This is a genomic window from Agreia sp. Leaf335, from assembly GCF_001423605.1.
Classification (GTDB): domain Bacteria; phylum Actinomycetota; class Actinomycetes; order Actinomycetales; family Microbacteriaceae; genus Agreia.
Genome location: NZ_LMOQ01000001.1, coordinates 54,924 through 110,097, shown reverse-complemented (window position 1 = coordinate 110,097; position 55,174 = coordinate 54,924). Strand labels below are relative to the sequence as shown.

Annotated in this window: 57 protein-coding genes (2 of these 57 only partly in view); 23 read left to right on the top strand and 34 right to left on the bottom strand. The window is 67.5% G+C overall.

Going from position 1 to position 55,174, the window contains the following annotated elements:
- The 3 genes in view from ASF79_RS00580 to ASF79_RS00570 are tightly spaced (at most 42 nt apart) and all read right to left on the bottom strand, a layout consistent with a single transcriptional unit that may run on beyond the window.
- Positions 1-897 carry the 5' portion of an ABC transporter substrate-binding protein gene (locus ASF79_RS00580; RefSeq protein WP_055850737.1) on the bottom strand. Its footprint begins 453 nt before the window's first position, so 897 of the gene's 1,350 nt are visible here — the first part of the coding sequence; its start codon is at positions 895-897; its stop codon lies beyond the left edge, outside the window.
- Positions 898-939: 42 nt separating this feature from the next.
- On the bottom strand, positions 940-1,785 hold the full coding sequence (locus ASF79_RS00575; RefSeq protein WP_055776832.1) for a carbohydrate ABC transporter permease: 846 nt from the start codon (positions 1,783-1,785) through the stop codon (positions 940-942).
- Complete coding sequence (locus ASF79_RS00570) at positions 1,785-2,729, bottom strand: carbohydrate ABC transporter permease (protein ID WP_055850734.1); 945 nt, start codon at positions 2,727-2,729, stop codon at positions 1,785-1,787. The genes ASF79_RS00575 and ASF79_RS00570 overlap by 1 nt, the downstream gene beginning before the upstream one ends.
- Positions 2,730-2,892: 163 nt before the next feature.
- Between ASF79_RS00570 and ASF79_RS00565 the strand changes: the two genes are divergently transcribed.
- The gene (locus ASF79_RS00565) at positions 2,893-3,726 is read left to right on the top strand and encodes an inositol monophosphatase family protein (RefSeq protein WP_055850731.1); all 834 of its coding nucleotides are present in this window, start codon (positions 2,893-2,895) and stop codon (positions 3,724-3,726) included.
- A 77-nt stretch (positions 3,727-3,803) separates the two neighbouring features.
- Here the strand turns inward: ASF79_RS00565 and ASF79_RS00560 are convergent, their stop codons facing one another.
- The 3 genes from ASF79_RS00560 to ASF79_RS00550 all read right to left on the bottom strand — a co-directional run bounded on the left by ASF79_RS00560 (position 3,804) and on the right by ASF79_RS00550 (position 6,250).
- Positions 3,804-4,460, bottom strand: a complete 657-nt coding sequence (locus ASF79_RS00560) for a hypothetical protein (protein ID WP_055850727.1) — start codon at positions 4,458-4,460, stop codon at positions 3,804-3,806.
- A 118-nt stretch (positions 4,461-4,578) separates the two neighbouring features.
- A complete protein-coding gene (locus tag ASF79_RS00555; RefSeq protein ID WP_156366115.1) occupies positions 4,579-5,649 on the bottom strand; it encodes a LacI family DNA-binding transcriptional regulator in 1,071 nt (356 codons plus the stop codon).
- A 4-nt stretch (positions 5,650-5,653) separates the two neighbouring features.
- Entirely contained in the window at positions 5,654-6,250 is a 597-nt protein-coding gene (locus tag ASF79_RS00550) for a TetR/AcrR family transcriptional regulator (RefSeq protein WP_055776845.1), read from the bottom strand.
- Positions 6,251-6,301: 51 nt separating this feature from the next.
- On the opposite strand from ASF79_RS00550, the gene ASF79_RS00545 reads away from it, so the two are divergent.
- Entirely contained in the window at positions 6,302-6,796 is a 495-nt protein-coding gene (locus tag ASF79_RS00545) for a GNAT family N-acetyltransferase (protein WP_055850724.1), read from the top strand.
- Here the strand turns inward: ASF79_RS00545 and ASF79_RS00540 are convergent.
- Positions 6,777-7,451 carry an HAD family hydrolase gene (locus ASF79_RS00540; protein WP_055850721.1) on the bottom strand — a complete coding sequence of 225 codons (675 nt, stop codon included), beginning with the start codon at positions 7,449-7,451 and terminating at the stop codon, positions 6,777-6,779. The two genes, ASF79_RS00545 and ASF79_RS00540, sit on opposite strands and share 20 nt — an antisense overlap.
- 2 nt (positions 7,452-7,453) lie before the next feature.
- The gene (locus ASF79_RS00535; protein WP_156366114.1) at positions 7,454-7,771 is read right to left on the bottom strand and encodes a hypothetical protein; all 318 of its coding nucleotides are present in this window, start codon (positions 7,769-7,771) and stop codon (positions 7,454-7,456) included.
- Positions 7,772-7,906: 135 nt separating this feature from the next.
- Between ASF79_RS00535 and ASF79_RS00530 the strand changes: the two genes are divergently transcribed.
- Together ASF79_RS00530 and ASF79_RS00525 are read left to right on the top strand one after the other, a co-directional pair.
- Positions 7,907-9,247 carry an alpha/beta hydrolase gene (locus ASF79_RS00530; protein ID WP_055850716.1) on the top strand — a complete coding sequence of 447 codons (1,341 nt, stop codon included), beginning with the start codon at positions 7,907-7,909 and terminating at the stop codon, positions 9,245-9,247.
- A 130-nt stretch (positions 9,248-9,377) separates the two neighbouring features.
- The gene (locus ASF79_RS00525) at positions 9,378-11,303 is read left to right on the top strand and encodes a LamG-like jellyroll fold domain-containing protein (RefSeq protein WP_055850713.1); all 1,926 of its coding nucleotides are present in this window, start codon (positions 9,378-9,380) and stop codon (positions 11,301-11,303) included.
- 94 nt (positions 11,304-11,397) lie between these two features.
- Here ASF79_RS00525 and ASF79_RS00520 read toward each other — a convergent pair whose 3' ends face one another.
- Positions 11,398-12,768 (bottom strand): HNH endonuclease signature motif containing protein, encoded by a 1,371-nt coding sequence (locus ASF79_RS00520; protein WP_055850710.1) that lies wholly within the window; start codon positions 12,766-12,768, stop codon positions 11,398-11,400.
- A 286-nt stretch (positions 12,769-13,054) separates the two neighbouring features.
- Here ASF79_RS00520 and ASF79_RS00515 point away from each other — a divergent pair, with 286 nt between their 5' ends.
- The gene (locus ASF79_RS00515; RefSeq protein ID WP_055850706.1) at positions 13,055-17,971 is read left to right on the top strand and encodes a DUF3320 domain-containing protein; all 4,917 of its coding nucleotides are present in this window, start codon (positions 13,055-13,057) and stop codon (positions 17,969-17,971) included.
- 6 nt (positions 17,972-17,977) lie between these two features.
- Here ASF79_RS00515 and ASF79_RS00510 read toward each other — a convergent pair whose 3' ends face one another.
- The 3 genes from ASF79_RS00510 to ASF79_RS00500 all read right to left on the bottom strand — a co-directional run bounded on the left by ASF79_RS00510 (position 17,978) and on the right by ASF79_RS00500 (position 23,971).
- Positions 17,978-19,294, bottom strand: coding sequence for an APC family permease (locus ASF79_RS00510; protein ID WP_055850702.1), 1,317 nt, complete (start codon positions 19,292-19,294; stop codon positions 17,978-17,980).
- 147 nt (positions 19,295-19,441) lie between these two features.
- On the bottom strand, positions 19,442-22,909 hold the full coding sequence (locus ASF79_RS00505; protein WP_055850699.1) for a proline dehydrogenase family protein: 3,468 nt from the start codon (positions 22,907-22,909) through the stop codon (positions 19,442-19,444).
- A gap of 111 nt (positions 22,910-23,020) precedes the next feature.
- Positions 23,021-23,971: a DNA-3-methyladenine glycosylase family protein gene (locus ASF79_RS00500; protein WP_055850696.1), complete on the bottom strand. Its 951-nt coding sequence runs from the start codon at positions 23,969-23,971 to the stop codon at positions 23,021-23,023.
- Positions 23,972-24,123: 152 nt separating this feature from the next.
- Between ASF79_RS00500 and ASF79_RS00495 the strand changes: the two genes are divergently transcribed.
- Together ASF79_RS00495 and ASF79_RS00490 are read left to right on the top strand one after the other, a co-directional pair.
- The gene (locus ASF79_RS00495) at positions 24,124-24,441 is read left to right on the top strand and encodes a hypothetical protein (protein ID WP_055850691.1); all 318 of its coding nucleotides are present in this window, start codon (positions 24,124-24,126) and stop codon (positions 24,439-24,441) included.
- A gap of 58 nt (positions 24,442-24,499) precedes the next feature.
- On the top strand, positions 24,500-24,823 hold the full coding sequence (locus tag ASF79_RS00490) for a hypothetical protein (protein WP_055776877.1): 324 nt from the start codon (positions 24,500-24,502) through the stop codon (positions 24,821-24,823).
- A 16-nt stretch (positions 24,824-24,839) separates the two neighbouring features.
- Here the strand turns inward: ASF79_RS00490 and ASF79_RS00485 are convergent, their stop codons facing one another.
- A complete protein-coding gene (locus tag ASF79_RS00485) occupies positions 24,840-25,070 on the bottom strand; it encodes a hypothetical protein (protein WP_156366112.1) in 231 nt (76 codons plus the stop codon).
- 159 nt (positions 25,071-25,229) lie between these two features.
- Here ASF79_RS00485 and ASF79_RS00480 point away from each other — a divergent pair, with 159 nt between their 5' ends.
- From ASF79_RS00480 to ASF79_RS00470, 3 genes are read left to right on the top strand one after another with little or no spacing between them, the layout of a single operon-like run.
- Entirely contained in the window at positions 25,230-26,393 is a 1,164-nt protein-coding gene (locus ASF79_RS00480) for an inorganic phosphate transporter (protein ID WP_055850685.1), read from the top strand.
- Between the two features lie 3 nt (positions 26,394-26,396).
- Positions 26,397-26,675, top strand: a complete 279-nt coding sequence (locus ASF79_RS00475; protein WP_055776886.1) for a hypothetical protein — start codon at positions 26,397-26,399, stop codon at positions 26,673-26,675.
- 28 nt (positions 26,676-26,703) lie between these two features.
- Positions 26,704-27,099, top strand: coding sequence for a YchJ family protein (locus ASF79_RS00470; protein ID WP_055776889.1), 396 nt, complete (start codon positions 26,704-26,706; stop codon positions 27,097-27,099).
- 129 nt (positions 27,100-27,228) lie between these two features.
- Here ASF79_RS00470 and ASF79_RS00465 read toward each other — a convergent pair whose 3' ends face one another.
- From ASF79_RS00465 to ASF79_RS16960, 9 genes are all read right to left on the bottom strand, one after another.
- Positions 27,229-27,438: a hypothetical protein gene (locus ASF79_RS00465; RefSeq protein WP_055850682.1), complete on the bottom strand. Its 210-nt coding sequence runs from the start codon at positions 27,436-27,438 to the stop codon at positions 27,229-27,231.
- A gap of 25 nt (positions 27,439-27,463) precedes the next feature.
- Positions 27,464-28,069: a hypothetical protein gene (locus tag ASF79_RS00460; RefSeq protein ID WP_055776895.1), complete on the bottom strand. Its 606-nt coding sequence runs from the start codon at positions 28,067-28,069 to the stop codon at positions 27,464-27,466.
- Positions 28,066-28,650, bottom strand: a complete 585-nt coding sequence (locus ASF79_RS00455; protein ID WP_055850679.1) for a DUF6286 domain-containing protein — start codon at positions 28,648-28,650, stop codon at positions 28,066-28,068. The genes ASF79_RS00460 and ASF79_RS00455 overlap by 4 nt, the downstream gene beginning before the upstream one ends.
- On the bottom strand, positions 28,647-29,027 hold the full coding sequence (locus ASF79_RS00450) for a hypothetical protein (RefSeq protein WP_055776902.1): 381 nt from the start codon (positions 29,025-29,027) through the stop codon (positions 28,647-28,649). The genes ASF79_RS00455 and ASF79_RS00450 overlap by 4 nt, the downstream gene beginning before the upstream one ends.
- Positions 29,024-29,221, bottom strand: a complete 198-nt coding sequence (locus tag ASF79_RS00445; protein WP_055850676.1) for a DUF2273 domain-containing protein — start codon at positions 29,219-29,221, stop codon at positions 29,024-29,026. The genes ASF79_RS00450 and ASF79_RS00445 overlap by 4 nt, the downstream gene beginning before the upstream one ends.
- Positions 29,218-29,661, bottom strand: coding sequence for an Asp23/Gls24 family envelope stress response protein (locus tag ASF79_RS00440; protein WP_055777545.1), 444 nt, complete (start codon positions 29,659-29,661; stop codon positions 29,218-29,220). Before ASF79_RS00440 ends, ASF79_RS00445 begins: the two co-directional genes overlap by 4 nt.
- 123 nt (positions 29,662-29,784) lie before the next feature.
- Positions 29,785-30,168, bottom strand: a complete 384-nt coding sequence (locus ASF79_RS00435; RefSeq protein ID WP_055850672.1) for a hypothetical protein — start codon at positions 30,166-30,168, stop codon at positions 29,785-29,787.
- Entirely contained in the window at positions 30,165-30,464 is a 300-nt protein-coding gene (locus ASF79_RS00430) for a DUF7882 family protein (protein WP_055850669.1), read from the bottom strand. The genes ASF79_RS00435 and ASF79_RS00430 overlap by 4 nt, the downstream gene beginning before the upstream one ends.
- Before the next feature lie 135 nt (positions 30,465-30,599).
- The gene (locus ASF79_RS16960) at positions 30,600-30,773 is read right to left on the bottom strand and encodes a CsbD family protein (protein WP_082465913.1); all 174 of its coding nucleotides are present in this window, start codon (positions 30,771-30,773) and stop codon (positions 30,600-30,602) included.
- 226 nt (positions 30,774-30,999) lie between these two features.
- On the opposite strand from ASF79_RS16960, the gene ASF79_RS00425 reads away from it, so the two are divergent.
- The 3 genes from ASF79_RS00425 to ASF79_RS00415 all read left to right on the top strand — a co-directional run bounded on the left by ASF79_RS00425 (position 31,000) and on the right by ASF79_RS00415 (position 32,711).
- Complete coding sequence (locus tag ASF79_RS00425; protein WP_055850666.1) at positions 31,000-31,329, top strand: hypothetical protein; 330 nt, start codon at positions 31,000-31,002, stop codon at positions 31,327-31,329.
- Between the two features lie 64 nt (positions 31,330-31,393).
- Positions 31,394-32,035: a DedA family protein gene (locus ASF79_RS00420; protein ID WP_055850663.1), complete on the top strand. Its 642-nt coding sequence runs from the start codon at positions 31,394-31,396 to the stop codon at positions 32,033-32,035.
- Positions 32,036-32,060: 25 nt separating this feature from the next.
- Entirely contained in the window at positions 32,061-32,711 is a 651-nt protein-coding gene (locus tag ASF79_RS00415; protein WP_055850659.1) for a GNAT family N-acetyltransferase, read from the top strand.
- 92 nt (positions 32,712-32,803) lie between these two features.
- Here ASF79_RS00415 and ASF79_RS00410 read toward each other — a convergent pair whose 3' ends face one another.
- The 3 genes from ASF79_RS00410 to ASF79_RS00400 all read right to left on the bottom strand — a co-directional run bounded on the left by ASF79_RS00410 (position 32,804) and on the right by ASF79_RS00400 (position 35,477).
- Positions 32,804-34,396, bottom strand: a complete 1,593-nt coding sequence (locus ASF79_RS00410; protein ID WP_055850656.1) for a Na+/H+ antiporter — start codon at positions 34,394-34,396, stop codon at positions 32,804-32,806.
- 63 nt (positions 34,397-34,459) lie between these two features.
- Positions 34,460-34,816 (bottom strand): UBP-type zinc finger domain-containing protein, encoded by a 357-nt coding sequence (locus ASF79_RS00405; protein WP_055850653.1) that lies wholly within the window; start codon positions 34,814-34,816, stop codon positions 34,460-34,462.
- A gap of 115 nt (positions 34,817-34,931) precedes the next feature.
- On the bottom strand, positions 34,932-35,477 hold the full coding sequence (locus ASF79_RS00400) for an acyl-CoA thioesterase (protein WP_055850649.1): 546 nt from the start codon (positions 35,475-35,477) through the stop codon (positions 34,932-34,934).
- 41 nt (positions 35,478-35,518) lie between these two features.
- Between ASF79_RS00400 and ASF79_RS00395 the strand changes: the two genes are divergently transcribed.
- Positions 35,519-36,493 carry an SDR family NAD(P)-dependent oxidoreductase gene (locus ASF79_RS00395; RefSeq protein ID WP_055850644.1) on the top strand — a complete coding sequence of 325 codons (975 nt, stop codon included), beginning with the start codon at positions 35,519-35,521 and terminating at the stop codon, positions 36,491-36,493.
- Positions 36,494-36,529: 36 nt separating this feature from the next.
- Here ASF79_RS00395 and ASF79_RS00390 read toward each other — a convergent pair whose 3' ends face one another.
- Together ASF79_RS00390 and ASF79_RS00385 are read right to left on the bottom strand one after the other, a co-directional pair.
- On the bottom strand, positions 36,530-37,249 hold the full coding sequence (locus ASF79_RS00390; protein ID WP_055776933.1) for an SDR family oxidoreductase: 720 nt from the start codon (positions 37,247-37,249) through the stop codon (positions 36,530-36,532).
- A gap of 31 nt (positions 37,250-37,280) precedes the next feature.
- The gene (locus tag ASF79_RS00385) at positions 37,281-37,748 is read right to left on the bottom strand and encodes a hypothetical protein (RefSeq protein ID WP_055850640.1); all 468 of its coding nucleotides are present in this window, start codon (positions 37,746-37,748) and stop codon (positions 37,281-37,283) included.
- A 146-nt stretch (positions 37,749-37,894) separates the two neighbouring features.
- Between ASF79_RS00385 and ASF79_RS00380 the strand changes: the two genes are divergently transcribed.
- A complete protein-coding gene (locus ASF79_RS00380; RefSeq protein WP_055850637.1) occupies positions 37,895-39,127 on the top strand; it encodes a glycosyltransferase in 1,233 nt (410 codons plus the stop codon).
- On the opposite strand, the gene ASF79_RS00375 is transcribed toward ASF79_RS00380, so the two are convergent.
- Genes ASF79_RS00375 through ASF79_RS00360 form a run of 4 tightly spaced genes read right to left on the bottom strand, consistent with a single transcriptional unit; the run spans position 39,082 to position 43,021 of the window.
- A complete protein-coding gene (locus tag ASF79_RS00375) occupies positions 39,082-39,501 on the bottom strand; it encodes a DUF6578 domain-containing protein (RefSeq protein WP_055850634.1) in 420 nt (139 codons plus the stop codon). The two genes, ASF79_RS00380 and ASF79_RS00375, sit on opposite strands and share 46 nt — an antisense overlap.
- A gap of 37 nt (positions 39,502-39,538) precedes the next feature.
- Positions 39,539-40,120: a hypothetical protein gene (locus ASF79_RS00370; protein WP_055850631.1), complete on the bottom strand. Its 582-nt coding sequence runs from the start codon at positions 40,118-40,120 to the stop codon at positions 39,539-39,541.
- A 55-nt stretch (positions 40,121-40,175) separates the two neighbouring features.
- Entirely contained in the window at positions 40,176-41,252 is a 1,077-nt protein-coding gene (locus tag ASF79_RS00365) for an enoyl-CoA hydratase/isomerase family protein (RefSeq protein ID WP_055850628.1), read from the bottom strand.
- 14 nt (positions 41,253-41,266) lie between these two features.
- On the bottom strand, positions 41,267-43,021 hold the full coding sequence (locus ASF79_RS00360) for an AMP-binding protein (RefSeq protein WP_055850625.1): 1,755 nt from the start codon (positions 43,019-43,021) through the stop codon (positions 41,267-41,269).
- 116 nt (positions 43,022-43,137) lie between these two features.
- Between ASF79_RS00360 and ASF79_RS00355 the strand changes: the two genes are divergently transcribed.
- Positions 43,138-44,436, top strand: coding sequence for a nucleotide disphospho-sugar-binding domain-containing protein (locus tag ASF79_RS00355; RefSeq protein ID WP_055852893.1), 1,299 nt, complete (start codon positions 43,138-43,140; stop codon positions 44,434-44,436).
- 102 nt (positions 44,437-44,538) lie between these two features.
- Here the strand turns inward: ASF79_RS00355 and ASF79_RS00350 are convergent, their stop codons facing one another.
- Positions 44,539-45,615 (bottom strand): LacI family DNA-binding transcriptional regulator, encoded by a 1,077-nt coding sequence (locus tag ASF79_RS00350; protein WP_055850622.1) that lies wholly within the window; start codon positions 45,613-45,615, stop codon positions 44,539-44,541.
- Between the two features lie 147 nt (positions 45,616-45,762).
- On the opposite strand from ASF79_RS00350, the gene ASF79_RS00345 reads away from it, so the two are divergent.
- From ASF79_RS00345 to ASF79_RS00320, 6 genes are read left to right on the top strand one after another with little or no spacing between them, the layout of a single operon-like run.
- Positions 45,763-46,926: an extracellular solute-binding protein gene (locus ASF79_RS00345; RefSeq protein ID WP_235500657.1), complete on the top strand. Its 1,164-nt coding sequence runs from the start codon at positions 45,763-45,765 to the stop codon at positions 46,924-46,926.
- Positions 46,923-47,873 (top strand): ABC transporter permease, encoded by a 951-nt coding sequence (locus tag ASF79_RS00340; protein ID WP_055850616.1) that lies wholly within the window; start codon positions 46,923-46,925, stop codon positions 47,871-47,873. Before ASF79_RS00345 ends, ASF79_RS00340 begins: the two co-directional genes overlap by 4 nt.
- Positions 47,873-48,688 carry an ABC transporter permease gene (locus ASF79_RS00335; protein WP_055850613.1) on the top strand — a complete coding sequence of 272 codons (816 nt, stop codon included), beginning with the start codon at positions 47,873-47,875 and terminating at the stop codon, positions 48,686-48,688. Before ASF79_RS00340 ends, ASF79_RS00335 begins: the two co-directional genes overlap by 1 nt.
- An 8-nt stretch (positions 48,689-48,696) precedes the next feature.
- On the top strand, positions 48,697-49,842 hold the full coding sequence (locus tag ASF79_RS00330) for an ABC transporter ATP-binding protein (protein ID WP_055850610.1): 1,146 nt from the start codon (positions 48,697-48,699) through the stop codon (positions 49,840-49,842).
- Positions 49,839-51,362, top strand: a complete 1,524-nt coding sequence (locus ASF79_RS00325; protein ID WP_055850607.1) for an inositol monophosphatase family protein — start codon at positions 49,839-49,841, stop codon at positions 51,360-51,362. Before ASF79_RS00330 ends, ASF79_RS00325 begins: the two co-directional genes overlap by 4 nt.
- A 36-nt stretch (positions 51,363-51,398) precedes the next feature.
- A complete protein-coding gene (locus ASF79_RS00320) occupies positions 51,399-52,361 on the top strand; it encodes an acetylxylan esterase (protein ID WP_055850604.1) in 963 nt (320 codons plus the stop codon).
- 171 nt (positions 52,362-52,532) lie between these two features.
- Here ASF79_RS00320 and epsC read toward each other — a convergent pair whose 3' ends face one another.
- Positions 52,533-53,123 carry a serine O-acetyltransferase EpsC gene (epsC, locus tag ASF79_RS00315; RefSeq protein ID WP_055776968.1) on the bottom strand — a complete coding sequence of 197 codons (591 nt, stop codon included), beginning with the start codon at positions 53,121-53,123 and terminating at the stop codon, positions 52,533-52,535.
- 45 nt (positions 53,124-53,168) lie between these two features.
- The gene (gene cysK / locus ASF79_RS00310; protein WP_055850601.1) at positions 53,169-54,104 is read right to left on the bottom strand and encodes a cysteine synthase A; all 936 of its coding nucleotides are present in this window, start codon (positions 54,102-54,104) and stop codon (positions 53,169-53,171) included.
- A gap of 246 nt (positions 54,105-54,350) precedes the next feature.
- Between cysK and trhO the strand changes: the two genes are divergently transcribed.
- A protein-coding gene (gene trhO / locus ASF79_RS00305) for an oxygen-dependent tRNA uridine(34) hydroxylase TrhO (protein WP_055850595.1) crosses the window boundary here: on the top strand, positions 54,351-55,174 show its 5' portion. It continues 121 nt past the right edge of the window; only the first 824 of its 945 coding nucleotides appear in the window; the start codon lies at positions 54,351-54,353; its stop codon lies beyond the right edge, outside the window.

The following is a 55,174-nucleotide window of genomic DNA, read 5'->3' as shown; positions in this document are numbered from 1 at the left end:
GGCCGTCTTGCTCGGGTCGGCGGTCGTGTACGCGCCCGAGGAGGTGATCATCATGCCCACCTTGTCGCTGGCGAAGGCCGACGTCATGGCACTGTTATCGGTTCCGGGGTTGAGCGCGGTTCCGTCGACGAACAGCTTCTGCAGCTGCCGCATGAAGGTCACCTGGGTGGGCGAGGTCAGGTCGAGCCCCGTCACCTTGTCGGAGCCTCGGCCGTTCTCGGGGGTGCAGAAGTTCTCACCGCCGGATGCCGACATCTCCTCGATCATCCACGAGTCGCTCATGTTCATGGTCATGCCGTACGCGCCCGTCGACGCGTGGATCTTCTCTGCCCAGTCTGCGACCTCGGCCACGGTCGTCGGCGGAGTGTCGGGATCGAGCCCGGCCTGCGTCACCAGGGATCGGTTCAGGTACAGCACCGGCTGCGATACAGAGAACGGCATGGCCGCCAGGCCGCCGGATGCCGACGCGTAGTACGAGCTGACGATCGGGGGAAAGCTGTCGGCGTCGAACGACGAGTCCTTGTCGGTGAACGTCGACAGGGGCGTGGTCTTCTTCGAGTCGACCATGAATCCCGTTGAGATGTCGTTCATCATGAGCACGTCGGGCGTCGATCCCGACTGCACCGCGGCGGTGTACTTGGTCTGCACGTCGGCGTAGGTGCCCTGGAACGAGGCGTCGACCGTGATCTTGCCGGCCTCCTTCTCGTTGAACTGCGACACGAGAGTGTCGAGCTCCGTGGCAGCGGGGCCCGTCATCGCGTGCCAGAACGTGAGGGTCACGGGGCCGGATGCGGTGGCCGAGTCGGCGTCGGATCCGGCTGCCGCGCATCCGGACAGGGCGAGAAGCAGCGCGCTGCCGGTGACTGCGGCGATGAGCGCGCGTGTACGAAAGGACATAGTCGGGTTCTTTCTGTTCGGGTTCGATTCGGTGATCGGGTTCTATTTGAGGGCGCCGGCGGTGATGCCGCCGGCGAGGAATCGCTGTGCGAGGAGCACGACGATGAGCACGGGGAGGGTCACCATGGCGGCGCCGGCCAGCACGACGCCGACGTCGGTGGCCTCGGCGTTCGACAGCTGAGCGATGCCTACCTGCACGGTTCTGTTATCGGGAGAGTTGGTCACGAGAAGGGGCCAGAAGAAACCGTTCCAGGCGGCCGTCGCGCTGACCAGCGTCACCGAGATGAGGGTCGGCCGGACGACCGGCAACAGCATCGACCGGATGAAGCGGAAATGTCCGGCTCCGTCGAGCAGCGCGGCGTCACGCAGCTCGCCCGGAAAGCTGAGGAACGCCTGGCGGAACAGGAAGATGCTGAGGGCAGAGGCCACGAAGGGAAGGAACACGGCGGGCACGGTGTCGATGAGGTGCCATGACGAGATCGTGAGGTAGTTGGCGATGAGGGTCGTCTCGGCCGGGATCATCATGCTCGACAGCAGCACCAGAAACAGCGCCCGGGTGCCGCGCAGACGACAGAAGACGAGCGCGTACGCGGTGGCGATGCCGATGGCGACCTGCAGCACGGTCTGGCAGATCGTCACCACCAGGCTGTTGCCGAACTGCCTCCCGAGCGGAATGACCTGGGTGGCGCGGATCACGTTGTCGAGGGTGAGGTGGACGGGCAGGAGCCCCTCCAGCCCCTGATCGAGCCAGGCCGTGGGCGTCAGCGCGCCCTCGAAGATGTAGTAGAGCGGGAAGCACACCACGATGACCGCGGCGACCAGCCAGCCGTAGAGCAGGGCGCCGCGTATCCGGGCGCGCGTCGAGGATCGTCTTGTGGGCTGACGCATCAGTAGTTCACTCGCTTCTCGAGAACGCCGAACTGCACGAGCGACAAAGCGAGTACCAGCAGAAAGAGCACGACTCCGAGTGCCGCGGCCAGGCCGAAGTTGGCGCTGCCCGCCCCGAACGCCGACTGATAGATGTTGTAGACGAGCGTCGTGGTGGAATTCGCGGGTCCTCCTCCGGTGAGGATCTGGATCTGACCGAAGGTCGTGAGCGCCTCGACGGCTCCGGTCACCACGATGAAGAACAGCGTGGGGGTCACGAGAGGCAGCGAGATAGACCAGAGGGTTCGAAGAGGCCCTGCCCCGTCGAGGTGCGCCGCCTCGATGACGTCGTGGTCGATGGCACCGAAAGCGCCGAGCAGGAGCAGCACGGTGAATCCGATCGAGCCCCACACCGTGACGACGATCACGCTGGCGAAGGCCCACTGCGTGCTGGTGAGGAAGGGGATGTCGGAGCCGCCGAAGCGCGTGATCACGGAGTTTACGAGGCCGTTGCCCGGCGCGAGCATGGCCGCGAAGGCGACGGATGCCGCCGAGACGCTGACGACCATGGGCGACGTGAGCAGCGCCCGGAACACCGGGATTCCGCGCAGCTTCGTGGTGAGCGGGATGGTGATGAGCAACCCGAGCACGATCCGTCCGGCCACCACGGCCAGGCAGAATGCCCCCGTGCGCAGCATCGTCGCGCCGAACTGCGGGTCGGTGAAGATCGTGACGAAGTTCTTCGCGCCCACGAAGCCCGCCGCCTGACCGAAGATGTCTGTTCCCTGCGTGCTGAGCCAGATGACCTTGCCGAGCGGGTAGAACACGAAGACCGCGAAAACGGCGAAGGCGGGTACGAGGAGCGCGACTCCGACGCGTCGGTCGGAGCGGAGCCAGGACTGCGCCGACGGCACGCGGCGGCTGCCCACGGCGACGCGTCGTTCTGCGGTGATCGAGGCCGACATTCAGCATCCTCTCGGATAATAGGGAACGTTCCCTTTTTGGGACGGGTCAACTCTCCGACACCCCTGGATGCACGGTCAAGCGGCGCGAGCATCCGGTCGCCGAGCGTTCACTCGGCGTTAAGGAAGGCCTGAATCAATCCCTATCAACCCGAGTAGGAGCACTATGACCCCCGACATGATCGACAACCCGAATGCGCTTGCCGCTCTCGCGGAAACCGCTGCCCGCACGGCCGCACCGGCACTCCGCGCGGCCTTCCGCTCCGACATGGACATCTCGTTCAAGCGCGACGCGCACGACGTGGTGACCGAACACGATCGCGAGGCGGAGCGCGTCATCAGCGAGGTGCTGCAGAGCGGCGCCCCCGGGTCGCAGATCCTCGGCGAAGAGACCGGCAGCTCTGGCGAGGCGAGGCTGCGCTGGATCATCGATCCCATCGACGGCACCGCCAACTTCGCCCGCGGCCTGGCGTACTGGTGCATCTCGATCGCCGCAGAAGTCGACGGCGAGGTGGTCGCGGGAGTCGTGCTCGACCCGATGGCCGACCATCTCTTCTCCGCCGGCGCCGACGAGGCCACCCTCGACGGCACCCCCATGCGTTCAGCCTCGGCCCCCGACGACCGCTCGACGCTGCTCACCAGCTTTCCGAACCGGCACGATGTCGATCTGCTCGGCGACGCCGCCTTCGAGCTGCTCGCGCAGATCACCGCCGGCTACCAGCACCACCACAGCACCGGCAGCGGAGCACTGAACCTGGTGCACGTCGCGGCGGGCTGGTCAGACGCGACGATGGGCTTCGACACGAGCCCGTGGGATGTCGCGGCCGGGGCGCATATCCTGCGTCGCGCGGGCGGCAGCTACGCCGGCTTCCGCGAGGGCGTCGCAGTCGACAGACCACAGAACAGCCTGGACTACGTGGCGATGGGAGCCGGTGGAGACCACACCGCCCTCATCACGCGGGTACGCGAGCTGTCGGCTCACTGGTTCCCGGCGGCCTAGCGAGACCGGATGCCGCCGGCCGCCGCGAGGGCGGCCGGGCTCGCGGCATCCGGCCCCTGGGTCAGGCGGTCACACGGTCACGCGCTGGTCAGCTGCCAGCTGTGCACGTGCTCCCACGTCATCGTCTTCCACCAACGGCCCGACCAATCAGGGCTCGCCGTGCGGTACATCACAACCGAGCGCCCCGCGAATCCGCTCGGCACCGGCACCTCGAGCTCTCTAATGAACTCGCCGACCTCGTCGCGCAGGTCGGGCCTCTCGTAGAGGTCGTGCGAGGCCAGCGAGAGGTGCCCACGAAACAGCTCGGGCACGAAGTCATTGGGCAACGGGTTGTTCATGGGGCGCCGGAACGGCTCCACCGCGGCCTCGATGTCACGAGCGAGGCTCACCAGCGCCTCGTTCTCGGTGCCGTCGGCGTTCTGGCTCACGTCGTATACATAACCGATTCCAGGGGCTCGGATGCCCGCATTGTGCACCTCGAACGCCTCGCGATTCGCGAGCAGCGCGGTCACGGCCGCGATCACCTCGTTCTCGCTGAAGCCGAAGGGCTGGCTGCCGACGAGGGTCGCGTGCGGGGGAAACGCGCCCGCCGAGAGAAGACCGTACTGCGCGCGCAATTGATCGGTGATGACGGTCACCGCGCGGCACGTCTTGGGGTCGGGTCGCAGATAGATGCCGTAACGGAACGGGTCGCTGTCGTCACGGGGCAGCTTGTGGGCGATGTGGTCGTTCACACGATCTCGCTTTCTGGTGGGTATCGTCGGGATAGGGAACGTTCCCTATTCTGAGCACAGCCGTCCCGGAAGAGATGAACGCGCAGACGTCCACTGGGTGAACGAACGATGACGAGGGCTAGACGGCCGCCGCAGTCCGGCCTTCGATCAGCTCGCCCGCGATCGAGCGATGACGCGCACCCTCGGCAAGGCCCTCGATCTGATCGACGACATCATCGACGGAGAGTCGTCCTATAAGACTCAGCGGCTGTCGCCACGAGGTGATGCCGAGGAGGCTGGTCGTGAAGGGGCGCACGCCGTCGTACCCCGTCACCGAGATGTCAGCGGGGGCACTGAGGCCCATGCGGCGCAGGGATTCGAGAACCGAGATCGCCCACGAATCGCTCGGAGCCATCACCGCGGTCACGCCGCCGGCAGCCACTATCGCCTGCACGATCGAATCAGCACGCTCGACGTCTCCGCCGAAGTCCTCGCAACGAAAGGCGAGAACCTCGACGTCCGCCTCACGCAGGCGCTCCACCATCGCGATCGTGCGCGCCGACTGAGTGATCGACGATTCGGTTGTGTGCGTCATCACGGCGACGCGGCGGTGACCGAGGATCGCCACTCGCTCCGCCAGCCCTCGACCGCCGCCGACCTCGTCGCAGTAGACGCTGCTCACCGAGGGGTCGGCCTCCGGTCGACCCGCGATCACGGTCGGGATCCGGCGAGCGAAAGGAATGATGTCTTCGACGGGCAGAGCGCCGCTGCAGACAATGAGCCCCTCGACACGCAGCGAGACGAGCGTCTCGAGGGCCCGCCGCTCCTCCTCGATCGGAAAGGTGCCGGAACCGGTCGCGGTGACCGCGCGGTACCCCCTGGCCGACGCCTGTTCCTGGAACGCCGTCAGGAGGTGGCCATAGAACGGCGTCGCGGCATCCCGCACGAAGACGCCCAGCGTATGGGTGCGATGAGCCGACATGCCGCGGGCGTTCGCGTTGGCCACATAGCCGAGCGCGTCGGCCGCCGTCTTCACCTTCGCCACCGTGCGCGCCGCCACCCCCGGGGCGCCGGACAGGGCCCTCGAGACGACAGACTTCGAGACACCCGCGGCCGCCGCCACATCGTGGATGGTGGGTGCGGGGCCGAGCTGGCGCCCGCCGGGCGTGCGACCCACGGGCTCGTCGTCTTCGGGGGTCAGCTCGCGCACGCTCCTACGCTAGCGGGCGTGGGGTCGCGGTGGCGGCCAGCACCAGTTCGAGTGCGCGACGCTGACGACTCGCGGGCCAGCGCTCGGGGTCTCCTGCCGCGAGGGTCGACACGCCTTCGACGGCGGCCGCCAATGTCGACGCCTCCTCACGAGCAGTCGCCTCATCTGCGACGCCTGACGCCTCGAGCAACCGAACCAGACGCGTCGCAAATGCCCGGCTGTGCAGCGCGTGACGCTCGGCCAGAACCGGGTCGCTCAGCGCCGCCGCGAGGAAGCCGATCCACACCCTGGCTTCGGCGAGCTTCTCGGAGTCACTCGGGAGCGCCTGGAAGACAACTTCGCGCAATGCGGTCGCCACATCGGGAGCTTCGCTCTCGAGCGCATCGGAGCGCACCCGTGTGCGCTCGTGCAGAACGTCGCGCGCGTGCAAGAGGAGCTCACGCTTATCGCGGAAGGTGTGCAGAACAAGACCGGTCGAGCATCCCGCTCGCTCTGCCACAGCCCTGAGCGTCAACCCGGTCGGTCCGCGGTCGGCGAGCGTGAGGAAGACAGCTTCAGACAGACGCCGACGGATCGCTTCATCATCTCGAACACGGGGCATCTTTCAAGCGTAACATCTGTTACCGTAACGGTTGTCACCGAAAGGATCTTCGTGAACTGGAATATTTCCCCCGTCGCCTATGACCACCCCGATGCCGATCGGCTGAGGCGCGAACAACGCCGAGAGCTCGACGCGCGATACGGAAGCAGCGACCACGAGCCAGGAACCCCTCCGTCCGCCGACGATGTTCCCGTGTTCCTCCTCGCCACAGATCCCTCCGGCCGCGCCATCGCCTGCGGCGGTTTGCGCCCACTCGACGAGACGATCGTCGGAGCGCACTCCGTTGAGATAAAACGGATGTACGTGGCACCGCATGCGCGAGGCACGGGCGTGGCAACCGTTTTGTTGAGAGCGTTGGAGACCGCGGCCGCCGAATTGGGAGCACGTCGGGTCGTATTGGAGACGGGAACTCAGCAACCCGACGCCATCCGTTTTTACGAGCGCGAGGGGTACGAGACCATTCCCCTTTTCGGCTCGTATATCGGAGGTCCCCAGTCGCGCTGCTTCGGGCGGTCCGTGTCTGCCGTCAGGCCAACCGGGCTATAACGGCTCCGGCAATGCCTTCACTGTGTGCGCCGTAACGGTCGACCAGCAAAGCGGTCATGCCCACGGCGCGCGCGCCGTCGATGTCGTGTAGCGGGTTGTCTCCGACGAATAGGCACTCCCCGGGGTCGACACCCAGCCCTGCCGCCAGCAGACGAAAGGCCTGCGGATCGGGTTTCTGCACGCCGATGCGCTCGGAGATGCAGATGTGGTCGAAGACCTCGAGCAGTCCCGTGACGCGCAGCTTGTCGAGCTGCTGCTCCTCTGCCCCGTTCGTCAACAACCCCACCCGGCGCCCGGTGGTCTTCACGCGCCGCACCAGTTCGACACTGTCTGGAAAGGCGCGCCAGGCGGCCCTGTAGCCCGCCAGGTAGCGCTCGAAGAGCGCGTCGAGTTCCGCCACCTCGGAGGGAGTCGGTACTCCCAGTGCCGGCAGCACCGTCCGCAGTCTCTCGCGACGCTGCTCCTTAAAGTCGATCCGACGCAATCGCCATCGTTCGATCTGTTCGTCTTCGGCGGCGAACCACAGCGTGCGGGCATGCTCCGTCGGCTCGACTCCGAGCGACTCGAGAAAACGATCAACGCCGACGATCGCCGAACCTCGATGGTCGAACAGCGTGCCGTCCAGATCGAATCCAACGGCACGAATCTCGACCACGACTACACCTGTCCGTCGCGCACGCCAGGGTCCGCGCTCTGCCTCATGCCCGCAGCGCTCTTCACCCGCCGACGCTCACGAAACCCGGATACCGCTCGGCCGACGCCGAGTACGATGCCGAAGGCCCACAGGGGCAACCCGATCATGATGATCCAGAGGGGCCCGTGGCGGACGGTGCCGATGTCTTCGAGCGGGTTCCAGCCGTGCTCATTGCAGATCCAGATCGAGGCCACCAGGAACAATGCCGACCAGAACGCCAACAGAAGAGGTCGTCTGCGAAGGGACTGCTGGAATCTTGATCTGAGTCGTGTCGAGACCACAAGACGATTCAAGCGCCGATGGCACGACGCTCGGCTGAGATCAGCCTGCCAACTCGCTTGGTCTTTCGCGAGACTGCCCCGCCCACGCCCCAAACGACATCGGCAGACATGAGATGGTGTCCCAGGAGGCGCACCGTGCTGCATTGGTTCTACGACATCGACATCGTCGATGGCCCGCTTCCCGTCGCGATCTGGACAGTCTCCGCCGTGGGCGCCGTTCTCCTCGTCCTCCGCCGACCCACCCGACGACCCGCCCGTCGATGGCTGGTCGTAGCCTCCGTCAGCATGTTTGTCGGCGCCGCGCTGGGGCTGACCCTCGTCGCCATCGTCGACGCCTCCGGCGTCGTCGGCGTGCCGTTGCCCACCCCGACCGCACCCTGGCTCGCCGCGCTGTTCGCGGCCATCGGGCTCGCCATCGCGAGCATGGTGAGGTCGTCGCGCAAGCGAAAGGTCGCCGCTGTGGCCCTGATCGTTCTCGGACTACTTTCGGCCACCCTCGGCGTGAATGCCGGATTCGGGATCAACCGCACGATCGGATCTGCCCTCGGTGTCTCTACCGGGAACGCGATCGACGGGCTCAGCCGCCCCCAGCCCGCCCCCACGGGCACGGCTCCCGTCGCCTCAACACCGCTGTACGCGAGTTGGGATCCTCCGTCCGACATGCCTGCCACGGGAAAGACCGGCCTGCTGACCGGCGCCGATGCGATCTCGTCGAGTACAGCGTTCGTGCCCCGCGAGGCCTCGATCTACCTCCCACCGGCAGCTCAGGTCGCGAACCCGCCCGCGCTTCCCCTGGTGGTCATGATGATGGGCCAGCCCGGCAACCCTCAGCCGGACTTCATCGCCGCGGCACTCGACGAGGTGGCGGCGAAGAACAAGGGTCTCGCTCCTATCGTGATCATCGCCGATCAACTCGGAAACCCCGACACCGACCCGGTGTGCGCCGACTCGGCCAGATATGGCGGCGTCGACACCTACTTCAACAAAGACATCGTCGCCTACGCGAAGAGCAGGCTGAACATCCTGCAAGACCCTCAGTACTGGACGATCGCGGGGTACTCGAACGGCGGCTCCTGCGCGTTCACCTGGGCGAGCAAGTATCCGGAGATCTGGGGGAACCTCGTGGACATCTCGGGCAACGAGTGGCCCGGAGACGAGAACGAGGCGGCAGCCATCGCCGACGGATACGGCGGAGACGCGGGCGCCTTCGCAGCCGCCAAGCCCGCGGCCTGGCTCCAGAAGAACGCAGGAAAATATACGTCGCACGTGGCGATCTTCACCGCGGGCGAGAACGACCCGGAGTACACGCAGTTCGCTGTCAACAACGCCGCCCTGGCCGAAGCGGCCGGTTTCACGACCAAGAACTACGTAGTGCCGGGCGCCGACCATGTGGTGACAGCCCTGCGAGGCGGGCTCCCCTATGCCTTCACCGAGCTCTACCCCCGACTGGGACTCGCGGCACCCCCTTCGTCGTGACCCACAGGCTGGGAACCAACCCTGGACTTACTCGGCATCTCCTTTCTTTTCGGCCATCGCCATCCGCTGTTCAGCGCCCATTCACCGTGCCGTCGATCGCCGAGGTGAGAAGCAGAGAAAACTCGACGCCGTGCCCGAACACATCGAAGATCACGACCGTCCCGGCCTCTCCCGCCGCGGATTCCTCGCCGCCAGCGGAGCCGTGGGAGCCCTCGCCGCAGCCGGTATGGGGTCTGCGGGGCCCGCCGCGGCATCACCATTGGTAGCCGACTCGCTCCTGGCCGGGGCATCGTCGGCTCCGTCGCTCGCCTCGCCCCCGACCTCTGCGAAGAAGTGGTCGCCCGACCTCCCCTCGCCGCGTTTCACCGTCGCGGTGATGCCCGATACCCAGTACATGTTCGACGGCGCGTCGATCGATCCGAAGCCTCTGCGGGCATCGCTGCACTACGTCCTCTCCGAGCAGAAACGCCAGAACATCGTCTTCCTCGCGCATCTCGGCGACCTCACCCAGAACGGGGCAGCTGCGGAGATGGCCGCCGCCGGCGCTGAATTCGCTCTCTTCGACAACGCGGGTGCGGCCTACAGCGTTCTGGCGGGCAATCACGACATCGACGCGTCGACCGACGATCAGCGAGGACAGACGGCCTACCTCGACGTGTTCGGACCGTCTCGGTTCAGGGGCTCTGACAGCTTCGTCGACGCGTCGCCCGACGGCTACAACACGGCCCATGTCTTTACGGCGGCGGGCCGCGATTGGCTCGTGCTCGCGCTCGACTGGCGAACCAGCGCCGGCGGGCTCGCCTGGGCGCACTCCGTGCTGGCGGCGCACCCCGGATCCCCCGTCATCCTCACCTCGCACACCCTCGTCGACTCGGCCGCCGACGGCTCTGCGACGTTCGACGCGTATGGGCAGGGGCTCTGGGACTCGTTCGTCTCGAGCCACGACCAGATCTTCTTGACCCTCAACGGCCACTACTGGGGACCGGGTCGCACGACGGCGGTCAACTCGGCCGGTCACGCCGTCGACCTGCACCTCACGAACTACCAGAACCGCTACTACGGCGGCGCGGCGATGATCAGGCTCTACCACTTCGACACGGAGCGCAATGTGATCGACGTCGAGACACTCTCGCCCTTCCTGATCGACGGTGGACTGAAGACACCGAACGAGCTCGCCGAGCAGGAGACGCGTCTGAGCGGCGACATCGACCGATTCACCATGCCGATCGATTTCGCCGAACGGTTCTCGGGGTTCGCACCGGTGCCCGTGCGCCCAGCACGCTCCGCGCAGAGCATGCTCGTCTCGGGCACCACCGCCTACTGGCGCTTCGACGGGCAGCCGAATGGTGCGAATGTCAGCGGCTCTACGCGCGTCGCCGATCTGAGCGGAAACGGCAACGATCTCGTCGTCGCCAATCGGCCCGGCGCGGTGGCTGGCGCCCTTCTCTGGTCGGATGCTCATCATCCCGACCAGCCGGGAGCCGGCAGCCTATCGCTCACCGGCGGTCGCCCCGGAGGCGACTATCTGAAGACCGTCGACCAGGCACCGCTGAACAGCAACCAGTTCCTCAGCGGCTATACGGTCGAGGCGTTTCTGTTTCTGCCCACCACATTCGACGGCAGCGCGAACGGATTCTGCGCTCTTCTGTCTCAGTCGTCGTCTGCCGGCGAAGCGGGCAAGGCGCACTCGAGCAGCGGAGATCCACAGGAGCCCTCGGTCACCTTGAGTCTCTCCAGCGATAGAGAACTGCAATGGTGCGTCTACCCCGCCAGCCAGGACGGGTCGCTCACGAACTGGGGTCACGAGCTGCCCCTCGCCTCGTGGTGGCACGTCGCCGTCGTCAACAACGGCAAGCACACGACGATGTTCGTCGACGGATGCCCCGTAGCGCGAAACCCGTCGACGAAGAACAGCGGTCTCGCTGTGGCAGGCCAACCCTGGCTGCTCGGCGGCTACAACTATGGGGGCAAGCTCGATCAGGTCTTCGTCGGCAACATCGGCGATGTCAGGGTGACCGAGCGAGCACTCGACCCGAGCGAGTTCATGATCGCCTGACCAACGCCGGCTCTAGATCGCCTGACCAACGCCGGCTCTAGATCGCCTGACCAAAGCCCGCTCTAGAAGGGGCAGTCATCGAAGGACGCGGTTGCTAGAAGGGGCAGTCCGTTAGGTCCTCCCCCAATACTGTCGTCGGGCTCGCTGCAGCGATCTCGACCGGTGTCGCGATGGGGGTGGCGACTTCGGTATTGGCGGTCGTGGCCGTCGTGGCCGCGGTGCGACCGAGGAGTTCTTGCGGCGCAGGTTGCATCTTGCCTTCGGGACTGACCGTGTATCGGTAGCCGGCTGGTGAGGTGGCGGTGAGGGTGTCGTCTCCGTTCTGCACGATCTGCCATCTCGTGTGGTGCTTCACCTTGTGATGCCCCTGACTTAGTGGCGCAAGGTTCTCTGGGGTCGTGTGCCCACCAAAGGCATGGTCTTCGGTGTGGTCGATATCAGCCCGCTCCGACGGAACCGTGCAACCCGGGAACACACACGTCGGATGCACGAGTCTCGCGTGGTCGATCATCCGTGCCGTCGGCCGGTAGTCCCTCGGGTCGGCCGTGAGGATGCGTCCCGTGATGGGGTCGGTCAGAATGCGCCGCCACGATGTGGCCTCCGCCGTCACCTGCGCCGCCGTCGCAGGATCGATGGGCCCGTAGCCGCGGAGGATCGCGGCCTCCTCGCCCACGCCGAGGAGGGTCATCGCCGGGACCATGACGTGCACCCTGCCCCGGACGCCTCGGGTCGCCCCCGGGATCGAGGTCTCTCCGTTGAGCATCAGATCGCACAGGACATCGAGCTTCAGGTGCCCCATGCTGCGCGGGTCACCCGCTGCCCGCAATCCAGCAGCCAACCGTGCCGTCCGATCGGCGATCGCGTGAATCTCCGGTGCTGGAGCGAATAGGGTCAAATACGCCATGCCATCCGCCCCTGGATCGACGTAGATGCGCCGGGTGGCCGCGGCCTTCTCGGCCCGTTCGACCGCGGTGGACGGTTGGGAGAGCTCGACCTGCGCTCGCGCCTTGCGGTCGAGCTGCTTCGGGTTCACCTCCGCCGCCAGCGCCGCGAGCCGGGCGTCATACGACACCAATGCGTCGCCCTCGAGGCCGTCGGCGTGCTTCGCGATGACCTCGGCGTGCTCCCATGACAACGTGCCCGCAGCGACGCCAGCCAGTGTTGCGGGCAGGAAGTCGACCAGCGCCGTGCTGGTGTCGATCAGGGTCGCGGACCGGTACTCCGTTCGGCGAGTCAGCTGGGCCAGTTCGGTGATGAGTTCGACTCGTTCGACTCGAGCCGTTGACCACACGGGCCCGCCGGTAGATGTGTCGGTGGGTGTCTGTCGGTGCAGGTGGTTTCTCGCGTGGGTGACGCGTTCGGCCCTAGCCGCAGACAGCGCTGCTATCTGTCTGTCGAGGGCGGCGACCTGCTCGAGTGCGACCACATACGGGTCGGGCTCGAGGAGCGGGATCGTTGATGTCATACGAGAAGTCAAACAGCAGCCACCGACACTGGGTCGATTCGCGCATTCAATACCTGATCAGGTGATATGGCTGTGGATAAGTGCAAAACAGGCAACCTGTGGAGGAGCAGTCGACGCGCGTAGGTGAGTCCGGGATCGTTCGATCCGGCCGCCCGATTTCTCCGAGCACGGCTCGGCACATACGCCCCGCGCACACCAGCGGCGACACTGGATGCAAGGGGAGATACGCACCATGGAAAACAACACCGGCGAGCCAGTCAGGCGCGCACCGAGACACGCAGCACCGATGATCGACGGTGACGAACCCACGGGCGACGCTCCCCTCGAAGACGCCCCTCTCGAAGACGCACCAGTCGAAGACGCCCCGGTCGAAGACGCTCCCCTTACCGACGCATCCCCAGGCGCATCCCCCATCGACCCCGAAGACGCCGTCGTGCTCAGCCGCCTCGAGCGCAACGACGACTCCCCCGCGCGGGTACGCAACTGGAAGCGCGACCTGCTCGACCTCACCCTGCGCAATCCGCTGCTCAACATGCCGCGCACCCAGAAGGTGCTCGACCTCGTCGTGCCGCCGGGCCTGCTCCCCTCGATCGACGACGCCGTGCACGCGGGCCGCAAGCTGCGCCTCTCGAGCGGCCTCGACGCATCCGGCCGCAAGCGGGTCGACGGCATCGACTCGCACACGCCGCTCGCGCACGACGAGCTGAGCGCCGTCTTCCGCACCTCGCGCACGCTCTTCTCCCAGCTCGACGATGAGAAGCACCGCAAGCAGCTGCGGGCCATGAAGCGCGAGGCCGAATCCCTCGAGCAGGAGACGGGCAGCAATTACCTGTACCTCACGCTCGGCACGCTGATTCACACACGACCGGATGGGCGCGAGGCCCGTGCTCCCCTGTTCCTCATGCCGGTCCGGCTCACCGGCGGCCTGTCGTTCACCCCCTACTTCCTCGCCGCCGAGGGCGACGATCTGGCCACTCCCAACCTGTGTCTGCTGCAGTGGTTCGAGACCACGCAGGGGCTCGACCTCTCCGAGCTGCGCGAGCCTGCCATCGACGACTCGGGAATCGCGATCGAGGCGGTCTTCGACGGAATCCGCCGCCAGCTCGCCGAAGCCGAGCTGCCCTACCGACTCGAGGAGTCGGTGAGCCTGGCCATCCTGCGGTTCTCGACCTTTCAGATCTGGAAGGATCTCGAGCACAATTGGCGCTCTCTGCTCTCGAACCCCGTGGTCAGGCACCTGGTCGAACGACCCGGCGAGACCTTCGTCGAGCCGGCCGGCAACGCCCGGCCCGAGATCGATGAGGCCGCTCTGAGACTGCCGATCGCGGCCGACGGCTCGCAGATGGCTGCCGTCGTGCGCGCCACGAGCGGCCAGTCGTTCGTTCTCGAAGGCCCTCCGGGCACCGGCAAGTCGCAGACCATCACGAACCTCATCGCGCACGCACTCACCGAGGGCAAGACGGTGCTGTTCGTCGCCGAGAAGCAGGCCGCCCTCGAGGTCGTGAAGAGGCGCCTCGACGCCATCGGCCTCGGCACGTTCAGCCTCGAACTGCACGGTGCGAAGCAGTCGATGAACACGATCCGCGAGCAGCTGCGCGAGTCGCTGCGCCTGCGGGTGCCCACCGACCCGCACGCGTGGGCGCTGGCCGACACACGGTTGCGTTCGGCGATCGCCGAGCTCGACCGGCATCCGGCGCGCGTGCATTCGCCCAACGCCCTCGGCTACACGGTCTGGTCGGCATACGACGCACTCGCGACGCTCGGCGAAGGGCCCACGGCGGCCGTGCCCGCGAACTGGCTCACGACGACCCCCGAGGAGAGCCCCACGATTCTCACCCGCGACTTCCGCGACGCCGCGCAGCGCTTCGGGCTGCGCCCGGGCCACCCATGGCTCATCGCCGGGGCGACCGATCCGGCCCAGCTGCAGGTTGCTCCGGTCACCGACTCGCTGCGCGATCTCGCAGCCGTTCGCCCCCGTCTCGACGAGCTCTCGTCCGAGGCTCGCCTCGCCCTCGGAGACCTTCGCCCGGCGACCGAGCTGCCCGTCGCATCCCGCCTGCTCGAGGCCCGGTCGCGCGGCCTGCTGCCGGCGACCGACGCGCTCGCGACCATCGACCGATCGAGCTGGCGCGAGGCATCCGATGCCCTGCGCGCCGGGCTCGTCGACTACCTCGAGCGTCACGCCACTGTGCTCGCGAATGCGTCTGCCGCGGCGATCGAGGCGCCCAAGCTCGACGAGTGGGCCGAGCGGTCTGGCACTCTCGACGCCGCCTGGTTCGTGCCCGAGCTGCGTCGCCGCTCGATCCGCGCGGGTCTGCGGCCACTGCTGCGCGCCGGGTTCGAGCCGAGCGGCAAGGCGGTCACGCCGCTGCTCGTCGGGCTTCAGGCCGCACGATCGGATGCGCAGGAGCTCCAGCGCCAGGCGGCCGCTCTGGCGGGACTCGTCCTCCCGACCGGCTGGCAGCCCTACGCGCCCGACGCGAAGAACGTGCTCGACACGGCTGTGCGCACCTCACTCGGATCGGTCTGGCTGGCGAAGCGCACTCCGCGCGCCTGGGGCTGGATCTCGAACGCGCGCGACGCCGGCGAGGCCGACGCCGCGGTGCGCGACGGCGCGATCGTGCGCGACATCGACGCCAGCTGGAACCGCTGGCTCGCCGCCGTCGGGGCCACCGGACTGACGGTTCGGCAGTGGGCTCACGGCCGCGACTGGGTCTCTGCCTGGGCCACCGACGAGGTCGCCTGGCTCATCGACGTGCGCGCCACCGGACTGCTGCAGCTTCAGCGCTTCGCTGAGACGCGGCGCCAGCTCGAGCACCTGCGCGAACTGGGTCTCGCAGGCTTCAGCACGCAGTTGGCGACGGGCCAGATCGAGGCGGCCGACGCATCCGAGGCCCTTCTGCGGGGGCTCGCCACGGCGTCGCTCGACGAGCGACTGGCGGCGACCCAGCTCGACAGCTTCGATGGCGACGCCCAGGACCGAAGCGTCTCGGCGTACCGAGACCAGGGCGCCCTCGTGCGAGAGCAGCTGCGCAGCGAGCTCGCCTCCGAGCTGCTCGCCGCCCGGCCCTTCGACGCCGACGAGTTGCGCGGCGAGGTGGCAGAGCTCGCTCGCCAGATCGAGCGCAAGCGCGGGGGGCTCGCCTTCCGCGAGGTGGCTCGCCGCTACCCGCGAGCGCTCACCTCGATCGTGCCCGTGTTCCTCATGAGCCCCGGCTCGGTGGCGCACTTCCTCGATCCCGACAGCATCGAGTTCGACCTGGTGATCTTCGATGAGGCCTCGCAGATCAGGGTTCCGCAGGCCATCGGCGCGATGGGCCGCGGCAAGGCCGTGATCGTGGTCGGCGACTCGAAGCAGATGCCGCCCACGCGCATCATGCAGGTGGATGCGACGGGTCCCGACACCCCGGCACCCGGGCGCGACGAGCCGCTGGTCGTCGAAGACCTGGAGTCGATCCTCACCGAGTCGGTGGAGTCGGGGCTGCCGCAGCTCTGGCTCAACTGGCACTACCGCAGCCAGGACGAGAGCCTCATCGCGTTCTCGAACGCCGCATACTACGGCAACAAGCTGGTGAGCCTGCCGTCGCCCAGCAGTGCCGGAGCGAAGGCGACCCCGGCCGGCTCGACCGCCACCGGCCTCAGCTGGCGCCGCGTCGACGGCGTCTTCGACCGCGGACGCACGCGCACGAACGAGGTCGAGGCGCAGGCCATCGTCGACGAGATCGTCTCGCGCCTGCGCGCCCCCGCCACGATGCGCGAATCGATCGGGGTGGTCTGCTTCAACGTGCAGCAGCGCGACCTGATTCTCGACAAGCTCGAAGACAGCACCGACCCGGTCATCCAGAAGGCGCTGCTCGCGGCCCCGGGATCGGAGCTCTTCGTGAAGAACCTCGAGAATGTGCAGGGCGACGAGCGCGACACGATCCTGTTCTCGTTGGCCTTCTCGAAAGACCCCGACACGGGCACGCTGCCTCTGAACTTCGGGCCGCTCAATCTGCCCGGAGGCGAGCGCCGGCTCAACGTGGCCGTGACGCGCGCCAAGCGGCAGGTCGTGCTGTTCAGCTCGTTCGACGCGGCCGACATCCAACTCACCCGCTCGCGCGCTCAGGGCATCGCCGACCTCAAGGCGTATCTGACCTTCGCCGCGACCCGCAGCGTCGGCGCGCTTCCCGGCGGAGGTCGGGGCGGAGCGCAGGATGCGGTGACCGGCAACCACGGGCGATTCGTCGACGAGATCGCCACCGCCCTCCGCGATCGTGGCCTCGAGGTCGAGACCGGCCTCGGGCTCTCGTCGTTCACCGTAGACCTCGCCGTGCGCCGTCCAGGCAACACGTCGTGGGCCGTCGCCGTGATGGTCGACGGGCCCGGTTGGGCTTCGCGGGCCACGGTCAGCGACCGCGACGGCGCGCCGAACCTGCTCGTCGACGTGATGTCGTGGCCGGCCGTGATCCGGGCCTGGTTGCCCGCGTGGATCCGTGACCGGAGTGCCCTCATCGCTCGCATCGTCGTCGCTGTCGACCACCCGGCCAGTGCGCGACTGCCCGACGCGGATGCGGCCCAGGCCGTGCGCGACGCCGGCAAGGCGGCCGATCGGGCTGCTGCAGACGCTGCGGCCGAGAAGGCGTTCCCGACCGCCGTGTCGACGTCGACGCTCGCGCGCGAGCTGCCCGTGTTCGAGGCCGCGGACGACAGCGCGATCCATCCGCAGTCCGCTCTCGACAACATCGACTCCGAGCCTGTCATCCGGTCGATGGCGGCAGACATCCTCGAGGCCGAGGGGCCGATCCCGCTCGACCGCCTGATCGGCACGATCGCCCACCGCTTCGACTACACCCGGGTCGGCGATGCGAAGCGCGCCCTGTTGCAGCAGATCGTGCGCAAGGAGTTCGCGGTCGCCCCCGATGACTTCGTGTGGCCGGCGAGCCTCGACTCGTCGAGTTGGCGGGGTGCACGTCGCACCTCGTCGAGCGCTGTTCGGCCCGTCACCGACGTGAGCCCGCAGGAGATCGCGAACGCGATCGAACTTCTGCTCGCCGAATCGCTGTCCATCGACTCCGACGAGCTGCTGCGCGAGACCGCCTCGGTGCTGGGCTACTCGAGACTCACAGAGCAGACGCGCACGTGGATCGAACGCGGCCTCGCGCTGGCTCTCTCCGAGAACAGAGTGCGGCGCGAGGGCACGAGGCTCGTTCGGGCGCAGTAGCCGTCGCTAGTTCAGTCGCGGCGTGCGCGTGCGCACTTCGCGCAACACGAAGCCCGCGACGACGACGAGTGCTCCCGTCACGACCGCGGGTAGCGGCAGCGTGATCACGAGCACCGCGCAGCCGAGCGCTCCCAGCACGCTCACCGCACGCGGATACCGTCGAAACGCCCGGGCCTGCCGAAACGCGGCCAGGTTCGCGACGAAGTAGTACAGCAGCACACCGAACGACGAGAACCCGATCACTCCGCGCAGATCGGCCGCGAGCACCAGCACCACGACCACGGCGCCCACCACGAGCTCCGCGCGATAGGGCGTCTTGTAACGCGCATGCACCGCGCTGAACCACCGCGGCAGATCTCCCTCGCGCGCCATCGCGAAGGCGGTGCGGCCGAGCCCGGCGATGAGCGCCAGCAGCGCGCCGAGCGAGGCGAGAGCGGCCCCGATGCGCACCAACGGCGCGGCCCACGCCCATCCATTGGTCGTCACGACGTCGACGAGCGGGTTGTCGGTGGCCGCAAGACCGGATGCGCCGAGCGCCCCGAGCGCGGTCACGCCGACCGCGGCGTAGATCACCACCACGACCGCGAAGGCGATGCCGATAGCCCGAGGAATGTTCTTGGCCGGGTTGCGCACCTCTTCTCCGAGGGTGGCGATGCGCGCGTACCCCGCGAAGGCGAAGAACAGCAGACCAGCCGACTGCAGAACGGCGAGTGGACCGCCGATCGCGCTTTCCGCCTCGGCGTGCGCAGGAACTGTGCCCGAAAGCCTCCATTCCCCGCCCCCGCCGAACCACGATTGGAGGTATTCGGGCACAACTACCCAGCTTCCGCCGATCACTCCGGATGCGATGACCACCGCGAGCAGCGCCAGCACCGGAATCACGATCACCTTCGTGAGCAGTGCGGTGCGGGTGATGCCGAAGAGGTTCACCGTGACGAGCACAACGACCACGGCGACCGCGACCGGTCGAGCCCACTCGGAGGGGACGGCGTAGGCAGCGAACACCATGGCCATGGCGGCCGAGCTGGCGGACTTGCCGATGAGAAAGCTCCAGCCGGCGGCGAAGCCCCACCGCGGTCCGAGCTCCTCGCGGCCGTAGACGTAGCTTCCCCCGGCCGACGGATACTGCGCCGCCAACTGCGCTGACGACGACGCGTTGCAGAACGCGACGATCGCCGCCACGACCAGACCCACGAGCATCCCGGCCCCCGCGATCTGCGCTGCAGGCTGGAATGCGGCGAAGACTCCCGCGCCGATCATCGACCCGAGACCGATGAAGACGGCGTCACCCAGACCGAGGCGCCGTTCGAGGCGGGATGACATCACGCGCGAACGCTAGGGCACCGAGGTGAACACCAGGTGTCGCAGCGGCGAGATGACACTTCGGGCGAGTGCAATCGTCACCTCAGCGGTGCCGGCGCACCCGAATCGTCACCTCAGCCCCGCGCAGCCGCAGCAGGCCGGCGGCAGCTACAGCAGTCCGTCGGTGACCGCGCTCGGGTTGCCGAAGCGGTGGTTCGTGATGCTCACCGCCTGCTCGCGCACGAAGGGAAGCAGCTCGATGCGGCCGGCGCGCGTGACCTCACCGGCGTACACCGCGACATCCGGTTCGTCGCCCAGCGCGTCGGCGAGCTGCGTGGCCGAGCCCCCGATGAGCCGGATGCGCGGGGTCGAGACCCCTTCCGCGGCGACTCGCGCGAGCCACGCCTCGTCGCTCTCGATGGTGACGCGCACGGCCCACTCCTTGAGCAGGGCGCGCATCGGCCGTGGAAGCTTGTGCGCCGACGAGAGGGTGACCTTCGACCGCGCGAGCGTGGCCGCCGAGAGCACGCGGAGCAGCTCGTGCCGCTCGCCGTCTTCCGACAGTCGCACCGTGACCGGAACCGGGCGATAGCGCAGCACATTGCGCTCCACTCCGAGACCCGAGCGGTCGACGGGCGCGAACGAGTCCGACCAGGCGACCGCGTCGCTCTTTGCTCCACGGCGGGCGATGTCGAAGTGGTTCCAGTCGAGGCCCGCCTGTGCGGAGTCGAGCAGCGCGCCGACGCGTCCGTCGAGCCCCGCGTTGCTGAGGCCCTGACTCGGCGTGCCCTCTTCGGTCATCCATGAGCCCAGGTGCACCAGATAGTTCGGCCCCCCGGCCTTGGCGCCAGCACCCACCGCCGAACGCTTCCATCCGCCGAAGGGCTGCCGCTGCACGATCGCGCCGGTGATCCCTCGGTTCACATAGAGGTTGCCGGCCTCGACGGTGGCCAGCCACTGCTCGATCTCGGCCGCGTCGAGGGAGTGCAGCCCCGCTGTCAGCCCGTAGTCCGTGCCGTTCTGGAACTCGACGGCCTGCTCCAGCGTCGACGCATGCATGATCCCGAGAACGGGGCCGAAGTACTCCGTGGTGTGGAACGCGGAACCCGGCAGGACGCCCTCGCGCACGCCCGGGGTCCAGAGTCGTCCATCGGAGCTGCGCCGCACGGGTTCGACCAGCCACTTCTCACCGCCGCCGAGAGTGCTCAAGGCCTCGAGCAGCTTTCCGTCGGCGGGCTCGATCAGCGGACCCATCTCGGTGAGCGGGTCGGATGCGTAGCCGACCCGCAGCGACGACACCGCATCCACGAGCTGTCGGTGAAAGCGTTCGGACCGAGCCACCGAACCGACGAGGATCACGAGCGACGCGGCCGAGCACTTCTGGCCCGCGTGACCGAAGGCGCTCTTCACGATGTCGGCAACCGCGAGGTCGAGGTCGGCGGCCGGAGTGACGACGATGGCGTTCTTGCCGCTCGTCTCCGCGAGGAGGGAGAGATCGCGGCGCCACGAGCGGAAGAGCTTCGCGGTCTCGTAGGCACCGGTGAGGATGACCCGGTCGACGCTCTCGTGGGCGATCAGCTGTCGAGACAGGTCGCCCTCGTCGATGTCGACAAGCGCGAGGAGCTCGCGTGGGATGCCGGACTCCCACAGGGACTCGACGAGCACTGCGGCCGAGCGTCGCGCCTGCGGCGCGGGCTTGATGATCACGCCGCTCCCGGCCGCCAGCGCAGAGAGCACCGAGCCGGCGGGGATCGCGACGGGGAAGTTCCAGGGCGGCGTCACGACCGTGAGCGCCGACGGCACGAACACGGCACCGTCGACGCGGTCGAGCTCCTCGGCGCGGGCCGCGTAGTAGTTGGCGAAGTCGATCGCCTCGCTCACCTCGGGGTCGCCCTCGGCGATGGTCTTGCCGGTCTCCGTGGCCATGACCTCGATGAGTCGGTCGCGGTTGCCCTCCAGCGCCAGCGCTGCACGCCGCAGAACGGCCGCACGCTCGACTCCGGTCTGCATGCCCCAGCGGGCTCCCGCATCGCGAACCGACTGGATGATGCCATCCAGAACGGCGGAGTCGGTGACCCGGGCCGCCTCGATCGTCTCGATACCGATGCGGTTGCTCGGCCCGACGAGGCTCAGGATGCGCCGGCCCCAGCTGCGATTCGCAGCCAGCGACGGGTCGGTGTCTGCTGTGTTCTCGAACTCGGTGGCGCGCACCAGTTCAGAGAGATCACCGCGATCCTGGGTGCGGCGGCGGCTCGGCACGTCATCGCCCAGGGAATCGACCGAGGTCAAGAATCGGTTCTTCTCGTGTTCGAAGGCCGTGTCGCTCGCTGCGATGTCGAAGACGCTCGACATGAAGTTCTCGTCGCTCGCATTCTCTTCGAGGCGACGCACGAGGTAGCTGATCGCGACATCGAACTCTTTGGGATGCACGACGGGCGTGTACAGCAGCAGCTGGCCGACCTCGCGGCGAACCGCATCGGCCTGGGCCGTCGCCATGCCGAGCAGCATCTCGAAGTCGATGCTCTCGGTCACACCACGGTTCTTGGCCAGCAGCCAGGCGAGCGCGATGTCGAACAGGTTGTGACCGGCGACCCCGATGCGCACGGCATCGGTGCGCTCGGGCGTCAACGCCCACTCGAGCAGGCGCTTGTAGTTCGTGTCTGTCTCGCGCTTGGTGTCGTAGGTTGCGAGCGGCCACCCGTGGATGGCCGCATCGACGTGTTCCATGGCGAGATTGGCGCCCTTGACGACGCGCACCTTGATGGGGGCCCCGCCACGCGAACGACGCGCGGCCGCCCAGCTCTGCAGGCGCTGCATCGCGCCCAGCGCATCCGGCAGATAGGCCTGCAGCACGATGCCGCCCGTGTAACCGAGCAGTTCTTCGCGGTCGAGAATCCGCATGAACACCGCGAGGGTCAGGTCGAGGTCGCGGTACTCCTCCATGTCGAGGTTGATGAACTTGTTCTGAGGCAACGCGATCCGGTACAGCGGCAGCAGGGTCTCGGCCACGCGCTCGACAGTCTCGTCGAATGCCCACATAGAGAGGTCGCTCGCGACAGCCGACACCTTGACCGAGACGTAGTCGACGTCGGGTCGGGCCAGCAGCTTCTCGGTTCCCTCGAGGCGGCGCCGTGCCTCGGCCGAGCCGAGGACGGCCTCTCCGAGCAGATTGAGGTTGAGCCGCGATCCGTCGGAGCGCAGTTTCGCGATGGCCAGCCCGAGCTTTGCCGGAGTCGCGTCGACCACGAGGTGTCCGACCATCTGCCGCAGGACCTTGCGAGCGGCCGGCACGACGACGCCGGGAACGACCTCGCCGAAGACTCCGCCGGCGACGACGGCGCTGCGCAGGTACCACGGCAGAAAGGCGGGCACCCGACTCCCCAGAGCCTGCAGGTTCTTGGCGGCGACCGCAGTGTCTTCGGGCCGGGCGACGCCGTCGACGAAGCCCACGGTGAATGCGAGGCCGTCGGGGTCTTCGAGCACCCCGGCGAGACGCTCGGCCGACGGGTCGGGAGCCACGTCTTTCGACTCGTCGAGCCAGCGACGCACGAGCGCCACGGCCTGCGCCGCAAGATCGGCGGGCGTAAGGCTCGGATCGGCCTCGAAGTCGGGCGAGTTCGGGTTCGCAGAGGTCACTCTTCGAGGATATGACGTGCGTGCCCACAACGGTCGGAGGCGGAGCGCAGCCCGCAACTATGCTCGACGCCCGAGCGCCGCGGCTCTGCCCTGCGAAACCGACTCACCGGGTCAGTGCGACCGGTGATCCTGGATCGTCATTCGCGCGCCATGCCGGGGCTTGGCGAAGCCGCTGGCCAGAATGAGGCGCACGATGCGTTGTCGGTGTCCGCGCCACGGTTCGAGCAACTCGAGCATGCCGTCGTCGTCGACGGGCGAGCCGGTCAGCGCATAGCCGACGTGAGCGGCGAGGTGATAGTCGCCCACGCTGACCGCGTCGGCATCACCGTGGGTGCGCTGCGTCGTCTCCGCGGCCGTCCACCGGCCGATACCCGGCAGTGTCTGCAGCCGTTTCGCGGCCGTCTCCGCATCCACCGTCGCCGCCCGCTCGAGGGCGGTGGCGATCTGGCATGCCGACACCACCGTGCGGCTGCGACGCGGGTCGACCCCGGCGCGATGCCACTGCCACGACGGAACCCCGCGCCAGATGTCGGCGTGCGGTGCGACGTGCATGCCAGCGGGGGCCGGACCCGGCGCGACGTCTCCGTGGATTCGGATGAGCTTGTACCAGGCCCGGTGCGCCTCGAGCGTGGTGACCTTCTGCTCGATGATCGCGGGCACGAGCGCCTCCATCATGAGTCCCGATCGGCTGAGCCGCATGCCCGGGTTGCGCCGCCGCACCTCCGCGAGCGCCGGATGGGTGTGCAGTGACAGCTCGGACCAGTCGTCGTCTGCGCCGAGAAGGGCGGGAACCCGTTCGATCACCCAGTGCGCGCCGCCGCCCCAGGCGAATGCCTCGATGCCGTGCCTGCGTTGACGCAGAAGCAGAGTCGCAGCGCCGATGGGCGTTCGCACGGTGCGCCAGAACCCCTCGCCAGTCGCGCGACAGGTCGGGTCACCCGTGCCCCTGCTGTGCACGCCCATGGTGCGCGCCACGTCGACCTCGTGCGTCGGCGCGTAGACCGTCTGCACAGGCGCGGTGGCGACGACATCGGATGCCGTGGGGGCCGCTTCGAGAGTCATGGTGACGGCAGGCTAACCCGAGGCTCAGACAATCGCCGCATCGACGCGTGAAGGCGTCTCGTATGTCACTGCCTCTGACGCGCTAGATTGTGGCATCGGCGTGCTTCGGCTCCTGCGTGTCGCGTTGGCGATCGACCGCGGAGGGAGTTGTCATGAAGCGCCCACCCGACCTGCCTGCTCTGCCCGCGCTCCTGCTGATCTTCATCCGGGGCGTCGCGCTGTGGCTGCTCGTTCCGTTGGCATTTCTGTTCTGGGCGTTGGCGTTCCTCTGGATCTTTCGCTACTCCAGATCGCTCCCCCAGTTCGTTTCCTGGGTCGACTTCAACTTCTGCGTAGCTCTTCTGCGAGGACCCCTTCGTCCCCTTGTTCCTGAACAGCACCTCGATTGGCTGCCGCTGAGTCGAATCAGAGAGCTCACGGCTCGCACCGGCAGAAACGAGTTCTGGGATTTCACGGGCTTCGACGCGTGAAGGCGTCTCGTCACAAGCCGTTCACTGCGGCGTCACCGGCGCCTGTCACTGTGACCCCATGCAGACGTCAACGGCGACCCTCACCGCGCTCGATTCCCCGTACGCCCTGTCGATCTTCACCGACCGATTGGCTCGGTACCGGCGCATGCCCGTGGATGCGCACGGCTTCATCGTGTCGATTCCGGATGCGGGACGCGTGCTGGTTCGGCAGGAGGGCCGGTCGCTCACACTGAACGTCGTCGCGCCCGATGAGGCCGGGCTGGCCGCGTCGATGGCGGCCGTAGTCGCTGAACTCGAGCAAGGGTTCGGCCGCGCCGACTTCAGGCGCAGCATCTCCATCCGCTGGCAGCGTCGCGACCTGGTGCCGGCAGCGCTGCGCTGATCGGCTCTACGCCAAGTCAGTCGTCGAGTTCGTCTTCGAGCTGCTCGACGGTGAGGTGTTCGCCCGGCGTCGGGCGACGGAACGGAATGCTCCCCGTGGACTCGTGCTCCTCGAGCCTGCCTTCGTCGTCGACGGCGCCGTTTCCCGGCAACGTGTCCGGGCCGTCCACCGGACCGTCGTGCAGGTCGAGATCCTCGTCTCGGGCTGCGGGGTGGCGTTCGATCTGCGGTTCCAGTGGCTCTGACATCGACATGCCTGCAAGCGTGCTCCGCAGAGGTTAACGGCGGGGGTCACATCCGCCCTGAGCCGTTCATTCCGATTTAACCGATGCGGCGTACCGTCGCCCGCGATCGCCGATCGAACCGCCTCTCACCACCGCAGTGCCCGATCTGAAGGGACGACACACGTGGATGTGCTCATCACCGTTCTGCTCGTCGTGACCATCGCCCTCGTGTTCGACTTCACGAACGGGTTCCACGACACGGCCAACGCCATGGCGACCTCCGTGGCCACGGGCGCGCTCAAGCCGAAGGTCGCGGTCACCATCTCGGCCGTGCTCAACCTGGTCGGCGCCTTCCTCTCGACCGAGGTCGCGAAGACGATCTCGCAGGGCATCATCAAGGAGGGCGACGGTGGCGTGCAGATCACGCCCACGATGATCTTCGCCGGGCTCGTCGGCGCCGTGCTCTGGAACCTCGGCACCTGGTACCTCGGCCTGCCTTCCAGCTCCACGCACGCGCTCTTCGGAGGTCTCATCGGTGCCGCGATCATCGGTGCCGGCTTCGGCTCCGTCGACTTCGCCGTGGTTCTGTCGAAGGTCGTGCTGCCCGCTCTCTTCTCGCCCCTCGTCGCGGGTCTTGTGGCGCTGGTCGCCACCTACGCCGCCTACATGCTCACGAAGCAGGCCCGATCCCGCGGCGCAGACGCCGGATTCCGCCATGGTCAGACGATCTCCGCCTCCCTCGTCTCGCTCGCCCACGGCACGAACGACGCGCAGAAGACGATGGGGGTCATCACCCTCACGCTCATCGCCGCCGGTTACCAGGGAGCCGGAACGGGCCCGCAATTCTGGGTCGTGGCATCCTGCGGTCTGGCCATCGCATTGGGCACCTACCTCGGTGGATGGCGCATCATGCGCACGGTCGGCAAGCGCATCACCGATGTGCAGCCCGCTCAGGGTTTCGCAGCGGAGACCAGCTCGGCCGCCACCATTCTGATCTCGTCGCACCTCGGCTTCGCCCTCTCGACCACGCAGGTCACGTCGGGCGCCGTCGTCGGTTCCGGGCTCGGAAAGAGGCTCGCGACGGTGCACTGGGGCGTCGTCGGCCGCATTGCCATGGCCTGGCTCTTCACCCTCCCGGCGGCGGCGCTCGTGGGCGGCCTCGCCGCATGGATCGCCAGCACGAGCACGGTCGGACTCATCATCGTCGCTGTCCTCGCACTGGCCGGGGGCCTGGGATTCGTGTTCCTCGCCCGCCGCCACCCCGTCACCCATGACAACGTGAACGACATCGACGAAGACGACTCCGCCTCTCGTGAAGCCACCCCTGCCACCACCGGAAAGGCCTGACCCATGACATCGGACAAGTTCCTCGGAGTCGACTGGGCCGCCTTCGGCATCGTGTTCGCCGTGGCTTTCGCCGCAGCCGTCGTCATTGTCTCGTTCTACGCTCTCGGGCTGCGCCTGCTCGCCGTCGGATCGACAGACGATACCGGAGCCGACGGCTCGATCGTGTCGACGGCCCGAGGCTCCCGCCCCCTCGGCGCGACGGTCGGAGCGTTCGCCTGCCTGGCCGTGTGCGTGGCTGCTGTGCTCTACGGTCTGTACCTGATCATTCCGCAGTTCCACTGACGCGTTCGACCTCACCCATAATGAATGCGTGGATCCCGACGCGCGTTGCCCCTGCGGCTCCGGCCTGAGCTACGGCGAGTGCTGCGGACCGCTGCACAGCGGGGCCGCGAGCGCACCGACGGCCGAGAGACTGATGCGGTCACGCTTCTCGGCCTTCGCGGTGGGCGACCCTGCCTACCTGCTGCGGTCGTGGCATCCGGATACCCGACCCGCGTCGATCGAGATCGACTCCGACACCCGCTGGCTGTGGCTCGAGATCGTGCGCACGGAGCGCGGCTCGGAGCGCGACCGCGACGGAGTCGTGGAATTCCGCGCGAAGTACCGGGTGGATGCGCCGGAGGGCCGGACCTCGGGCGTGCAGCACGAGGTCAGCACGTTCACCCGTGTGGCGGGCGAGTGGGTCTACGTCGACGGCGAGGCTTGACACTCGACTGCTCGCTCGGCGCTGCGCTGCGCTGCGCACACATGACTGTGCCCGAATACCTCCAATTGTTCGCGTACGGGTATCGCGAATGGAGGTATTCGGGCACGAAAGCCCGCTCGGCGCTTTGACCTACTTGGTGATCTTCTTCACGGTCTTCTTGGCCGCCTTCTGCGTCTTCTTCTGCGCGCGTGCGCGGGCCTTCTTCACAGCTGGATCGTTCCAGAAGGCCTTCGCCGTCTCGCTGATCTCGGCGTAGCGGCCGTGTCCGGCCTTGGCTCCGACGACGTAGGCGGTCGTTCCGACGGCGATGACGACGAGCCACACGATGGGTTTCGGCATGTGCTTCTTCTCTCTCTAGAGGTTTCTACTGAAGGCGGGTCGTCTTGCCGACCCGGGCTCGGAATCCGCCGCTGACCTGGATCAGCGCGGGCAGTTCGCGCCCCAGCAGCCCATCGAGTGCGAGCAGTTTCGACTCGACGATGGCTGCGGCGTCTTTCGGCGACACTCCACGGCGGCAGGTGATCGACACCTTGAGCACGGGCGTGCGGCGCACCGCGTAGGTCGAGACGTGCGACGCGACGAACTCGGAGTGGCCGTCGAGCGCATCCTGCAGGGCTTGCTCGGCCACAGAGGACTCGACGATCGTGGTTCCGTGTTCTCCGCTGGAGTCGGTGACGGCCCGCGACGTGTGTCCGTGCCCGTGTCGAGCGATGAACACGATGAGAACGACGATCGCGATGACGAGCAGCGCGACGACGGCGATGAGGATCCAGCTGACCTCGAGGCCAGCGAGTCGCGTCTGCTCCAGCAGCGACCCGGTCTGGTCGGTGACCTGCGCGCCGGTGTCCTTCCAGACATCCCGGATGCCGGGCACGAGTACAGCGGCGGCAGCCGCGCTACCCACGGCGAACAGTACGAGGCCGCAGACGAAGATCAGAAGCCTGTTCGCGAAACGATTGGTGCTGGTCATGCTCCGACCTTGCCTTTCTCAGCGATGCGCACTCGAGCGCGAACCGTGGGTCGCAGCCCGTAGGAGTCGAGCTGCTCGGACACGGCGCGGGTCACGGCGTCGCGATCCGCGGGGATGCCCGATGCCGGCGTGAGATCGACGACGCCATTTCGGTGAGACACCGACACGGTCGCGTTGTCGGGGTCGACGTTGCCGGCGTATGACGCGTGGCGGGCGAGGGCGGATGCGATCACCTCGTTGTCGACGACGGTCACGGCCCGCTCGGTGTCAAGCAGGTGCCGAGCGCGGCGACCCGGAGAGAGCGACATGATGATCAGGACGAGCCCGACCACCGCCGCGACGATTCCGGCGATCGCCACGAGCGCCGCGGGTTGCTCCGCGAGGCCGACGGCCGACGCGAACATGTCGGATGGCGCGACGAGCAGCGCGGGCAGCCCGAGCAACGCGATCACGACCTCGGTTCCCACCCAGGCGAAGACCACGATCAGAATGATCGCGAGGACGATGGCGAGCATCGACCGCGAGGAGTGGGTTTCACGCCGCCCGATGCGGGCGTAGAGAGCCTTCGTGCTGGAGCTCATTTCACTCTCTCTTCTGGCTGGATGGAGACGCCGGAGACCTTCACGATCACCTGCGCGATCTGCGAGCCGGTGAGGGTCGTCACCCGCTCTCGGATGTCGCCCTGGGCGCGCGCGGCGCGGTCGAGAATCGTTCCACCGGAGCGGTTCACGACCGAGCTGTCGGACTGGATCCGGTCGAGCGATACGACTCGGATGGGGGTCGTCACCGTCAGGGCGAGGAGTCCGTCGCGGTCGGCGAGGTCGACCCCCACGTGGTTCGAGTCGACTCCGAGCGCGTCCGCCGTGACGGCCGACACGACGCGGTTCAGAGCTTTCGACGTGATGCGGGTGCGACCGCGCTGTGCCGCGCCGGCCGGAGTCGTCGCGGCGGCACTCATGAGGAGGATCGCTTTCCGCGGAACGCGTCTACGAGGCCCGACACGTCGAGCTTGCCGTCGACGATGCGGCCGATGAGGGCTCCGATGGCCATGGCCACGGCGACGAAGAAGAACGCCCAGAAGCCGAAGGCGACAGCGGTCAGCGCGAGGACCGCGCCGATCAGGATGCCCGTGCGGGTTGCCGAGGCGGTCACTGGACTCGCGCCTCAGCCTCGTCGGAGTTGTCGTCCGAAGGAAGGTGCACGTCGTTGACGGTCACGTTGACCTCGGTGACCTCCATGCCCACGATCGATTCGACCGCCTTGATGACGTTGGCGCGAACGCCGTCCGAGACATCCTGCAGCGGCGCCGGGTACTCGGCGACGATGGTCACGTCGACGGCGACCTGGGTCTCGCCGACCTCGACGCTGATGCCCTGGCTCTGGTCCGCGCCGGCAACGGCCTCGCGGATGGCACCGAAGGCGCGGGCGGCTCCGCCACCGAGGGCGAACACGCCACGCGATTCGCGGGCTGCGATGCCGGCGACCTTCGCGACGACGGAGTCGTTGATGGTGGTCTTGCCGAGGCTGGTCGATGAGGTCGAGACGCCTGCGGGAGCGACAGAGGCGGGGGTGGCGGGAGTGGTGCTGGCCATGATGATCTCCTTCGGGTTGTGATGCCCGGATCTTTCCGGGGCTTCGTTGTGCTTCATGGATAGGTCGTCGGTGGCGACGGATTCGTCACGCGAATCGTGAAAACTTTTTTCGGGCCGCTTTTCTCAGGGCAGCAACTGCTGCAGGCGGCCGACCCATTCGACGACGGTCGGGATCGTCTCGCCCGCCTGGTTCGCCACGGCGATGGCGCTGGCGGCCAAGGGGTAGATGGATACGATGACGGCCGCGATGACAGCGGCGACGGAGCATATCCAGGCAGCCGCACCCCGACGGATCCGCAGAATCAGCGCCAGGAATCCGGCTGCCAGCGCGTAGCCGCCGACGACGGTCGCGATCATGCCGCCGACTGGAAAGTCGACGAGGGGAGCTGCGGCCGCCGCGGAGGTGACGAGCCCGATGACGGGGACGAGCACGACCGCCGCGACGATGACAGTGACGATCACGCCCGTGCCGAGGGCGAACCATACGCTGCGCGGGCGGTGTCTCATCGCTCGGGCTCGGCTGGTTCTGCCACGACCTCGAGCCCGTTGGGCGAGTTCGCCGTGCGCATCAGCGCATCGATCCAGGCCCGGTTGAGCGAAGGATGCCGCTTGCCGGAGAAGCTGAAGAAGAGAGGGATCGCGGGGTGCAGCCACATCATGTGGTGGCCGCGATCGTTCTCCCATGAGAGGGCGAAGCTCTCGCCTCGTCGGAGTTTCGCGAGGATGACCACGCGAATGTGGTTGAGCGGCCGATCGTCGAGAACCATCTCAGCGCCCGAGTTGCCGTAGATGAGCTTGCCCATCAGCGGTGGGCCTGGGAGTGGATGAGTGTATTCACGTTCTGTGTCTGTGGCCTTTCACGTGTGGAATCGAAATGCGAGGGGATGACGCGGGGCGGGCCGACCCCGGCCTCGTGGGCCGGGGTCGGCGGGGAGTGCTTAGTGCTTGAACGCATCTTTCACGTTCTCGCCGGCCTTCTTCGCGTCGGCCTTGGCCTGATCGGCCTTGCCCTCGGCGACCTTGCTGTCGTCGTTGGTGAGGTTTCCGAGCGCCTCTTTGGCCTTGCCCTTGAGGTCTTCGGCGGCGTTCTGGATCTTGTCTGCTGCGCTCATGATTCGTTCCTGTCTTTCTGTGTTCGCTCGAGCATCGTCCGGAGCATCGAAATGATGCTGACGACCGATGTCAAGACTTCGGCGAAGAAATCCGCGTGTGGGACTCTTACCGGTAAGACGCATGCCGACGGCGATTCGTCACGCCAGATCGTGCCGAAATGCTGAGAAAAAGCTGCATGCCGAACTGCCGAGGGCTTCCGCCCCGTGCCTGAAGCAGAGGACCCGCATGACCGATTCCCCCGCGAGTCTTCTCGCAGACGAGATCGAGACGGTTCTCCGGGCCATCGACGGCATCACCGAGATCTATGCGAGCGCGCCCCTCGTCGAGACCGTCGCGAGCGAGGTCGGCGCGGCCGCCCTCTCTGTGGAGAAGGCTCCCCTCGTCACCGTCGAGACGGACGAGGAAGGCATCAGTGTCACGGCCGTGATCGGCGTCAACGAGCGGTGTCCGGCGCACGAGACAGGGCGTGCCGCGCACGACCAGATCGTCGGTCTGCTCGAGGGGGCACCGTCGCCTGCGCGGGTCACGGTGCTCATCGCGATGATCTCGAACTGAGAGCGTCGAGGGTTCCCAGGCCCTTGGGAGGAATGTCTTTGCGAGGCATGCCACCCTTGAAGGGATGATTCGGACAGCAGGCAACCCCACCGAGCTCGGCGGGCTCGCCGGCTTCGCACTCACCCTGATGGAAGGCATCGGCGAGTGGGGCGTGGGACTGTTCACCCTGCTCGAGACGGTCTTCCCTCCCATTCCGAGCGAGGTCATCCTGCCGCTGGCCGGGTTCCTGTCTCAGCGGGGCGAACTCAACCTCGTGCTCGTGGTCATCACCAGCACCCTCGGCGCTTACGCGGGCTCGCTGATCCTCTATTGGCTCGGCGCGAAGCTCGGAATGGATCGTGCGATCGAGTGGCTCTCGAAGCTGCCCCTGGTCGACAAGCAGGACTTCGAGAAGGCCGCGTCGTGGTTCTCCCGGCACGGCAAGTCCGCGGTGTTCTTCGGCCGGTTCATTCCCGGGGTGCGCAGCCTCATCTCGCTGCCGGCGGGAGCCGAGCGCATGCACCTGTTGACGTTCACTCTCTTCACCGTTGCGGGGAGCGCGATCTGGAACGGGCTGCTCATCGGCCTCGGGGCAGCACTCGGAACCCAGTACGAGATCATCGAGAAGTACAGCGACTACCTCAACTACGCGGTGTATGCGGCGATCGTGGGAGTCGTCGTGTGGCTCGTCATCCGGCGCATTCGACGCCGTCGCGCCGCCGCCTGACGGCATCCGGGTACTCTGAGGCACCATGTTGACTCTCGATGACGTGTGGCCCCTCTTCGCTCTTCGCCTGCGCTCTCCACGGCTCGAGCTGCGTCTGATGCGCGACGACGATCTCCCGGCCGTCGTCGAGGCGGTGCTCGCGGGCATTCATCCGCCCGAACGCATGCCGTTCGACGCGCCCTGGACCGATGCAGAGCCCGAGCAGCTCGCCCGTGACTTCGCGAAGTACCACTGGCACCTGCGCACGACGGTGCAGCCCGGCACCTGGACCCTCGACTTCGTCGTTCTGCACGAGGGCCGCGTCATCGGAATGCAGGATCTGCGCGCCGAGAACCTGGCCCGCACGAAGGCCGTCTCGTCTGGGTCGTGGCTCACCCGGTCTGCGCAGGGACAGGGGTTCGGCAAGGAGATGCGGGCCGCCATCCTGCTCTTCGCCTTCGACCATCTCGATGTCGAGCGCGCTGAATCGAGCGCGGCCACCTGGAACGAGGCATCGCTCGGGGTCTCGCGTCGACTGGGCTATGTCGAAGATGGGCAGACCGTCGTCGACCCCCGGCCCGGTGAGCCCAACACGATGCAGAAACTTCGCCTCGACCGCGAGCACTTCCCTCGCCCCGACTGGCAACTCGAGGTGCACGGCGCTGCAGCCGCCCGCTCCGAGCTGTTGCGCCGCTGAGCCAGCGGACATGCGCGCCGGTTCGGCGCATCCGCTGCCGGTCGACCTGGCGCGGATAGACCGAACAGGCGCGGATGCGGCGGCGCGGCCGGCTAGGTGAGGTTCTCGCCCGGCTTCGGCGGCTTGTGCATATCGAGCGCGGACTCTTCTGCGTCGATGAACGCGAGGGTCGTCTTGACCGCGCGCTCCTGGTAGCGACCCTCGGATCGGGCGTCGAGCACCGCCTGCCGTTCGGCCTGCACCATCATGCGACGCAGCCTGTTGTACGACGCGGGGCGGGTCTCGCGATCGGCCTCCGGTGGGTTCTCGAGCGCCTCCGCGAGGAATCGCGCGTTCGTGCGCAGCCGCTCCACGACTCCGGGCTCCACTCCGTCGAGCTCCTGCTGCTCGAGGAGGTCGAGCCCCGCGGTCTGCGCCTCGGCCATGAGCCGCTGCGTCTCACCCCGCTCCTGTTCGACATCGGGCGGGGGCAGCCGGAGTTTGCGGATGATCCATGGCAGCGCCAGTCCCTCGACCAGGGTTCCGGCCACGACGACGAACGCCAAGAACTGCAAAAACTCCCGATTCGGCGTCTCTTCGGGCAGCAGGAAGGCGGCCGCGAGCGTCACCACTCCCCGGATGCCCGCGAACGACACCGCGATACCGGTGCGCCAACTCCAACCGCGGCCGCGCAACCACTGGGGGCCGAACCGGTAGACCGAGGTGGTGATGAGCATCCACACCACGCGAGACACCACGAGCGCGAGCAGAATGATCGCGGAGATGCCGACCGTCGTCCAGAAGCCCGGGCCCGAGTCGACGACGCCGTCGAAGATCTCGGCCAGGGCGAGGCCCATGAGTAGGAAGACGGCGTTCTCGAGCAGGAACTGGATCGTGCGCCAGTTGATCGACTCGGCGATGCGCGCCTCGGCCGTCTGGACGACCGGTGACCGGTATCCGAGGAAGAGGCCGGCGACGACGACGGCCAGAACGCCGGAGCCGTGGAACAGCTGCGCCGGAATGAACGCGAGATAGGGCGTGACCAGCGACAGGCTCGTGTCGAGCACGGGCGCACGCAGCTGCTGCCGGATCTTCGAGAGCACCCACCCGACGCCGAGTCCGACCGCGACCCCCACGACCACGGCGATCACGAAGTCGGCTGCGACCATCCACGGATTGATGATGCTGACCATCGCGAGGATCGCCGCGTTGAGGGCGACCAGGGCGGTGGCGTCGTTCAGCAGGCTCTCGCCCTCGAGCACGGTCACGAGTCGCCGGGGCAGACCCAGGCGACCGGCCACGGCCGTCACGGCCACGGCATCCGTCGGCGCGACGACCGCGCCGAATGCGAACGCGGCGGCCAGCGAGATCGCCGGAATGACGAGCCACGCGGCGAAGCCCACGACCACCACGGTGAAGGCCACGAGGCCCACCGACAGAAGCAGGATGCCGTCGCGCCGGGCACGCACGTCGACGAACGACGTGCGGATGGCCGCCGCGAAGAGCAGCGGTGGCAGCAGTCCGTAGAGGATCAGATCGGGTTCGATCTCGAGATGCGGAACGCCGGGGATGAACGACGCCACAGCCCCGACCAGCACGAGCGACACGGGAGCAGACCAGCCGATGCGCTTCGTCAGCCCGCTGACCGCGACGGTCACGACCACGAAGGACACGATCCAGATGATCGCGACAACCGAGTCCTGCATGTGGCCCTCCCTACGCGTCGATCGAGTAGGCCGCCCGCGGCCGTATCGAGATCTTGAACCGTTCTACTGGTTCAACAATTCCTGCCAGTCGGCGGGCACACGCCCCGCCGGCCCGGGAACGGGCTGATCGAGCGGGTGGCTGTCGGGAGCAGCGAGCTTCGGGGCCCCGTCGTAGTACTCGTTGGTCTCGAAGCTCCACACCCAGTCCTCGCCGGGCTCGAAGCTCTGAATGATCGGGTGGCCCGTCGCGGCTCCGTGCGTCGACGCGTGCTGGTTCGGCGAGCTGTCGCAGCAGCCGACGTGCCCGCATTGCGCGCAGCGGCGCAGGTGGAACCACCACTGATCGTCGGTGTCGAGACACTCCACACAGCCGGTGCCACTCGGCGGCACCGTCGGATCGATTCCTGGAATCGCGCTCATAGTTCTCCCCGTTCTCCCCTGGCGAAGCACATGCAATGTGCCACCCAGGATAGTGGCGCGACGCTTTCCCGTGACTGTCCCCCTTGCGGACAGCCGGCACCTGTTGATCCGAGCGTCACCACTCGCTGGGTGCGGGCGCCTTCGTCGCGGGCAGCGCCGTGGTCTGGCCCCACTCGTGCAGCCATTCCGGAACCGTGACGGTGTCGGGAACCGGGCCCACGGCATCCAGAAGCTCGGGCATCGGAACGATGCCGCCGGCGCGCTTGAGGAAGCGCCCGCGGATGAAAGCGTGCGCGTAGATCTCGCCGTGGACCGTGAAGCGCTGTTCGACATAGACCGCCTTCTCGTCGAACCCGAGTACGCGAGACTCCACGTCGAAACGCTGCCAGAGGGTCAGCGACTTACGAAAGCTGATCGTCTCGGCGACGACGACGGGGTACCAGCCGCGCCGATTGACGATCGACCAGATTCCGCTGCGCACGAGCATGTCGAGCCGCCCCAGATCGAGGATCGAGAGGTAGACCCCGTTGTTCATATGCCTGAAGACGTCGAGGTCGGTGGGCAGCACGCGAAAGGGCGTGGAGGCGACGTCGAACGTTCCCACGCGACGCCTCGACCGGGCGCGCCACTGGTACCAGACCGTGCGGAAGAAGAGGTGCATCCCCCGAATCTAGCCCCCCAGAACAGACGTACGCTTGATCAATGACAACTACACCCCAGCACGCGCTTCCCTCCGGATTCACCGACCGTTCCACGGCGAGCGACGTGCTGGCCGGCATCGATCTCGCGGGCAAGACGGCCATCGTCACGGGCGGGTACTCCGGGCTCGGCATCGAGACGGTCGCCGCGCTGTCGGATGCCGGTGCGCGCGTCGTCGTGCCGGCTCGCCGCCCCGATGTGGCGCGGCAGGCCCTGGATGCGCGAGGCCTCTCCGAGGTCGAGGTCGACACGCTCGATCTCTCGGATCTTGCGAGCGTTCGAGCCTTCGCGGAGGGCTTCGTGGCATCGGGGCGAAGCCTCGACATCCTCATCAACAACGCGGCGATCATGGCGTCGCCCGAGGCGCGCGTCGGCGACGGCTGGGAGTCGCAGTTCGCCACCAACCACCTGGGCCACTATGTGCTCACGAACCTTCTGTGGCCCGCGCTCGTCGCTGACGGAGGTGCCCGCGTGGTTGCCTTGTCGTCGACCGGACACAAGCTCAGCCCGATGCGCTTCGACGACCCGCAGTTCACCTCGGGCTACGACAAGTGGCAGGCCTACGGCCAGGCGAAGACGGCCGACAGCCTGTTCGCCGTGCAGCTGGATGCGCTGGGTCAATCGCAGGGCGTCAGGGCATTCGCGGCGCACCCGGGCGGCATCATGACCGAGCTGCAGCGCCACCTGCCCCGCGAGGAGATGATCGCCTCGGGCTGGATCACCGAAGACGGCACCGTGAACGAGCGCTTCAAGACGCCGGCGCAGGGCGCGGCCACCTCGACATGGGCGGCCACGTCACCGCAGCTCGAGGGAATGGGCGGCGTGTACTGCGAGGACTGCGACATCGCCGAGCCGACCGTCGCCGGCAGCCCGACCGCGCGCTTCGCCGGGGTGGATGCGCACGCGATCGATCGTGACGCGGCCGCCAAGCTGTGGGCGTTGTCGGCCGAGCTCACGGGTGTGAACGCGTTCGCGTAGCGAACTCCTGCCGAGGCTCCTCGCGCCAACGCTCGCTCAAATGACGATTCCGCCCGAGACGGGCACTGTCGCGCCCGTCATGAACGTCGACTGAGAGACCCAGTACACGACGTCGGCGATCTCCTGGGGCTCAGCGACGCGGCGCATCGGGGTGGCCTGCTGCATGGTCTCTTGGGCTTCGGCGCTGGCGTCGGTGAACATGTCCGTGCGGGTGGGCCCCGGGGAGACGATATTGATTCGGAACCGTGACGCGTACTCCTGCGAGACGGTACGCACGAAGCCCTCGAGTCCCGCCTTGGCGGCGGTGTAGTTGGCTTGACCGACGTGTCCGAGTCGTGCGCTGACCGACGAGAGCAGCACGATGGAGCCCCCTCGGGCGATCTTGGATGCTGCCGCCCGGACCACGTGCATCGGGCCGACGAGGTTCGTGGCGAGAACCGCGTCGATGTCGTCGTCTGACATGCGCACGAGGGGGCCGTCGCGGGTGATCCCCGAGGCGACCACGACGACATCCGGCTTGCCGCCCTTGGCGACGAAGGCGAAGAGTTCCGCGATCTGGGCGGGCTCCGTGATGTCGAGCTCGAATCCCTCGACTCCGCTCGGCGTGCCTCCGCCCCGGTGCGTGCCGACGACATGGTGACCATGGGCCGCGAAGATCGACGCGATCGCGGCTCCGATACCTCGGGATGCGCCGATCACCACGACGGTCTTCGGCGCGTCCGCCGCCTGGGATTCCGGGATGCCTCGTTCGTTCACTGAAACCAACTCCTTCCCCGAATCCGTGTCGCTACTGCTCGCCTCGCGTCAGCGACCGGACGCCGTCGATGCGGCCGATCACCGTGAAGCTGCCCGGGTCGACGAGGCGGGCGTGGTAGCGAAGCACATCGGCGTCGCGCGGGAGGTCGGGGAACGTCGCCGTGAACGAGTAACTGCCGCTGGCGCTCACCGTGCCATCGCCATCGGCGATGTGGTAGTTCGAGAGGATTCCACTCGACTTGCCGGGCGCGTCGTAGTACACCAACACGAGCGAGCCCGGGGTTCCGGTTCCGGCGAAGCGGATTCCATCGAAGGACGTCTTGTCACTTCCGCCATAGGTCTTGACGGTGAACGGCGTTGCGGCGGCGGCGCTCGGAGCGTGAACGGCGGCGTGTTCGGGAGCGACCGGAGCAGCCTGCGCCTGCGTCGGAACGACGATGGCCGCAGCTGTGAGGCCGCAGACGATGGCCGCTCGGGTGAGGGTGAGGATGCGGGTCATGGGGCTCCTTGTGGGGTGCGGTCTGTCGAATCGACAGATCCTGCGGGACACGACATGATGATGGTAGACGATTCAACAGACGATCGTCTAGTGAAAAATCGGATGCGCAGGCTTTCGACATCCACGGCCAGATTGGAGCGCAGGCGATGGTGACAACCCCGAGTCGACCCCTGCACATCGTTTTCTCGTTCCCTCGAGGCAGGGGCCACCTCGCTCCTCTGCTACCGATCGCCCGGCAGGCCGAAGCCTCCGGTCATCAGACCGCTCTGATCGGCGCTCGAGAACCCGTGCTCGAGCAGACGGGATTCACTCGACTCTGCCCCCGGGACATCCGGCTGCCATCGAGCACGATCGGCACTGGCTCGATGAGGTCGTTCGACCCGAAGCGGGTGCTGCAGAGGGTGGAAGAGGTCTTTCTCGGCACGGCCGCGTATGGCGCCTTGATCGACGTGCACCAGCTTCTGACCGAGTGGCCCGCCGACATCCTCGTGTGCAGCGAGTTCGACTTCGGTGCGATGACCGCGGCCGAGGAGGCGGGGGTCCCGTGCGTCGTCGTGACCGCGTTCGCCACCGCGAGCAACTCGTGGAAGGACTCCATCCGCGTACCGATCCAGCAGCTTCGCTTCGCGGCGGGGCTTGCGGCGGACCCGCATCTGAACATGTTGGACGGCGCGCTGACGGTGGTGCCCGCCACAGCTTCGATGCGCCCCGACACCGACTTCCATGGCGCCGTCGTGCGACTGCGACCCACGCCCCTCGAGACCACGACACCGCATCCCGCGGCCGAGTGGTTTCGTGACGGTGACGAGGCCATTCGCATCTACGTCACCCTCGGCACCGAGTTCAATACGAGCTCCGGCGACCTGTTCACCCGCCTTCTCGAGGGAGTCGGCGATCTATCCGCTCGAATCCTGGTCACCACCGGCCCGTGGGTCGACCCCGGAACGATCGAACTCGCAGCGAGCACCGGGCCGAGCACCGTGCGCGTAGAGCAGTACGTTCCCCAGGCCGAGATCATCCAGCACGCCGACCTCGTCGTGAATCACGGCGGGTCTGGTTCTGTCGTCGGGGCGCTGCACGCCGGCGTTCCGATGATCGTTCTTCCCCTCGGCGCGGATCAGGTGCCCAACGGCAACTACGTCGAGGCGGTCGGGGCGGGGGCCGTGTTGATCGCGGAATCGGCGACGCCGGCCGAGATCGGAGCCATGGCCTCACACGTCCTGTCGACGCCCGGATACCGCGCGGCCGCTCGAGCTATCGGAGAACAGCTGAGTTCACTGCCGACGGCCGGTGAGGTCGTGAGTGCTATCGAGGGACTCGCGACCTCGCGTGATCATCGTGGCCCTGAGCTCGAGGTGAGAGAGACGACGTACCCGTAGAGGGCTGGGCCGTCGACGACCGGGTAGCCCGCGGCGTGAATCCCCGCAGGTGCGGCTCTTCTCGCCCACGAGATCGAGGTATCGAGCTCTGGCCGAAGAGACGCTTCACCGCTGGCGGGTACCACGCCCTCAGCCGTCTGCTCTTGCCGACACCACACACTCTGCAGCGCGTCGACCACACCGGTCACGTGAAGCGACGGCTGCTCGACTGCCGCGCCGTAGGTATCCAATTGCCACTCGATCTGCAGTCGATCACCGAAGAGCCGGGCAGTCCACTCGGAATCAGCGGGGTAGAGCTGCCACTCGACCGTGTCTCCGGTCGCGACCAAGAGGTGGTCTTCGGCCAGCTGCCAATCGGTGAGCCACACGCGCATGAAGCCATGCTCGCAGACGTGGCGCCGTGGCTCGGAGCTACGGCGCCCAGAACCCCATCGCGCACAGCACCCGCGTTTCGTCCTCGGCCTCTGCCGGCGGTTCGATCGCGGGAGGGAAGACCCCGAAGCTGCGCCACTCGTCGGCGTGGGGAATGACCCACTCGTTCAGCCCCTCGATGAGCTCGGGTGACAAGTGGAAAGGGAGTCCGAGGTGCTTCGCGATCATCCATGCCTGGGTCGCCCGGTACATGGCGAGGTGCGAGAGCCCCTCGTCGGCCGGGTAGTCGCCGTACTGAAAATGGAAGGTCGAGTCGACGTCGACACCCGCCTCTACGGCTGCCGTAGCCGTGTCGTTCAGGGCGTCATACGCAGCGATGGGGTCGTCGCCGAGCAGGTCTTTGTCTCGCAGCTCGTCGCCATCGGCGACGGACCTTCCCGCGAGAACTCCGGGAACCCATGCCTCGTCGTAGGCGTGCGATCTGAGGAGATGGCGCACGGTGGGGTTCTCGAACGACGACCACGACGCGGGAACGGGCTTGTCGAAGTCGCCCGGCTGCACACGATCGATGACGCTGCGAAGAGCGGCATCTGACAGAAGAAAGAAGGTATCGGCTCTCATAGCCGAAGTGTAGGCACGGCCCCCGACGCTGACTAGCCCTCGTAACAAGACTCGATCACCGCGGGGCCGCAGCCTGCGGGAACGGGTCGTGCGCGGCATCCGACGCCTCGAAGAACGAGGCCACGGTCGAGGGCGACACCTCCTCGAGGGTCGCCGGTTCCCACCGGGGAGTGCGGTCTTTGTCGATGACCTGCGCGCGCACTCCCTCGCGGAAGTCGGGGTGCGCCAAGGCGTGCGCCATGATCCGCAGCTCTTGGTTGAAGCAGGCCTCGAGGCTGGGCAGCTCGCGAGCGCGCCGAAGCGACTGCAGGGTGACGGCCACCGCTGTGGGCGACTTGGTTCTGATGAGGTCCGCGGTCTCGGCCGCCGCGGAGACGTCGGACGCCGCCAGGGCATCCAGAATCTCGGCGACGGTATCGCGCGCGAAAGCCGGCTCGACCCACGACGCGTCGGCCGTCAGCCGACCGGATGCGCCGGCGCCCCGAGGCGGCTCGGCAGACACGGCGGCCACGGCCTCGTCGGCCGCTAGCTCCTCCAGCGACGCGACGAGGGCGGGCAGTCGATCCGTCGGCACGAACGTATCTGCGAGTCCGAGCTCGATCGCATCGGCCGCCGACGCGGTGCGCGCGGTGAGGGCCAGATAGGTGCCCAGCTCTCGGGGAGCGCGGCTCAGCAGCCAGCTGCCGCCGACATCCGGCGTGAGGCCGATGCTCACCTCGGGCATGCCGAGAGCGGAGTCGTCGGTGACCACGCGATGCGAGGCGTGCCCGGAGAGGCCGATGCCGCCGCCCAGAACGAAGCCGTTCATGATCGCCACGACCGGCTTGGGGTAGCGGGCGATCAGGTCGTTGACCAGGTACTCGTCGCGCAGAAAGGCGACCGCGCTCGCCACGTCGTCGGCCGCGACCCGGCCGTGCAACTGGGTCACGTCACCACCCGCGCAGAGTCCACGAGTTCCGTTTCCCGTGAGGAGAACGGTCGTGATCGCGTCGTCGAGCGCCCACGCTCTGAGGTTCTCTCCGATGGCCGCGACCATGTCGTGGGTCAACGCGTTGATCGCGCGCGGGCGGTTCAAGGTGATGTGCGCGAGCCGGCCGCGAACCTCGAAGAGAACGTCGCCCTCAGCAGTCATAGCTGCAGAATCCGTCACGATGCCGCACCTCCCGTATTGCCCACGGACTTTAGCTCGGGAAACTGATCGTCGCGCCACTCCACCGCGACCACGACCCCCTCGGCGACGCGCTCCTCGCGCTCGCGCAGCTCGACCCGGCGGATCTTGCCCGAGATCGTCTTCGGCAGCTCGAAGAACTCGATGCGGCGCACCCGCTGAAACGGGGCCAGTCGCTCACGCGCGAATCGCAGAATCTCTTTCGCCGTCGCATCCGTCGGCTCGAAGCCGGCCGCGAGCACGACGTACGCCTTCGGAACGGCGAGCCGCAGCGCATCCGGGGCCGGCACGATGGCGGCCTCGACCACGGCCGGGTGCTCGATGAGCACACTCTCGAGCTCGAACGGGCTGATCTTGTAATCGGATGCCTTGAACACGTCGTCGGTTCGGCCCACGTAGGTGAGATACCCGGCTGCGTCGCGCGTGGCCACGTCTCCGGTGTGGAAGTAGCCGTCGTGCTCGCTTTCGGCGTTCCTCGTGGGGTCGCCCACGTAGCCGGTCATCAGGTTCACCGGCCGCGAGCGCACGTCGACGCAGATCTCGCCCTCGTTCGCCTCGAGGCCCGTCATCGGGTCGACCAGCACGATCGGGCAGCCGGGAAGCGGCCGGCCCATCGAGCCGTCGGTGATCTCGGAGCCTGGGGTGTTGGCCACGACAGCGGTCATCTCGGTCTGGCCGTAGCCGTCGCGAATGGTGAGTCCCCAGTGCGTTCTCACCCGCGAGATCACCTCGGGGTTCAGCGGCTCGCCCGCCGAGATCGCCTCGCGCAGCTCGCCGGCGCCAACGCTCAGATCGGTCTGGATGATCATGCGCCACACCGTGGGCGGTGCGCAGAACGACGTGACCTTCTCTTCGCGGATGCGGTCGAGCAGCGCCACCGCGTCGAACCGCGCGTAGTTGTAGACGAAGATCGTGGCCTCGGCGATCCACGGCGCGAAGAAGCAGCTCCACGCGTGCTTCGCCCACCCCGGCGAGCTGATCGCCAGGTGAACGTCGCCCGGTCGCAGACCGAGCCAGTACATCGTCGACAGGTGCCCCACCGGGTAGGACACATGGCTGTGCTCGACCAGCTTCGGGCGGCTCGTCGTGCCCGAGGTGAAGTAGAGCAGCAGCGCGTCGCTCGATGCGTTGCCGGGGTGCGGCAGGGGGCTGTGCGCGGCGGGCTCGTCGGTCGGGTCGCTGGCGAACGCGTCGGCGAAGGTCAGCCACCCGGATGCCGCTGGCGCGGCCGCCGCTTCGCCCACCCGGATGCGCGTGTACTCGCCCGGCACGGCATCGAACTTGGCGGCGTCTGCGGCATCCACGATCACGTGACGCACCCGCCCGCGCTCGACGCGGTCGATGAGGTCGGCCGGGCCCATGGCCGTGGTCGTCGGCAGGATCACCGCGCCGAGCTTCATGATGGCGAGCATCGCCTCCCAGAGCTCGACCTGGTTGCCGAGCATCAGCATCACGGTGTCGCCCTTCGCGATGCCCCGAGCGCTGAGCCAGTGGCCGAGCTGATCGGATCGGGCGGCGAGTTCGTCGAAGGTGCGCGTGGTTCGGCGTCCGTCTTCCTCGACGATCACGAGGGCCTCGGCATCATTGCCCCTGGCGATCTCGTCGAACCAGTCGATGGCCCAGTTGAAGCGGGGGCCGACATCCGGCCATTCGAACTCTCGGCGGGCGGTGTCGTAGTCGTCGCGCAGAGCCACGAGCTGGTCACGGGCAGCGCGAAAAACCTCAGTCGTCATTGTTCGACTTTAGGCCGCGCCGGGCGACCGAACCGGGGAATGCGCACGTGCGGAACACCTGGGAGTTCGCGTCGTTCACAGCTTTATCCCGCCCACAGCGTCTCTACCATCAGCTCGTGCCCGCGTATCTTCTGTGCTCTCCGCCGATCTTCGGCCATGTTTCGCCCCTGATCGACGTCGGTCGCGGACTCAGGGAACGGGGTGCCAGCGTCACCGTGCTCACCGGGCGAAAGTACGAAGACCTCGTCGTGAAGTCGGGCCTCACGTTTGCCCCGCTGCCCGCCGAGGTCGACTACGACGACGACGACCTGGATGCCTGGCTTCCCGGCCGCGACAAACTCCGGGGCTTGGCGGCGGTGCGCTACGGCATGATCGGCATGTTCGCCCGGGTCATTCCCGCGCAATGGCGGGCCGTCGAATCGCTGCTCGCCTCGCAGGCATTCGACGCCATCGTCGGCGAGGCGTCGTTCACCGGGCTCGCCCCTTACCTCGCGACGGCGCGGAAAGGCCGGCTACCGGTGGTGGGCGTCTCGGCGGTGCCGGTTATTCTCGCCAGCGTCGATGCCGCGCCGTTCGGCACGGCGCTTCAACCGGGAGTGTCCGGCCTCGCTCGTGCGCGGAACCATGCTTTGAATGCATTCCTCTTGCGCGGTCCGTTCCGACCCGTGGAGCGCGCCGTGACCGAGGCGCTCTCGGAGGTCGGGGTCTCTCCGACCGGCGTGAGTTTCTTCGACTTCGCCTACCGGTCTTTCGATCTGCTGTTCCAGCTCAGCGCCGAGGGTATGGAGTACCCGCGGCGCGAGCTGCCCAGCACGGTGCGTTTCGTCGGGCCGCTGCGACCTGCTCGGCCACACGCATCCGGTCTGCCCGATTGGTGGGGCGATCTGGATGCCGGGCGGCCCGTCGTCGTCGTGTCGCAGGGCACTATCGACAACGTCGATCTCGGGCGCCTGATCGTGCCGACGATTCGCGCACTCGCGAACGAAGACGTACTCGTCGTGGCGACGACCGGAGGACGGCCGATCGCCGATGTGGCGGCAGCGATGGGAGGCGCGCTCCCCTCCAACGCGCGCCTCGCGGAGTTTCTGCCCTATGACGAGCTTCTGCCGCTCTGCGATGTCTTCGTGACCAACGGAGGATTCGGCGGCGTGCAACGCGCACTCGCGGCGGGCGTTCCCCTCGTCGTGGCCGGGTCGACCGAAGAGAAGCCGGAGGTCGCGGCGCGTGTGCAGTGGGCGGGGTGCGGCATCGACCTGCGCAGCGGATCTCCTCGACCCGATCGCGTGCGCGACGCCGTGCGACGGGTGCTGCGCGCGCCGAGTTACCGCACGGCGAGCGAGAATTTGCGCGATGAGATCCGAGCCCTGCCAGACCCGATCGACGTCATCTCAGATGCTCTGGCCCACATGCACTGAGGTGCGGGAAATGGTCGCTTCCGATCGAATCTAAGCGGCCATTTTCCGCACTTCAGTGATCTCGATATGGTCGCTGGGCGACCTACTCGATCAGCGCACCGGCTACGCGCGCGGCGGGCCCGACGTGTCGCCCTCGCGGAACACGACCGGCAGCACGACGCTCGATGGCGCTCCCCCGGCCAGAAGCTCCCCCACCATGCGTCCCGCCTGAAGGCCACGTTCGTGCAGCGGCTGCTCCACCGTGGTCAGCCGACGCCCCAGCAGAGGGATGTCGGCCCCGTCGAACCCCGTCACCGTGAGGTCACGCGGAACCTGGAGTCCCCGTGCGGCGGCGGCCCGGAGTGCCCCGACGGCGAGCATGTCGTTCTGCGCCAGGATCGCGGTGGGCGGCGAATCCTGGTCGAGGATGCGCCCCGCTGCGATCTCGCCCGAGTCGAGCTCGCGGCCCCCGGCCTCGACACGCGTGGCGTCAGGAAAGACGGATGCGACCGCCCGCAGCCGCTCGCGGATCGTGCGGTTGCTGATCGTCTCCAGACGAGCGTCGACTGGCTCGATCGGGCCGGGCGGCCCGTTCGCGTCGATGCGCGTCGAGCGCATCACCACCCCGACTCGCGTGTGGCCGAGATCTCGCACGTGGCGGGCCAACACGGCCATCCCGCTGGCGTCGTCGATGTCGACGAGTGTGACGGCCTCTTCGTGCGGCCCCTCGACGCCGACCATGGGTATGTGGCGCGCCCGCATGCTCGGCAAGAGCCCGTCGAATTCCTCGCCGCGGGTGAGGAAGACGACCGCGTCGACCGGCATGCCGTCGAGCAGGCGTGCCGAGCGATCGCCCGACTCCGATCGGTGCGACAGCAGCAGCTGGCCCACATCGAGCTCGTCGAGCGCCTCGCTGAGCCCCGCCATCGTGGCCATCGCCACCGGATTCTGGAAGGCCCGGCGCACGGTTCCCGCCACGATGATGCCCACGATGCCCGAACGGCCGCTCTTCAGCGATCGGGCAGTCGGGTTCGGTCCGGCGTAGCCGATCTCCGCCGCGGCGGCCAGAATGCGGGCCCTCGTGCGCTCGGTGATCGAGCCCGTTCGACGGTAGGCCAGAGACGCGGTGGAGGTCGACACCTTCGCGAGCGCAGCGACGTCGGCAAGGGTCACAGAGGTGCGCGCCGAGCTCGAGGTCATGCTTTTCACCCTATCCACGCGCAGGTTCCTCCCAGGGCGAGTTCGGCACGATGTCTCCCAATCGCAACGTTGCGTTAACCATCGCAGCCCACTATCGAAACGATGCGATTCGCATCAACACCCGACCCGAATGGACGAACAACCGTGATGCCCCGTCGTTGTCTTCTTACCCTCTCCGCCGCCGCAGCGGTCGCGCTCGCGCTGGCCGGCTGCGCTCCGACCGCCAGCACCGACGTCGCCGCCACCAACCACGCCGTGACCGATGCCTCCGGCACCGCGACCGTCTTCATCTCCGGCGACACCAACGTGCAGAGCCTCTGGACCGACGCCATCATCCCCGCCTTCGAGAAGGCGAACCCGGGCGCATCCGTCACGACGACCCTCGATCTGCACGGCGAGCACGACGCGCAGACGATGGCCAAGCTCACCAGCTCGGTGCAGGCCAACGACGACCCCGGCTTCGACCTCATCGACTCGGGCTTCATCCAGGCCGCCGGCAAGGCGGGCCTGCTCGAAGGCGTGTCTGCCGACAACGTGCCCAACCTCGCCACGGTGCCCGACACCACGGTGAAGGCCGGCGCCGGCTTCGGTATCCCCTACCGCGCCTCCTCTGTGCTGCTGGCCTACGACTCCACCAAGGTGAAGACGCCGCCGACCACCCTCGACGAGCTGCTCAAATGGATCACCGCCAACCCCGGGCAGTTCACCTACAACTCGCCCTCCACCGGCGGATCGGGTGCGGCCTTCGTGACCACCGTGCTCGACAAGTACGTCTCGGACAAATCGCGCACCGCCATGACCACGGGCTACGACCAGTCGCTCGAGGGCGAGTGGGACAAGGGCTTCGACGAACTCAAGAAGCTCGGCTCCTCGATGTACCAGCAGGGCGTCTACCCCAACGGCAACAACCAGGTGCTCGAGTTGCTCGGCACAGGCGCAATCCAGATGGCGCCCGTGTGGAGCGACCAGGTCATCACTGCCCAGAAGACCGGGACTCTGCCCGCGAACATCAAGTACGCGCAGATCTCGAACCCCTCGTTCACCGGCAGCGCCTCGTACCTCGGCATTCCCAAGACCGCGTCCCACAAGGATGTCGCCCAGAAGCTGGCCGACTACGTGCTCTCCTCCGAGGGCCAGGCGCTCATCGCGTCGACCATCGCGGGCTACCCGGTGATCTCGCTCGACAACGTTCCCGCCGATCTGAAGGACAAGTTCGCCTCGGCTGACCCCTCGGCGCTGCGCCCCACGTACTACAGCCAGATGGCGTCCGACATGAACAACCTCTGGGACGCGAAGGTTCCCGGACAGTGACCGACATCCGATCGGGGCGACGCGCCCCGGTCGGTGCTCGGCGGCGGGTCTCCCCTGAGGCCCGCCGCTCGGGCATCGGCCTCGCCATGGCGCTGCCACCCGTCATCCTGCTCGCCCTCTTCGTGGGCGTTCCCGTGGTTCTCGCGATCGGCTTCAGCCTCGGCCACACGGGCGGCCTCAACTCGACGATCGCCTCGATCGGGCTCAACACCCGCGAGGCGACCAGCTGGTGGGGAACCGCCCAGGCCTACGTCGACGTCTTCACCGACCCCCGCTTCACCCGAGATCTGGGGGTGACGGTCGGCGTGACCGTGGTCTCGACCGTCATCGTGCTGGCGCTGGCGCTGGGCATCGCCCTCAACCTGCGCCTGCGCGGCGGACGGCTCGCGAGCGTCTTCGCCGGCCTGGCCGTGGTGCCCCTCTTCATCCCCGTGGTGATCGCGTCGTGGGCCATCCTGACCTTCTACTCGGGTGACGGATTCGTGCGCACGGTCTTCGCCCTCGTCGGTCTGACCGGGCCCACCTGGGGGTACACGACCGTGGCCGTGGTCATCGGCTCGGTATGGACGAGCCTGCCGTTCGCCACGCTCATGGCGATCTCGGGGGTGCAGTCGATTCCCGACGCCATGATCGAGGCGGCTCGGGATGCAGGTGCCTCGTCGTTCGCGATCGTCACCCGGATCCTCGTTCCCCTGAGCGCGATCCCGCTCGTGATCGCCGCGACCTTCACGGCCATCGGAGTGCTCGGCTCCTTCACCGTTCCGTACTTCACCGGACCGAATGCGCCGAGCATGCTGGGCGTCGACATCTCGAAGTACTTCCAGGCGTTCAACCACCCGCAGCAGGCGATCGTGATGGCCGTCGTGGTCTTCGTGCTCGCATCCGGAATCGCGTTCTTCTACGTGTGGGCGAACTTTCGATCGGCGAAGAAAGAAGGTCGGGTCTGATGCGCGCACGCATGCTCTCTCGCGGCGTCGTCACGGGCGCCCTGTTCGTCGTGGTGGCCGTGTTCATCCTTGGTCCGCTGCTGTGGCTGGCCGCGCACGCCTTCGCGACCTCGTGGGACTACCCGAGCCTGCTTCCCGCCGGGCTCACGCTCGACTGGTGGTCGGTGGTCTTCAACGACGCCGAGCTCGGTGCCGCCGTGCGCAACTCGCTCTACTTCGCGCCGCTGACCGTGCTGGTCTCGGCCGTGGTGTGCCTGCCCGCGGCCTACGCCTTCTCGCGTTTCGAGTTCCCGGGCCGCCGCATCTTCCTGGTGGGCCTGTTCGCCACGAACGCCTTCCCCAAGATGGGGCTCTTCGTCTCGATGGCCTCGCTGTTCTACGGTCTGCACCTCATGAACACGATCGCCGGAGTGGTCATCGTGCAGCTCGTGGGCACGGTGGTGTTCATGACGTGGATTCCCGCGGCGGCCTTCAGCTCGGTGCCCCGAGCACTCGAAGAGGCGGCCCGCGATGCCGGCGCCGGGCGCATCCGCACCTTCGTGCGCGTGACCCTGCCACTCGCCCTGCCCGGCATCCTCGTGGCCATCCTCATGTCGTTCCTCGCCGCCTTCGACGAGGCCCAGGGCACCTATCTCGTGGGGGCACCGGTCTACATGACCATGCCCACCGAGATGTACTCGCTCGTTCTGAACTACCCCAAGCAGGTCGCCGCGGTCTTCGCGATCCTGCTCTCCGTTCCCTCCGTCGCCCTTCTGCTCTTCGCCCGCCGCTTCATCATGGGCGGACGTCTGGCCGAGGGCTTCCAGATTCGTTAGGCACCCCCATGACAACACCCACCAAGACCGACGCGACGTCGGGGCTCAGAGTCACCGCCCTGACCAAGGTGTTGAGCAACCGCACCATCGTCGAGAACTTCGAACTCGACGTGGCCGCGGGCGAGCTCGTCGCCCTGCTCGGCCCCTCCGGATGCGGCAAGACCACGACGCTGCGCATGATGGCCGGCTTTCTCCAGCCCGACACGGGCTCCGTCAGCATCGGCGGCGTCGATGTCACCGACAAGGGGCCAGACAAGCGCCCGAGCGCGATGGTCTTTCAGAACTACGCTCTGTGGCCGCACCTCACGGTGTTCAAGAACGTGGCCTTTCCCCTGAGCATCAAGCGCGTGCCCCGTGCCGAGATCACCGAGCGCGTGATGGCGGCCCTCGAGACGGTCAACCTCGCCCACCACGCCCACTCCCGCCCCGCGCACATCTCCGGAGGTGAGCAGCAGCGCGCCGCCCTCGCGCGCGCGATCGTGCAGCGCCCCGATCTGCTGCTGCTCGACGAGCCCCTGTCGAACCTCGACGCGAAGCTCCGGGTCAAGGTGCGCGAGGAGATCCGCGACATCCAGCAGCGCCTCGGCATCACGACGGTGATGGTCACCCACGACCAAGACGAGGCGATGGCCATCTCCGACCGCGTCGCCGTGATGAACGCAGGTCGCATCGAGCAGGTGTCGACCCCGACCGAGCTCTACGCGAATCCGCGCACCCTGTTCGTGGCCTCGTTCATCGGCAGCATGAACGTGCTGCCCGCGCCGACCCTCTTCGAGAGCGCGAGCCTGAGCCACGTGCCGATCGTGGTGCCGGATGCCGTGGCCGACCCGTCGACGTCCGTCACCTCGACAGACGTCCCGCCGGCCGAGGCCTGGGCCGTGCGCCCCGAAGACGTTCTCTTCGAGCCCGCCTCGGGCGTTCGCCGCGTCGGCGCGACCCCCGTCGAGGTGCGTCGGGTGCTTCCCCATGGACACTTCTCCGAGCTCGTGCTCAACGCGGGCGGAGCCGAGGTGCGCTCGGTCGCGGGCGGAGTTCCTCCCGCCGTGGGCGATCACGGAACGGTGACGCTGAACAACGTGCGGCACTACGTCGACGGCATTCTCGTCGACGGCCGCGCCCGCACGGCGCGCGTGCTGGCAGGGGCGAAGGCGTGACCGCGGTGGTCGCCCACCGCGGCGACTCCTCCGTTCATCGCGAGAACACCCTCGAGGCGATCCGCTCGGCGATCGCGGCGGGAGCCGAGACGATCGAGATCGATGTGCGCCTCACGGGCGACGGAGAGGTCGTGCTGCTGCACGATGCCACTCTTCAGAGACTCTGGGGCGTCGACGCCCACGTCGCGAATCTCACCCTGGCCGAGGTCGAGAGACTGGGCGGCGGCGAGCTGCGCATCCCGCTGCTGCGCGACGTTCTGCACCTCATGCACGACGCGAAGCCGCTTCTGCTCATCGACATGGACTCTCCCGAGCCCGCGGTGGCCGCGCACCGCGTCGTCGCCACCTGCGGTTCGGAGGCCAGGGTCGCCTGGTGCGGCCACATCGACGCGATGAGAACGATCCGGCGCCGCGACGCGGCCGCCGAGATCTGGATGCCGTGGGCCGAGTCGACCGCACCCAGCGCCTTGGATCTCGCCGAGTTGCGCCCCACCTTCGTGAACCTGCCCCATGTCTACGTGGGGCGCGAACTCGTCGCCGCCGTCCATTCACTCGGCGTCAAAGTGTCGTGCTGGACCGTCGACGACGCCGAGCAGATGGCGTGGCTCATGTCGATCGGGGTCGATTCGATCACGAGCAACCGGCTGGCTCTGCTGCTGTGCCTTCGGAACAACGACGCGGCGGCGACCGTGCAGATGCTGCCTCGCGCCAGGCTGATCTCGCGCGAGCTGGCGACCTGGGCCGTCGAGTACGTGCGCAAACACCACGTGACGAGCGTGGCGACCAAGGCCAACCCCGCCGATCACGTCACCGAGATCGATCTCGCCATCGAGCGCGTCGTGCGCTCCGTGATCGGCGCCCAGTTCCCCGACCACTGCTTCGTCGGAGAAGAGTTCGGCGGCGAGGCGCAGGCCGACAGGCCGTGCTGGTACCTCGATCCGGTCGACGGAACCGCCAACCTCGCGAACGGCATGCCGTGGACGAGCTTCTCGCTCGCGCTGGTCGTCAACGGAGCGCCGGTCGTCGGCGTAGTCGCCGACCCCTGGCGCGGTGTCGTCGTCGAGGCCGAGGCCGGCGGCGGCGCCTGGTCCGACGGCATCCGCCTGTGCCTCGACAAGCCGGATGCCGAGGCCCTGTCGGCGCCCACCTTCGGCCCGGCCCCCGATCCCCTAAGCGGCGCCATGGTCAGCACCGAGCTCGCGGCGCACGCCGCGTGGCCCGGAATGCTCCCCATGCTCGACGCGCTGTCGCAGCGGTACTGCACGATGCGCATCATGGGATCGGGCACGCTGACCGTCGCCGGCATCGCACTCGGCCATGGCATCGGGGCGGTCATCGGCCGCTTCGGCCCGGTCGACCACCTGGCCGCGGTGCTCATCGTGCGCGAGGCGGGAGGCGTGGTGCTCGACGAGAACGGAGACGAGACCCTCTTTCCGGCGAGCGGCGGCGTGCTCGCGGCGGCGAACCGTCAGACGGCCGAGCAGCTGCATGCCCTGTGGCGAGAGGCGGTTGCTCGGTAAAGTTCGATGCAGTCGCCGCCCGCACAAAGGAGTCCCATGCTGATCGAAGCCGACCTCGACGCCGTTCGTCGTCACGAGATCGCGGGCGACGAGCCCGCCGATTTCGACGCGTATTGGCAGCAGACCCTGGCCGCGGCCGCCGATGTCCCCCTCGACGTGCGCGTCGAGCGAGTCGAGAGCGTGCTCAGCGTCATCGACGTGTTCGATGTGAGCTTCCGCGGAGCCGACGGCACCGATGTGAAGGCGTGGCTGCGTGTGCCCGCCGGTTCGACCACGCCCCTGCCCACTGTCGTCACCTATGTCGGCTACGGCGGCGGGCGTGGTCGACCCGAGGAGTCGCTCACGTGGGTGGCGTCCGGCTTCGCGCATCTGCACATGGATACGCGCGGCCAGGGCGCCTCGTGGAGCGTCGGCGACACACCGGATGCCGGCCCCGGCGGCCCGCAGATTCCCGGGGTGATGACCAAGGGCATCCAGAACCGCGACGACTACTACTACGGCCGGCTGTTCATCGATGCGGTGCGTGCCGTCGACGCCGCGAAGCAGCTGCCGCAGGTCGACGCTGCGCGGATCGCGGTTGCCGGAGGAAGCCAGGGCGGCGGCCTCGCTCTCGCCGTGGCCGGGCTGCGCGACGATCTCGCCGCGGTCGTCGCGTTCGTGCCGTTCCTCTGCGACTTCGGGCGGGCCACGCTGATCACCGACGCGTATCCGTACCACGAGATCGTCGACTACCTCAGGATCCATCGCGACCAGGCGGCATCCGTCTACGAGGTGCTCGGCAGCTTCGACGCCGCGTTCCACGCGCGCCGGGCGACGGCTCCGGCGCATTTCTCGGTCGCGCTGATGGATGCCACGTGCCCGGCTTCCACGGTCTACGCCGCGTTCAACGCGTACGCCGGCCCGAAGGAGATCACCGAGTGGGCGTTCAACGGCCACGAGGGCGGCGGTATCGAAGACGAGACTCAGGCGATCGCGTTCCTGAAAGAGCAGCTGGCGTAGCCTCGCTACTAATTCAGGAGGAGAGGCGACTCGTGTGGATAGTGGCGTCAGCGGCGCTCTCCTCCTGATCTAGTCGCGCCACTACCATCGACGGTGTTCTCATGATCGGACTCGGCGGCGGCCTCGCCCTCACGGGAAACAAGGCCTGACTCACACGGCGGCCCGAAGCGGTCAGATGTAGATCGCGGGGTCTGTGTAGAAGGCCTCTGCCGTCGGCTCCGCCGAGTGCGCGCGCGGGCGGGCGACCGCAGGGATGCCCGTGATCACCGAGTAGGGCGGAGCGTCGTGCACCACCACGGCCTGCGCCCCCACCACGGAGTGAGCGCCGATCACCAGCGGCCCGAGCAGCACGGCTCCGGCTCCCACCGTGACGTCATTGCCGAGGGTCGGATGCCGCTTCTCTCGCGCCGTGCTCCTGCCGCCGAGCGTGACCCCGTGATAGAGCATCACGTCGTCGCCGATCTCGGCGGTCTCGCCGATCACGACTCCCATGCCGTGGTCGATGAAGAAGCGACGCCCGATCACCGCACCGGGGTGGATCTCGACGCCGGTCAGAAAGCGCACGTACTGCGAGACGAGCCTCGCGGGCAGCCGCAGGCGGCGCATCCAGAGGGCGTGCGCGATGCGGTAGCCCCACACGGCATGCACTCCCGAGTAGCTGAGCATGACCTCGAGCCTCGAGCGCGAGGCCGGGTCACGGAGCCGTGCCGTGGTGATGTCTTCGCGAGCGCGCGCGAACGCGGCCGAACCCCGGGCGCTCACGCCCGGAACTCGGCCGACGTGCGAGACGCGGCCAACGGCATCCGATCAGTCCTGAAGGTCTTCGTACAGAACCGTCGACAGGTAGCGCTCTCCGTAGCTCGCGATGACGACCACGATGGTCTTTCCCGCGTTCTCGGGGCGACCCGCGAGTTCGAGGGCGGCGGTGACCGTGGCGCCCGACGAGATACCGGCGAGGATTCCCTCTTCTGCGGCGAGGCGGCGGGCCATCGAGACCGACTGCGTGATGTTCACGTCGATGACCTCGTCGTAGACCTCGCGGTCGAGCACCTCGGGCACGAAGTTGGCGCCGATGCCCTGGATCTTGTGCGGCCCGGGGGCTCCGCCGTTCAGGATCGGCGACTCGGCCGGCTCGACGGCCACGACCTGCAGGCCGGGCTTCTGCTCCTTGAGGTAGTTGCCGGCGCCCGTGATGGTTCCGCCGGTTCCGATGCCGGCGACGAAGATGTCGACGGCGCCGTCGGTGGCGTTCCAGATCTCGGGTCCGGTCGTTGCGCGGTGGATGGCCGGGTTCGCGGCGTTGGCGAACTGCTTGGCCAGCACGGCACCGGGGGTGTTGGCGACGATCTCCTCGGCCTTCTCGACCGCTCCCCGCATGCCCTCGGGGCCGGGGGTCAGAACGAGTTCGGCTCCATAGGCGCGCAGCAGGGTACGGCGCTCCTTCGACATCGACTCGGGCATGGTGAGGATGACCTTGTAGCCGCGGGCAGCTCCAACCATGGCCAGGGCGATCCCGGTGTTGCCCGACGTTCCCTCGACGATGGTTCCGCCCGGGGGAAGCTCGCCGGATGCCTCGGCGGCGTCGACGATGGCGACACCCAGGCGGTCTTTCACACTGGAGGAGGGGTTGTAGAACTCGAGCTTCGCGAGCACGGTGGCGCCGAGCCCCTCGGTCACGCGGTTCAGGCGAACCAGCGGAGTGTTTCCGAAGACCTCGGTGATGTCGTTGTAGATGCTGGGCATGGCGGCAAATCCTTAACTGAACTCATGCGAGCTCGACGACGAGAAGGGGACAACTCCCCCAGCCTAGGGAGTTCCTGAGGGCGCTGACCTATTGTTACGGCAACTAGCAGCAATTCGTGCAGGTTATGGCAGAAAGCCGCCGAGCGATTGTGCCCTGATGCCTCCATCTGTGAACGGTCGCCGCGACGCAATGGAGGTATTCGGGCACAAAAGGTCTCTCGGAGCAGCCCGGCGTAAAATTGGCGGGTGGCAGTCTCGAAGGTCCTTCTTTATTACGCGTTCACCCCGCTCGCCGACCCCGACGCCATTCGCCTGTGGCAACGAGACCTCTGCGAGTCGCTCGGTCTGCGTGGCCGCATCCTGATTTCGAAAGACGGCATCAACGGAACCGTTGGCGGAGAGCTCGGGGCGGTCAAGAAGTACCTGCGCAAAACCCGCGACTACCCGGCATTCAAGCATCTCGACGTCAAGTGGAGCGAGGGATCCGGCCTCGATTCTTCACAGAGTTATCCACAGGCTCCGCACGGAGTCAGTGTCGACTTCCCGAAACTCGTCGTGAAGGTGCGCGACGAGATCGTGAGTTTCGGCGCTCCGGCAGAATTGCGCGTCGATGAGGCCGGCGTTCGCGGCGGCGGAACGAAGTTGACGCCCGCCGAGCTGCACGAACTCGTCGAAGAAAAGGCGAAAACGGGCGACGACGTGGTCTTCTTCGACGGCCGCAACTCGTTCGAGGCCGAAATCGGCAGATTCGAAGGTGCGATCGTGCCAGAGGTGTCGAACACGCGCGAATTCGCGGCCGTTCTCGACTCGGGCGTCTACGACCATCTCAAGGGAAAGCCAGTAGTTACCTACTGCACAGGCGGAATCCGGTGCGAAGTCCTCTCGAGACTGATGACGTCGAGGGGCTTCGGAGAGGTGTACCAACTCGACGGCGGAATCGCGCGCTACGGCGAGGCTTTCGGCGATTCGGGCCTGTGGAACGGCTCTCTCTACGTCTTCGACAACCGCGTCTCCATCGACTTCACGCCCGACGCCGCTGTGATCGGAGAATGTCATCGCTGCGGCGCATC

Excerpts from the sequence above, each read along its gene's own strand:
- ASF79_RS00575 (WP_055776832.1), bottom strand. The coding sequence starts at position 1,785 with ATGCGTCAGCCCACAAGACGATCCTCGACGCGCGCCCGGATACGCGGC.
- ASF79_RS00570 (WP_055850734.1), bottom strand. The coding sequence starts at position 2,729 with ATGTCGGCCTCGATCACCGCAGAACGACGCGTCGCCGTGGGCAGCCGC.
- ASF79_RS00565 (WP_055850731.1), top strand. The coding sequence starts at position 2,893 with ATGACCCCCGACATGATCGACAACCCGAATGCGCTTGCCGCTCTCGCG.
- ASF79_RS00550 (WP_055776845.1), bottom strand. The coding sequence starts at position 6,250 with ATGCCCCGTGTTCGAGATGATGAAGCGATCCGTCGGCGTCTGTCTGAA.
- ASF79_RS00520 (WP_055850710.1), bottom strand. The coding sequence starts at position 12,768 with ATGACATCAACGATCCCGCTCCTCGAGCCCGACCCGTATGTGGTCGCA.
- ASF79_RS00515 (WP_055850706.1), top strand. The coding sequence starts at position 13,055 with ATGATCGACGGTGACGAACCCACGGGCGACGCTCCCCTCGAAGACGCC.
- ASF79_RS00510 (WP_055850702.1), bottom strand. The coding sequence starts at position 19,294 with ATGTCATCCCGCCTCGAACGGCGCCTCGGTCTGGGTGACGCCGTCTTC.
- ASF79_RS00500 (WP_055850696.1), bottom strand. The coding sequence starts at position 23,971 with ATGACTCTCGAAGCGGCCCCCACGGCATCCGATGTCGTCGCCACCGCG.
- ASF79_RS00495 (WP_055850691.1), top strand. The coding sequence starts at position 24,124 with ATGAAGCGCCCACCCGACCTGCCTGCTCTGCCCGCGCTCCTGCTGATC.
- ASF79_RS00490 (WP_055776877.1), top strand. The coding sequence starts at position 24,500 with ATGCAGACGTCAACGGCGACCCTCACCGCGCTCGATTCCCCGTACGCC.
- ASF79_RS00485 (WP_156366112.1), bottom strand. The coding sequence starts at position 25,070 with ATGTCAGAGCCACTGGAACCGCAGATCGAACGCCACCCCGCAGCCCGA.
- ASF79_RS00475 (WP_055776886.1), top strand. The coding sequence starts at position 26,397 with ATGACATCGGACAAGTTCCTCGGAGTCGACTGGGCCGCCTTCGGCATC.
- ASF79_RS00465 (WP_055850682.1), bottom strand. The coding sequence starts at position 27,438 with ATGCCGAAACCCATCGTGTGGCTCGTCGTCATCGCCGTCGGAACGACC.
- ASF79_RS00460 (WP_055776895.1), bottom strand. The coding sequence starts at position 28,069 with ATGACCAGCACCAATCGTTTCGCGAACAGGCTTCTGATCTTCGTCTGC.
- ASF79_RS00455 (WP_055850679.1), bottom strand. The coding sequence starts at position 28,650 with ATGAGCTCCAGCACGAAGGCTCTCTACGCCCGCATCGGGCGGCGTGAA.
- ASF79_RS00450 (WP_055776902.1), bottom strand. The coding sequence starts at position 29,027 with ATGAGTGCCGCCGCGACGACTCCGGCCGGCGCGGCACAGCGCGGTCGC.
- ASF79_RS00440 (WP_055777545.1), bottom strand. The coding sequence starts at position 29,661 with ATGGCCAGCACCACTCCCGCCACCCCCGCCTCTGTCGCTCCCGCAGGC.
- ASF79_RS00435 (WP_055850672.1), bottom strand. The coding sequence starts at position 30,168 with ATGAGACACCGCCCGCGCAGCGTATGGTTCGCCCTCGGCACGGGCGTG.
- ASF79_RS00430 (WP_055850669.1), bottom strand. The coding sequence starts at position 30,464 with ATGGGCAAGCTCATCTACGGCAACTCGGGCGCTGAGATGGTTCTCGAC.
- ASF79_RS16960 (WP_082465913.1), bottom strand. The coding sequence starts at position 30,773 with ATGAGCGCAGCAGACAAGATCCAGAACGCCGCCGAAGACCTCAAGGGC.
- ASF79_RS00425 (WP_055850666.1), top strand. The coding sequence starts at position 31,000 with ATGACCGATTCCCCCGCGAGTCTTCTCGCAGACGAGATCGAGACGGTT.
- ASF79_RS00420 (WP_055850663.1), top strand. The coding sequence starts at position 31,394 with ATGATTCGGACAGCAGGCAACCCCACCGAGCTCGGCGGGCTCGCCGGC.
- ASF79_RS00415 (WP_055850659.1), top strand. The coding sequence starts at position 32,061 with ATGTTGACTCTCGATGACGTGTGGCCCCTCTTCGCTCTTCGCCTGCGC.
- ASF79_RS00410 (WP_055850656.1), bottom strand. The coding sequence starts at position 34,396 with ATGCAGGACTCGGTTGTCGCGATCATCTGGATCGTGTCCTTCGTGGTC.
- ASF79_RS00405 (WP_055850653.1), bottom strand. The coding sequence starts at position 34,816 with ATGAGCGCGATTCCAGGAATCGATCCGACGGTGCCGCCGAGTGGCACC.
- ASF79_RS00400 (WP_055850649.1), bottom strand. The coding sequence starts at position 35,477 with ATGCACCTCTTCTTCCGCACGGTCTGGTACCAGTGGCGCGCCCGGTCG.
- ASF79_RS00395 (WP_055850644.1), top strand. The coding sequence starts at position 35,519 with ATGACAACTACACCCCAGCACGCGCTTCCCTCCGGATTCACCGACCGT.
- ASF79_RS00385 (WP_055850640.1), bottom strand. The coding sequence starts at position 37,748 with ATGACCCGCATCCTCACCCTCACCCGAGCGGCCATCGTCTGCGGCCTC.
- ASF79_RS00380 (WP_055850637.1), top strand. The coding sequence starts at position 37,895 with ATGGTGACAACCCCGAGTCGACCCCTGCACATCGTTTTCTCGTTCCCT.
- ASF79_RS00375 (WP_055850634.1), bottom strand. The coding sequence starts at position 39,501 with ATGCGCGTGTGGCTCACCGATTGGCAGCTGGCCGAAGACCACCTCTTG.
- ASF79_RS00370 (WP_055850631.1), bottom strand. The coding sequence starts at position 40,120 with ATGAGAGCCGATACCTTCTTTCTTCTGTCAGATGCCGCTCTTCGCAGC.
- ASF79_RS00365 (WP_055850628.1), bottom strand. The coding sequence starts at position 41,252 with ATGACTGCTGAGGGCGACGTTCTCTTCGAGGTTCGCGGCCGGCTCGCG.
- ASF79_RS00360 (WP_055850625.1), bottom strand. The coding sequence starts at position 43,021 with ATGACGACTGAGGTTTTTCGCGCTGCCCGTGACCAGCTCGTGGCTCTG.
- ASF79_RS00350 (WP_055850622.1), bottom strand. The coding sequence starts at position 45,615 with ATGACCTCGAGCTCGGCGCGCACCTCTGTGACCCTTGCCGACGTCGCT.
- ASF79_RS00345 (WP_235500657.1), top strand. The coding sequence starts at position 45,763 with ATGCCCCGTCGTTGTCTTCTTACCCTCTCCGCCGCCGCAGCGGTCGCG.
- ASF79_RS00335 (WP_055850613.1), top strand. The coding sequence starts at position 47,873 with ATGCGCGCACGCATGCTCTCTCGCGGCGTCGTCACGGGCGCCCTGTTC.
- ASF79_RS00330 (WP_055850610.1), top strand. The coding sequence starts at position 48,697 with ATGACAACACCCACCAAGACCGACGCGACGTCGGGGCTCAGAGTCACC.
- ASF79_RS00320 (WP_055850604.1), top strand. The coding sequence starts at position 51,399 with ATGCTGATCGAAGCCGACCTCGACGCCGTTCGTCGTCACGAGATCGCG.
- cysK (WP_055850601.1), bottom strand. The coding sequence starts at position 54,104 with ATGCCCAGCATCTACAACGACATCACCGAGGTCTTCGGAAACACTCCG.